36 protein-coding genes and 10 pseudogenes are annotated in these 43,550 nt (G+C 69.1%); 24 read left to right on the top strand and 22 right to left on the bottom strand.

Going from position 1 to position 43,550, the window contains the following annotated elements; genetic code table 11:
- Positions 1–265: 265 nt before the first annotated feature.
- The 5 genes and pseudogenes from IF88_RS41395 to IF88_RS0135475 all read right to left on the bottom strand — a co-directional run bounded on the left by IF88_RS41395 (position 266) and on the right by IF88_RS0135475 (position 6,486).
- A complete protein-coding gene (locus IF88_RS41395) occupies positions 266–1,441 on the bottom strand; it encodes an IS701 family transposase (RefSeq protein WP_051838126.1) in 1,176 nt (391 codons plus the stop codon).
- A gap of 50 nt (positions 1,442–1,491) precedes the next feature.
- The gene (locus IF88_RS0135490) at positions 1,492–2,409 is read right to left on the bottom strand and encodes a hypothetical protein (protein ID WP_158754776.1); all 918 of its coding nucleotides are present in this window, start codon (positions 2,407–2,409) and stop codon (positions 1,492–1,494) included.
- Positions 2,410–4,355: 1,946 nt separating this feature from the next.
- Positions 4,356–4,868 (bottom strand): annotated as a pseudogene (locus tag IF88_RS0135485) (SDR family NAD(P)-dependent oxidoreductase); the annotation flags it as partial.
- Between the two features lie 164 nt (positions 4,869–5,032).
- Positions 5,033–5,443 (bottom strand): cupin domain-containing protein, encoded by a 411-nt coding sequence (locus tag IF88_RS0135480; protein WP_030722310.1) that lies wholly within the window; start codon positions 5,441–5,443, stop codon positions 5,033–5,035.
- Positions 5,444–5,469: 26 nt separating this feature from the next.
- Positions 5,470–6,486, bottom strand: a complete 1,017-nt coding sequence (locus tag IF88_RS0135475; RefSeq protein ID WP_030722307.1) for a zinc-dependent alcohol dehydrogenase family protein — start codon at positions 6,484–6,486, stop codon at positions 5,470–5,472.
- A gap of 229 nt (positions 6,487–6,715) precedes the next feature.
- On the opposite strand from IF88_RS0135475, the gene IF88_RS0135470 reads away from it, so the two are divergent.
- From IF88_RS0135470 to fabV, 3 genes are all read left to right on the top strand, one after another.
- Complete coding sequence (locus IF88_RS0135470) at positions 6,716–7,603, top strand: helix-turn-helix transcriptional regulator (protein WP_030722306.1); 888 nt, start codon at positions 6,716–6,718, stop codon at positions 7,601–7,603.
- Positions 7,604–8,669: 1,066 nt separating this feature from the next.
- Positions 8,670–9,080 carry a RidA family protein gene (locus IF88_RS0135465; protein ID WP_030722303.1) on the top strand — a complete coding sequence of 137 codons (411 nt, stop codon included), beginning with the start codon at positions 8,670–8,672 and terminating at the stop codon, positions 9,078–9,080.
- A gap of 1,213 nt (positions 9,081–10,293) precedes the next feature.
- Complete coding sequence (gene fabV / locus IF88_RS0135460) at positions 10,294–11,508, top strand: enoyl-[acyl-carrier-protein] reductase FabV (protein ID WP_030722300.1); 1,215 nt, start codon at positions 10,294–10,296, stop codon at positions 11,506–11,508.
- Positions 11,509–11,552: 44 nt separating this feature from the next.
- Here fabV and IF88_RS0135455 read toward each other — a convergent pair.
- Positions 11,553–11,756 (bottom strand): annotated as a pseudogene (locus tag IF88_RS0135455) (Tn3 family transposase); the annotation flags it as partial.
- 272 nt (positions 11,757–12,028) lie between these two features.
- Here IF88_RS0135455 and IF88_RS41390 point away from each other — a divergent pair.
- From IF88_RS41390 to IF88_RS0135445, 3 genes and pseudogenes are all read left to right on the top strand, one after another.
- Positions 12,029–12,870, top strand: a pseudogene (locus IF88_RS41390) (MerR family transcriptional regulator).
- Positions 12,871–13,083: 213 nt separating this feature from the next.
- Positions 13,084–14,064, top strand: a complete 981-nt coding sequence (locus IF88_RS49455; protein ID WP_324617228.1) for a hypothetical protein — start codon at positions 13,084–13,086, stop codon at positions 14,062–14,064.
- 669 nt (positions 14,065–14,733) lie between these two features.
- Positions 14,734–15,063: a hypothetical protein gene (locus IF88_RS0135445; protein ID WP_030722295.1), complete on the top strand. Its 330-nt coding sequence runs from the start codon at positions 14,734–14,736 to the stop codon at positions 15,061–15,063.
- 151 nt (positions 15,064–15,214) lie between these two features.
- Here the strand turns inward: IF88_RS0135445 and IF88_RS44675 are convergent.
- From IF88_RS44675 to IF88_RS0135435, 4 genes and pseudogenes are all read right to left on the bottom strand, one after another.
- Positions 15,215–15,699 (bottom strand): annotated as a pseudogene (locus IF88_RS44675) (transposase); the annotation flags it as partial.
- A gap of 236 nt (positions 15,700–15,935) precedes the next feature.
- Positions 15,936–17,261: a PQQ-like beta-propeller repeat protein gene (locus tag IF88_RS0135440; RefSeq protein WP_158754774.1), complete on the bottom strand. Its 1,326-nt coding sequence runs from the start codon at positions 17,259–17,261 to the stop codon at positions 15,936–15,938.
- A gap of 197 nt (positions 17,262–17,458) precedes the next feature.
- A pseudogene (locus IF88_RS48660) lies at positions 17,459–17,581 on the bottom strand (IS5/IS1182 family transposase); the annotation flags it as partial.
- 100 nt (positions 17,582–17,681) lie between these two features.
- Positions 17,682–18,893 carry a PP2C family protein-serine/threonine phosphatase gene (locus IF88_RS0135435; RefSeq protein WP_107050703.1) on the bottom strand — a complete coding sequence of 404 codons (1,212 nt, stop codon included), beginning with the start codon at positions 18,891–18,893 and terminating at the stop codon, positions 17,682–17,684.
- A gap of 305 nt (positions 18,894–19,198) precedes the next feature.
- On the opposite strand from IF88_RS0135435, the gene IF88_RS47495 reads away from it, so the two are divergent.
- Positions 19,199–19,351, top strand: coding sequence for a hypothetical protein (locus tag IF88_RS47495; RefSeq protein WP_199808189.1), 153 nt, complete (start codon positions 19,199–19,201; stop codon positions 19,349–19,351).
- Between the two features lie 367 nt (positions 19,352–19,718).
- On the opposite strand, the gene IF88_RS0135425 is transcribed toward IF88_RS47495, so the two are convergent.
- Complete coding sequence (locus tag IF88_RS0135425) at positions 19,719–20,057, bottom strand: hypothetical protein (protein ID WP_030722287.1); 339 nt, start codon at positions 20,055–20,057, stop codon at positions 19,719–19,721.
- A 13-nt stretch (positions 20,058–20,070) separates the two neighbouring features.
- Positions 20,071–21,807 carry a cytochrome c oxidase subunit I gene (gene ctaD / locus IF88_RS0135420; protein WP_051838122.1) on the bottom strand — a complete coding sequence of 579 codons (1,737 nt, stop codon included), beginning with the start codon at positions 21,805–21,807 and terminating at the stop codon, positions 20,071–20,073.
- A 331-nt stretch (positions 21,808–22,138) separates the two neighbouring features.
- Here ctaD and IF88_RS0135415 point away from each other — a divergent pair, with 331 nt between their 5' ends.
- Both IF88_RS0135415 and IF88_RS0135410 read left to right on the top strand, forming a co-directional pair.
- Positions 22,139–22,585, top strand: coding sequence for a DUF4383 domain-containing protein (locus tag IF88_RS0135415; RefSeq protein WP_030722281.1), 447 nt, complete (start codon positions 22,139–22,141; stop codon positions 22,583–22,585).
- Positions 22,586–22,633: 48 nt separating this feature from the next.
- Positions 22,634–23,095, top strand: a complete 462-nt coding sequence (locus IF88_RS0135410; RefSeq protein WP_030722277.1) for an SPW repeat domain-containing protein — start codon at positions 22,634–22,636, stop codon at positions 23,093–23,095.
- Between the two features lie 28 nt (positions 23,096–23,123).
- Here the strand turns inward: IF88_RS0135410 and IF88_RS46945 are convergent, their stop codons facing one another.
- The 3 genes and pseudogenes from IF88_RS46945 to IF88_RS45990 form a co-directional block, all read right to left on the bottom strand.
- Entirely contained in the window at positions 23,124–23,306 is a 183-nt protein-coding gene (locus IF88_RS46945; RefSeq protein WP_078893339.1) for a hypothetical protein, read from the bottom strand.
- 480 nt (positions 23,307–23,786) lie between these two features.
- A complete protein-coding gene (locus tag IF88_RS0135400) occupies positions 23,787–24,269 on the bottom strand; it encodes a hypothetical protein (protein ID WP_030722272.1) in 483 nt (160 codons plus the stop codon).
- A gap of 48 nt (positions 24,270–24,317) precedes the next feature.
- Positions 24,318–24,455, bottom strand: a pseudogene (locus tag IF88_RS45990) (IS110 family transposase); the annotation flags it as partial.
- 290 nt (positions 24,456–24,745) lie between these two features.
- On the opposite strand from IF88_RS45990, the gene IF88_RS0135395 reads away from it, so the two are divergent.
- From IF88_RS0135395 to IF88_RS0135380, 4 genes are all read left to right on the top strand, one after another.
- Positions 24,746–25,783 carry an ATP-dependent DNA ligase gene (locus IF88_RS0135395; protein ID WP_234323813.1) on the top strand — a complete coding sequence of 346 codons (1,038 nt, stop codon included), beginning with the start codon at positions 24,746–24,748 and terminating at the stop codon, positions 25,781–25,783.
- A gap of 158 nt (positions 25,784–25,941) precedes the next feature.
- Positions 25,942–26,424, top strand: a complete 483-nt coding sequence (locus IF88_RS49225) for a DUF1206 domain-containing protein (protein WP_324617227.1) — start codon at positions 25,942–25,944, stop codon at positions 26,422–26,424.
- Between the two features lie 421 nt (positions 26,425–26,845).
- The gene (locus IF88_RS0135385; RefSeq protein WP_030722263.1) at positions 26,846–27,283 is read left to right on the top strand and encodes an NfeD family protein; all 438 of its coding nucleotides are present in this window, start codon (positions 26,846–26,848) and stop codon (positions 27,281–27,283) included.
- 3 nt (positions 27,284–27,286) lie between these two features.
- Positions 27,287–28,357 (top strand): SPFH domain-containing protein, encoded by a 1,071-nt coding sequence (locus IF88_RS0135380; RefSeq protein WP_051838120.1) that lies wholly within the window; start codon positions 27,287–27,289, stop codon positions 28,355–28,357.
- 224 nt (positions 28,358–28,581) lie between these two features.
- On the opposite strand, the gene IF88_RS0135375 is transcribed toward IF88_RS0135380, so the two are convergent.
- On the bottom strand, positions 28,582–29,325 hold the full coding sequence (locus IF88_RS0135375; RefSeq protein ID WP_051838130.1) for a nucleotidyltransferase domain-containing protein: 744 nt from the start codon (positions 29,323–29,325) through the stop codon (positions 28,582–28,584).
- Between the two features lie 118 nt (positions 29,326–29,443).
- Here IF88_RS0135375 and IF88_RS49730 point away from each other — a divergent pair.
- A pseudogene (locus IF88_RS49730) lies at positions 29,444–29,776 on the top strand (ATP-dependent DNA ligase); the annotation flags it as partial.
- Between the two features lie 85 nt (positions 29,777–29,861).
- On the top strand, positions 29,862–30,131 hold the full coding sequence (locus tag IF88_RS0135370; RefSeq protein WP_030722254.1) for a putative quinol monooxygenase: 270 nt from the start codon (positions 29,862–29,864) through the stop codon (positions 30,129–30,131).
- Positions 30,132–30,171: 40 nt separating this feature from the next.
- Here IF88_RS0135370 and IF88_RS46940 read toward each other — a convergent pair whose 3' ends face one another.
- Positions 30,172–30,441 carry a hypothetical protein gene (locus IF88_RS46940; RefSeq protein ID WP_158754772.1) on the bottom strand — a complete coding sequence of 90 codons (270 nt, stop codon included), beginning with the start codon at positions 30,439–30,441 and terminating at the stop codon, positions 30,172–30,174.
- A gap of 388 nt (positions 30,442–30,829) precedes the next feature.
- On the opposite strand from IF88_RS46940, the gene IF88_RS0135360 reads away from it, so the two are divergent.
- The 7 genes and pseudogenes from IF88_RS0135360 to IF88_RS0135330 all read left to right on the top strand — a co-directional run bounded on the left by IF88_RS0135360 (position 30,830) and on the right by IF88_RS0135330 (position 36,112).
- A complete protein-coding gene (locus IF88_RS0135360) occupies positions 30,830–32,206 on the top strand; it encodes a cytochrome P450 (protein ID WP_063754891.1) in 1,377 nt (458 codons plus the stop codon).
- Positions 32,203–33,354 carry a terpene synthase family protein gene (locus IF88_RS0135355; protein WP_030722246.1) on the top strand — a complete coding sequence of 384 codons (1,152 nt, stop codon included), beginning with the start codon at positions 32,203–32,205 and terminating at the stop codon, positions 33,352–33,354. The genes IF88_RS0135360 and IF88_RS0135355 overlap by 4 nt, the downstream gene beginning before the upstream one ends.
- A 60-nt stretch (positions 33,355–33,414) precedes the next feature.
- Positions 33,415–33,843, top strand: a complete 429-nt coding sequence (locus tag IF88_RS0135350) for a nuclear transport factor 2 family protein (protein ID WP_030722243.1) — start codon at positions 33,415–33,417, stop codon at positions 33,841–33,843.
- 138 nt (positions 33,844–33,981) lie between these two features.
- Positions 33,982–34,206 (top strand): annotated as a pseudogene (locus IF88_RS44650) (IS5/IS1182 family transposase); the annotation flags it as partial.
- Positions 34,207–34,543: 337 nt separating this feature from the next.
- Positions 34,544–34,711, top strand: coding sequence for a hypothetical protein (locus IF88_RS47490; RefSeq protein ID WP_199808190.1), 168 nt, complete (start codon positions 34,544–34,546; stop codon positions 34,709–34,711).
- An 84-nt stretch (positions 34,712–34,795) separates the two neighbouring features.
- Positions 34,796–35,601, top strand: a pseudogene (locus IF88_RS45980) (IS5 family transposase).
- A gap of 184 nt (positions 35,602–35,785) precedes the next feature.
- Positions 35,786–36,112 (top strand): hypothetical protein, encoded by a 327-nt coding sequence (locus IF88_RS0135330; RefSeq protein ID WP_030722234.1) that lies wholly within the window; start codon positions 35,786–35,788, stop codon positions 36,110–36,112.
- 75 nt (positions 36,113–36,187) lie between these two features.
- Here IF88_RS0135330 and IF88_RS44640 read toward each other — a convergent pair.
- Together IF88_RS44640 and IF88_RS49220 are read right to left on the bottom strand one after the other, a co-directional pair.
- Positions 36,188–36,996, bottom strand: a protein-coding gene (locus tag IF88_RS44640; protein WP_199808188.1) for an IS5 family transposase whose coding sequence is annotated in 2 segments (ribosomal slippage) — positions 36,188–36,657 and positions 36,657–36,996 — 810 coding nt in all. Because the reading frame shifts where the segments join, the coding sequence is not laid out codon by codon here.
- Positions 36,997–37,064: 68 nt separating this feature from the next.
- Entirely contained in the window at positions 37,065–37,187 is a 123-nt protein-coding gene (locus IF88_RS49220; RefSeq protein WP_267884553.1) for a hypothetical protein, read from the bottom strand.
- A 313-nt stretch (positions 37,188–37,500) separates the two neighbouring features.
- Between IF88_RS49220 and IF88_RS0135315 the strand changes: the two genes are divergently transcribed.
- Positions 37,501–37,893, top strand: coding sequence for a hypothetical protein (locus tag IF88_RS0135315; RefSeq protein WP_158754770.1), 393 nt, complete (start codon positions 37,501–37,503; stop codon positions 37,891–37,893).
- Between the two features lie 802 nt (positions 37,894–38,695).
- On the opposite strand, the gene IF88_RS0135310 is transcribed toward IF88_RS0135315, so the two are convergent.
- Positions 38,696–38,935 carry a hypothetical protein gene (locus IF88_RS0135310; protein WP_030722230.1) on the bottom strand — a complete coding sequence of 80 codons (240 nt, stop codon included), beginning with the start codon at positions 38,933–38,935 and terminating at the stop codon, positions 38,696–38,698.
- Positions 38,936–39,034: 99 nt separating this feature from the next.
- Between IF88_RS0135310 and IF88_RS0135305 the strand changes: the two genes are divergently transcribed.
- Positions 39,035–41,680 carry an NACHT domain-containing protein gene (locus tag IF88_RS0135305; RefSeq protein ID WP_158754768.1) on the top strand — a complete coding sequence of 882 codons (2,646 nt, stop codon included), beginning with the start codon at positions 39,035–39,037 and terminating at the stop codon, positions 41,678–41,680.
- A 161-nt stretch (positions 41,681–41,841) separates the two neighbouring features.
- Here the strand turns inward: IF88_RS0135305 and IF88_RS0135300 are convergent, their stop codons facing one another.
- Complete coding sequence (locus IF88_RS0135300) at positions 41,842–42,393, bottom strand: rhodanese-like domain-containing protein (RefSeq protein ID WP_030722226.1); 552 nt, start codon at positions 42,391–42,393, stop codon at positions 41,842–41,844.
- Positions 42,394–42,429: 36 nt separating this feature from the next.
- Positions 42,430–43,340, bottom strand: a pseudogene (locus IF88_RS41380) (formylglycine-generating enzyme family protein).
- Positions 43,341–43,550 lie beyond the last annotated feature (210 nt).

Below are 43,550 nucleotides of genomic sequence, written 5' to 3'. Positions count from 1 at the left end.
TCGCAATCCACACCGAACCCGGAAGGCCCTCACTCGTTCAAGATCCCTCAGCCGAGACCTGCATCACCCGTCCACAACCTCCCTGGACAGAACACCTAGTACTCCAGTGAGACTTCGTGTCCTGAGCTGGTTCTTCTCTTGTAGTGGCAGTGCCGGGCGGTTGCTTGGTGTTGTCGTCGCCAGTTGGACCAGCTCAGTCCGTGATCTCTGGGAGGGCTTTGGGGTCGGGGGCGGGGCCAGAGAGTGTCCAGGAGCCGGCGGATCTCTACCACGGTGAGGGTGATGAAGCTGCTGGTGGGGTCGTTTCTGCAGCCCCCTTTAGCGCTTCGCCGGCGGCGAGGCCGGCGAGGAAGGCGTGGGCGAGCATGGCCAGGGTGATGTGCCGGTACCAGCCGGGATATCGGCGGACTTCGTACTCGTCCAGGCCGCACTCGTTCTTCGCCGCCTGGAAACACTCCTCGATCGCCCAGCGCATGCCGGCCACCCGAGCCAGATCAGCAACGGTGCAGGCCACCGGAGCGTAGGCGAAGTAGTAGGCAATCTCGTCAGGACGGTTCAGGCTGCGACGCGCCAGGATCCAGCGGTGATGGGTGGGCTCGTCACCGTCGAAGAAGCTGATCGACGGCAGTCGCGCGCTGGCCCAGTCGTAGTCCCGTGGCCCTTTGGCCCCGTCACCGCAGGAGAGCCGCTGCCAGGCGTCCTCGGGGGCCTGGGCTGTGAGTTCGTCGATTCTCCAGAATCCTGCCAGGCTCTTGACCTGCTGCGACTTCGGCACTGCCACCACGTAGCCGACGCCGAGTTCCTCGAGGAGACGGCGGAACTTCCATTCCTGGCCGTAGGCCTCGTCCGCGGTCACCCATTGGGCGGGCAGGCCTGCGGCCAGGCAGCGGGTGACCATCGCCTTCGCGAGTTCACCCTTCGTCGCGAACTCCCGCTCGTCCGGGATCTTCGCCGCCCGGCAGCGCTCCCGGTCACCGGTCCAGGCCTTGGGCAGGTACAACTCCCGGTCCATCAGGGCCCGTCCGTGCTCGGTGGCGTAGGCGGCGAACACCCCGATCTGGCAATTGTCGATCTTTCCCGAGGTGCCTGTGTACTGCCGGCCCACCCCTGCCGAGGTGCGGCCCTTCTTGATGAACCCGGCGTCGTCGATGATCAGTACCCCGCCTGGGCCAAGGCGTTCACCGACGTAGTCACGCACGTCGTCGCGGACCTCATCGGCGTCCCAGCGGGCCCCGGCGAGCAGGTGCTGCACCCCCGCGGGATCCTTGTGACCTGCCCATTCGGCCAGCTGCCAGCTGTTCTTCCGCGCGACTGGCGCCAGCAGTCCCCGCAGATACCCGCGCATCCGCCACCGCAGATCAACCCGCGAAAACCGCCCCGCCACCCGAGCGAACACAGCCTCCAGCTCTACCCCCCACACCTCAGTATCTATCCCCGCCATGACCTGACAACGACACAAGCCAGCTCAGGACACGAAGTCTCACTGGAGTACTAAGGCTGAGGGCAGTTGTACTGCTCCGGCATCGGTACGGTGACGCAGTACGAGCCCTGGTTACCGGTCTCTTTGACGACGGCGTCGGGAACGGTGAAGACGACGGTTCTCGAGCGAGGCATCACGACCGTGCCAATCTGCCGGACGAGTGAGGCACGGCTTTCGGATTGGGTTGTGGAGTCGGTCTTGTAGAGCCCGACCGGGATCCGCGCTCCGGGCGCGAACCCGTAGATGAGGATCTGGTGACTGCCGTTGTCCACGACCAAGCGGTCGGGCTTGCCTGGGAGCTTGACCGAGTGACTGTGCTGGGCCGTCAGCGAGCCCTGGGTCGCCTGGATCGTGAGCGTCCCAGCAGCCGCGAGATCCTCGCGGGCCGCGCCGGGCGGCACGAACCACCACTTCTCGCTCTGCAGCACTCCATCGCCTTGGGGGTGCACGGCAAGTACCTGCCCGGTGAAGAGCGACTCTGACGGCTCGAAGTGCGCATACGTGAGCTCGGAGGCGGTGGGCTGGGCCGTGCTCGCGAACTGCCGACCGGCGGCCGTGACGATCACCTTGACCGGTTCGTCAGGTGAGAAGCCGCTCAGACACAGGGCCACCTCGTCGGGGGTGGTGACCCGGTCCAGTCCGCGAATGTTCCCGACCCAGACCGCGGGCGAGCCGCTGAGGCCGGCGATCCTGCCCAGGTCCGCGGTGCAGTCCGGGGCGGCCCCGTCGCCGGCCGCGAGGAGGGTGATTTGCTGGGCCAGGAGGACGTCCGTGGCAGAGTCGGTAGTCGTGCTGGAGGAGGGGGTTGCCGTCTGCGTGGTACGGCTTGGGGAGGCTGACGCCGCCCCGGTGGTCGGGCTCAGGGAGACGGACTCCGACGGAGGGCTGCTGCACCCTGCGACGGCACAGCCCAGCATGACGATGCTCAAGATCAGTACTCTTCGTGTCACTCGCACCACGGTCCTTTCGGGGGTCAGCCGCCCGGCGAAACTCGGGGGCACCGAGCCCCTGCGGCCTTGGCCTCTTGCTGAACGGAGTTCTCGATCTCCTCATACCGCTGCGACGTGATCGCGCCCTTGCCCTGGGCGTAGCCGAGCTGGTCGAGCGAGTCCTGCATGTCGCGGCAGCCTGAGGTCGTGTCGCCGCGCTGAAACTCCCAGGAGGCTGCGAGCGCCTGCCAGAGCCCTCGCCGGGCGAACCCGCGTTCCCCTCTGATCGCTCCCTTGATGTAGGAGATGGCAGCGGCCGAATCTCCGCGCTCGAAGGCATGCACCGCTGCGACGGAGGCGGCCAGCACCTGAAGGTCCTTGACTGCGCGGCCCCCCTTGGCGGAGCGGACCCGTTGCAGGGCCTGGTCGATGATCCCGTCATCGGGAACGATCTGCGCCGTCACCCTGCACTGCTCCACCTGGGCCAGGTTCACGGACGCCCGCAGCCGACCGACTTCGGAGAAGAGCCCTTCGACCGAGAGCCTCCGCAGCTCGGCCGACGAGGCACTCAGTGCCTTGGTATCCACCGTCCCCGGGCGGCAGCTCGGTGACGGGCCCAGCGCCAGCTGGTACTGCGCGCCGGCCAAGCTGAGTCGTGCGCGCAGCCCGATCCGGCCGTTCGGGTCGATAGCTTGGTAGTCGGCGCGAGCCGCCTCGAGGTACGGCGTCCGTTGAGCCGCGGGGAGGCCGATGGCAACCTGCTCGAGGGCGTGCCCGTGAAAGAGCCGGACCAGATCGGGCGTGACGAACTCGGCGCCGTCCTGCCGAACGGCGACCGCGCCCGATGGCAGTAGCCGGTCCAGCACCTGCTTCGCGTCGTTGACCTTGCCGTTCCGCCAGAGATCGAGAGCGTGGGTGAGATCGGCCAGTCCGCGCGTCCGGCGCACCAACTCGGTGATCACGTGTCTCCGGCCTGTGTCGGAGCTCCAGTCCTGATCGAGTCGGATCTGGCCGCTGAGGTACCACCCGGCGAGTTCGGGTGCATCCTCCACCTGTGCCGCCCGCACGTAGACAGCCGGCCGAAGTCCGGTCTGTCCGGCAGAGTCGGTGGTCACGAGGCCGCCGATGACGATCCCGGCATTCGTCCGTTCGACGAAGCCGTCCGTCCAGTCGTCCAGCTCCTGGTGGTCCTGCCCCGCCTTCCCGAGCACTTCCAGGGGAGGCGAGGTCACCCCGGCGTAGTCGTACGCCCTGCTTCCCTCGGGCAGCTGATCTTTCATCAGGTCCGTCGTGAAGACCTCCGACACATCGTCGAGCACCCGTTGGTCCTGGCCGGCGCCAACGCCCTCGAAACCGACCACGGCCACGTCCTGGCCCCCGGGCAAGCGGTGCAGCTCCGGCGGTGGCGGATGCGGCTGGAAGACGATCACCAGAGTGGTGCAGGCGACGAGGAAGCCTCCCAGGCCAGCGACCGACAACCAGCGCGCGCGGCGGGACATCCTGGGCCGGTCCGCAAATGCCTTCCTGACGGCAACGATCCCGCCGATGAGGACCGCCGAGAGCAGGAGAGCCGCGGCAACAGGGCCAGACTTGATGCCGAACAGTTGCAGCAGCGGACCGAGGCTCGCTGAGAGCAACGTGGTTGCCATTGCCAGCAGACCCAACCCCCACGGCAGTGAACCAGAACCGTTGTGTGGCTCCTCGGGGGCTTCCGGTGACTCGGCGGCAGGGACTTCGTCCGGGGCGTCCGGCTCAGGGCCGTCCAGCATGATCTCCCTTCCGAATATGGATCGCAATCGCACCTTTGCATACAATCCAGGCGTCGGGGGCATGCCGCTCCGTGACTCGGCCCGTTGGCCCAGCCGGTCCCCGCAACGGCTGAGAAGCGTGCGACGCCGCACCGTGTGCGCGCGTCGAGCCCCTGACGTGGGGCGTCGGTGAACGGTGCCGGCGAGGGCGTCGTGGAGCATCGCCGCGTAGGCGCTCTCTGCGGCGAACGCGATCGTGCCGGCAACGCTGAGGTTTGGACGTACGGCGCTGGAGCCGTTGACGAACAACAGCGTGCCCCGGCCCAGCTCCCGCATCCCGGGCAGGACGGCGTGCACGCAGGTCACCGAGCCCTTGACGGAGAAGGCCAGCGGATCGTCCAGGTCGGTGGCGGTGGTGTCGAGGACCGGCTTCATGAAGTCGCCAGGGGGCACCGGGCTGAACTGGAGGATCTTAACGGGCCCCAGCGTGTCGGCGGCTTCACGCAGGGCGGAGGTGAGGGAGGCGGGGTCGAGGACGTCGGCGGTGAACCCGCGGGCGTGGATGTCCTCCCGCGCCAGTTCGGCCGCCAGGTTGTCCTGGGGCTGGATGCTGCGCGAGAGGAGAGCGACGCGGTGGCCGGCGGCACCGAAGCGGCGGGCAGCCGCGAGGCCCAGGGCGGGGCCGGCACCGACGGGGGCGAAGGTGGTCACGGTGGTTCTCCTCAAGGACGACGTGGGCGGGGGCCGCTTCCCGGCCCGCCCTGAGGGAAGAAGAGGGCGGGGTGGTTCAGGGGGCTTGATGACGCGGCGCTCGGCCGTGGCCTTGCAGTCCTCGGCGCCCTGGTCCAGCGGCAAGATGAGGGGCTTGTCCGGCTTCAGCTGGTGGCCGGGGCGGCGGTGTACTCCTCGTCGGTGACGGGGTTCAGCCAGTGCACGACGTCGTGCTCGTCGTCGCCCTCGTTGATGGCCAGGTGGACCATGAGCCGGTTCGGCGCAGCGCCGTGCCAGTGCTCCTCGTCCGCTTCGAACAGAACGCGGTCACCAGGACGGATGACCTCGAGGGGGCCGCCACGGCGCTGGCACAGGCCGATGCCTTCGGTGACGAAGACGGTCTGACCCAGCGGGTGGCGGTGCCAGTGGGTACGCGCGCCGGGCATGAAGTGCACCAGGGACGCGGTGACCCGGGACGGGGCCGGGGCGGCGGCGACGGGGTCGATGTAGACATCGCCGGTGAACCAGTCGGCCGGCCCCTTGACCGTGTCGATCGAACTACGGGTGATCTGCATGATCGCTCCTTCGGAGGGCGGGCGGGTCAGGGATTGAGGAGGGTCTTGATGGCGCGGCGCTCGTCCATCGCCTTGTAGCCCTCGGCGACCTGGGAGAGGGGGAGGGTGAGGTCGAAGACCTTGCCCGGATCGATGCGGCCGGTCAGGACGCGGTCGATGAGGTCGGGCAGGTAGCGGCGTACGGGGGCGGGGCCGCCGCGCAGGCCGACGTGGGAGAAGAACAGCTCCTGGCCGTCGAGCACGACCTCGTGCGGGACGCCGACGAAGCCGACGCTGCCGCCTGGACGGGCGGAGTGCAGCGCCTGCTGCATGGCCTGGGCAGTGCCGACGCACTCCAGCACGGAGTCGGCGCCGATCCCGCCGGTCAGCTCCTTGATCCGGGCTACGCCCTCCTCGCCGCGTTCGGTGACGATGTCAGTGGCGCCGAATTCCAGGGCCAGCTTCTGCCGGGGTTCGTGCCGGGACATGGCGATGATCCGCTCCGCGCCCATCTCCTTGGCCGCGATCACGCCGCACAGGCCGACCGCGCCGTCGCCGACGACCACGGCGGTCGAGCCGGGCTTGACCTCGGCGGCATCCGCGGCCCACCAGCCGGTGCCCATCACGTCGGACACGGCCAGCAGCCCGGGCCAGAACTTCTCGTCCGGAACCTCGTCGGTGGCGACCAGGGTGCCCTGGGCGTTGGGGATGCGGACGTACTCGGCCTGGCAGGTGGACATGAACTCGCGGTGCAGGCAGTTCGACTGGAAGCCGTTCTTGCAGTTCGCGCAGGTGTTGTCGGGGGTCGCGAACGAGCCCACGACGAACTGGCCCGGCTTCACGGAGGTGACACCGCTCCCGACCTCCTCCACGAAGCCGACGTACTCGTGACCCATCGGGTGCGGGTCGCCGATCGGCTCCGCGCCGCGATAGGGCCACAGGTCCGAGCCGCACACACAGGAGACGGCCGTACGGATGACCACATCGGTAGGTCGCAGGATCTTGGCGTCGTCCACGCTCTCGAAGCGTACGTCGCCGGGGGCGTAGATCATTGCTCCGCGCATCAGGAGTTCCTTTGCGTACGAGGGGGCCGGACCGCCTGGGACGGCCCGCGTGCCGGCGTACCCGGGAGTAACACTGTGGGACCATGGCGCTCCTGCCCGGCCGAAGGAACAGCAGGGAAAGCGCCAGGTCATCCAGGTAACCCGCACTTCGCGCGCGCAGCGAGTCACTGACAAAGGGTGTACCGGCAGTACCTCCCTGCCACGGCGCGCCGGACGTACGGTCGAAGGCGTGGACAACCATGAAGAGGTCCGTGAGTTCCTCACCTCGCGGCGATCCAAGATCACCCCCGAGCAGGCCGGCCTGCCCGCTGGCAGCAGGCGCCGCGTTCCAGGGCTGCGCCGCAGCGAGGTCGCGGCGCTGGCCGACGTCAGCGTCGAGTACTACGCCAAGCTGGAGCGGGGCAACCTCGCCGGCGTCTCCCCGGCGGTTCTGGAATCCGTCGCCCGCGCCCTGCAGCTCGATGACGCCGAGCGCGCCCACCTGCTCCATCTGGCCCAGGCCGCCGACGGCTCCGACGCCCTCGTCCGGCCCCGGCGCCGCGCCACCCGACAGTGGAAACCGCACCGCAGCCTGCGGTGGACCCTGGACGCCGTTACCGCCGGCCCCGCCTTCGTCCGTAACGGCCGCATGGACCTTCTCGCCGCCAACCAGCTCGCCCGCGCCTTCTACGCCGACGTGTACGCCGATCCCCACAACCAGGCGAACCTCGCCCGCTTCCAGTTCCTCGACCCAGCCTCCCGCCGCTTCTACCCCGACTGGGACCTCGCCGCCGACATCACCGTCGCCATCCTGCGCACCGAAGCCGGCCGCAACCCCCACGACAAAGACCTCCACGACCTCGTCGGCGAGCTCTCCACCCGCAGCGACGAATTCCGCACCCGCTGGGGAGCCCACAACGTCCGCCACCACGGCACCGGCACCAAACGCTTCCACCACACGGCCGTCGGTGAGCTCACCCTCGCCTACGAGGGTCTGGACATGGCCGCCGAACCCGGCCTCACGCTCACCATCTACACCGCCGAACCCGCCTCCCCCTCCGAAGAGGGCCTACGCCTGCTCGCCTCATGGGCAGCCACCCAAGAAGCAGCCTCCCCCACACGCCACGCATCCAGCTGACGGCACAACTGACGGACAATCCCCTCCGCAGCTCAGCATGTCCCGTGGGTACGGGGGCTGAGGAACATCGGCGTCAGATCGTGCGCCAAGCCCTCGTCCTCCCTGGTCGGCGGCTGGCGGGCCGGCGGCGGTGGGACCGGTCTGAAAATCGTCCCAGAGATAACCCCCCAATATCTGCGGGAGCTTGATCCGTCACCTGCGGTGACGTTCTCCGGCCGCTGCGCGAAGCGGCTCTGTTATCTGTGGCAAGGGGGAAGCGGTGCCCGCGCTTGTGCAGCTGTCGGCCGGTAAGTGACCTGTCGCAGCGAAGTGAGTCGACCGAACGGCGCTGAGCTGCGTGGACTTGCTTGAGTGAGACGCCTGCGATTCGGCGTTCGTGCGGCGTCGAGGGCCCGTGGCATCATCAGGGTGGTGAGCGGACGCATTGTGCGAACCCAGGCCGAACGTCTCAGTGGATACCGCCGAGTCCTTGAGGCGAGGAGTCCGGACGTCACCGCTGAGCGTCTGCGCTCGCTCGCGGTCGATGAGATCCGACCGGTCCGGCTGTGGACGGCGCGCAGTCCCTTGGCACCGCCTGATGCGTTGGATCGGCTCGCACGGGATGAAGATTCGTTGGTTCAGTGGAATGCGCTGATCAACCCGAACCTGCCGGACACTGCGCTGCGCTGGCTCGCCGACTTGGAGGCGAGGAAGGCCGGCACGAGATGGTTCACTCTGCGCGAACGCATAGTTCATCACCCCAACGCCTCGGAGGCCCTGCGGGGGGAGCTCGTGGCAGCTGGGGCCTGCAGTTGCCCGCGGCCGTGCGGCCGGAACGTTTATGCGCGGCAGACTTCGACGGTGGTCGATCAGTCCTCGGTGGCAGCCGGGCGAGGTTCGACGTCGCAGGACACCTGTCCTTTGTCAGCGAATCCAGCCGATATGTGATCCAACTCAGTCGACTCGCGGTCGGTCTCATCCGGCGGTCACCGCGTGGCGGGCCGACGAGGAAAAGGGGAGGCGGGAACCAGCAGGGCATGGGCAGGATGTCCGGGCTCCACACTCGATGAGAAAGGCCCCGATGACCGTGGCTCGTGCCATTACTTTGATCCGCTCTGCCTCCCTCTCCGACGTCGCCGAGTACGCCTACGCAGCTACGGCGCCCGCCGAGTCGCGGCTGATCTTCCTCGCCGGGGCGTGTCCGCTGAACGATGACGGCTCTACGGCAGCAGTGGGGGACTATGCGGGCCAGGCAGCGAAAGCTGTCGAGAACATGCGGGCTGCGCTCACGGCCTCCGGTGCGTCCCTCGAGGACGTCATCAGCACCAGGGTCCTTGTCGCGTCGGCCCGGCGGGCGGACCTGGTGGCTGCCTGGGAGGTGGTACGGGACTCGTTCGGTGACCATGACGTCCCCAGCACCTTGATGGGCGTCACCGTGCTCGGCTACCAGGACCAGCTCGTCGAGATCGAGGCCGTTGCTGCGGTGCTCGATTCCTGAGACGCGTCTCTGCACCGTGGCGGCCGAATACGGCCGTGGACGGGAGGAGTCTTGGTGACGCCAAGCCGGTCTCTGTGACAGCGGCCGCCCTTCGGGTCACTACGCGCCCCCAGTCGACTGGGTTGAATGACGCAACGACTGACTTCAGTGACATAGGACAGTAAGGCGTTGACCGTCCGGGCGGCAGCGGACGTGTTCCTCGACTCGCTCGGCAACCCGAACACGGTCCGCAACTACGGGATCGGGGTCGGCAAGACCGCCGAACGGCTCGGCGAGGCCCGGCCTCTGGCATCAGTCGCGGACGACGAGATCGGCGAAGCCCTCGAACTGCTATGGGGCACCGCGGCGGTCAACACATGGAATTCTCGCCGGGCGGGAGTGCTGTCCTGGCTCGGCTGGTGCCGTGAGCGCGGCCACGAAGGACCGACAGTTCCGGCTTGCGAAACGGCTGTCGGTCCCAGACTCCGAGACCCCCGCCCGCTCGAAGATTGCCATCGACCGCCTTGGTCGCGCGGCGCGCGGTGCATCTGCGCGCGAAGACTACGTGCTGGAGACCGTGTACTGGGACGCCGGCACTGCCCGGCTGCTGCCTCGGCTCCTCAAAGGCCGCACCCGTGGACCGGTGTTCGTCACCCACCGCCGCCCGGGGCCGGGCCAGGTCGTCAGCCTCCGCGATGTCTGCCCGGACACGGGTCTGGCCCGCCCGTCATACGGGCAGGCCCGTGCCCTACTCGACGAGCACACCGCCCTGCGCGGACCTGGCACGGGCTGGGGACCTGTACGAGTACCGGCACTCCGCCCTCACCCCCCTCGGCGAGCAGGGCTCGTCGCTCCTGATGCTCATGGCGAAATCGCGGCACAAAAAGCCCGAGAACGTCCGCCACTTCCGCCGCTACTTCAAGCCGTCCCCGAGGCGATCGCCGAACTCACGAGCCTTATCGCCCTGGCGGCACCCGGCGCTGAGGGCGGGCCGGGCCGTTAGTCCGGCCCGGTGGCGGATCAGGAGGTACGGGGGAAGTACTGGACGGTGATGCTGAGCCTGGTCGCAGCGGTGTCTGGCTCTGCTGGAAGTAGTGGAACACTCCAAGATCGGCTGATGATCCTTGTCCCCGGTGGGGCCACTTTCCGTGTCCGGCCTGTCGCAGACTTGCAGGGCGCGGTGACCCCGGCTGGTTACCGCGGCTTTGCCCCAGTCGACCCAAGGACTGCAATCGTGAGCGAGCGCGTTCTCATCCCCCGCAACCGGGGCTTCCTCTTTCTCGACTCCCACCCGGCGGGCTGCGAGCGGCTGGTGGCCAACATGTGGCAGGCATGCCCCGACTCTGTCGACACCCCGCAGGGTGACGGCCCGCTGGCTCTGATCATCGGCTCCTCGGCCGGATATGGCTTGGCGGCCACGATCGCCGGCCTCAAGCGCGCCGGCATCCGCGGCATCATGGTCTCCTTTGAGAAGGCCCCCACCGAACGGCGTACCGCTACGGCAGGCTGGTACCGCACCGCCGCCACCGCCGACCTCGCCCGTGCAGCTGGGCGGGATCTGGTCTTCCTCAACGGCGACGCGTTCTCCGACACGATGAAGGACCAGGTCGCCGGCCTCATCGAGCAGCGTTTCGGCGGCAGGCTGGACTACCTGATCTACTCGGTGGCCGCGCCACGGCGCACCGACCCGGACACCGGCACCACGTACACCTCCGTCCTCAAGCCGATCGGCCAGGCGAACCGCACCAAGACCCTTGTCTTCGACGACCAGGGCGTTCCCGAGGTGCGCGAGGTCGAGACCGGGCCGGCCGAGGGCGATGATGTCGAGCAGACTGTGGCCGTCATGGGCGGTGCGGACTGGGAACGCTGGATCGACCACCTGGCCAGTCGGGGACTGCTCGGCGAGGGTTTTGCCACCGCCGCGCTGTCGTACATCGGATCGCCGCTGACCGCGGCGATCTACCGACAGGGCACCATCGGCGCAGCCAAGGCTCATCTGGAGGCCACCGCCCGCACCCTGAACGAGCGGCTCGACAAGACGGTGGGCGGGCGGGCCGTGACCTCCGTCAACGGCGCCGCCGTCACCCAGTCCTCCACCGCCATCCCTGGCATCGCCCTGTACACCGGCCTGCTGCGCGGCGTCCTTGGACAGAACCTGGTCCCGCCGGTACATCAGCTCGCCGCCCTGTGGGACCAGCTCACCGGTGCCACGCCGCTCGCCCTGGACGACGAAGGCCGAATCCGCCTGGACACCTGGGAACTCACTGACGACGTCCAGGCAGCGGTCGCCGAACGCTGGGAGGTCGCCACGACCGACACCATCGCCGGTCTCGCCGACCTCGACTGGTTCCATGCCGAAGTCCAACGCCTGTACGGATTCTCCGTCCCGGGCGTCGACTACACCGCCGCGGTGGCCACCGACATTCCCTGGCCCGCTCCCACGTCCTGATCCCGGCACGGATCCGCCTGCGGAACGACCCTGTTGGGAGGCTCTCACTCATCGTCGATGGCGTCCTTGTCACGTAGGGGCCGCATACCGCCGGAAAGGTCCGGAAGGTGGAAGGAGTACCGGCCGAGCATGTTGACGTGGTGCCGTACGAACGGGGAGAGGCGGGCGACGTCCTCGTCCCGGACCTCGTGGCCGTCGGCGCGGAGCTGGGCGACGGCAGCGTCCATGTACCGGGTGTTGAACAGGAGTCCGCAGCCGGGGGAGGTCGGGCGGCAGGACGGACACGCTCAGCCCCCGTCCTGAGCCTGACGCGCGGCCTTGGATGATGCGCACAAGGGCGGGGCCCCGACCCCGTAACAGCATGTCGGAGCGTGAGTTCTCTGCACCAAACCATCGCTCTGGCGTGCAGGACTCGCCTGGGGCCGTTGCTTCGCGTTTGTCTCTTGCTGCTGTGAGTGAGGCTCTTGACCCTCACGTGGCGTCAGGCTGCATAGTCGGTGGCGTGGAAGATCACTGGACCGTGGGACGTGGGGCCGAGCTGGCCGGCGTGAGCGTCCGCACACTGCATCACTATGACGAGATCGGGCTCGTGCGTCCGTCGGCGCGGACTGCGGGCGGGTATCGGGCCTATTCGGCGGGCGAGATGGAGCGGCTGCGGCTGCGGGAGGTACTGGCCTATCGGCGGCTGGGCTTCGGGCTGCGGGAGGTTGCGGAACTGGTCGGCGACTCATCCACCGACGCGGTCGCGCACCTGCGCCGACTACGCGGCCTGCTGCTGGAGCGGCGTGATCGCGCTGACGCCATGGTGGCGGCCATCGACAGGGAACTTCAGGCACGAGCGAAGGGCCTAAAGGTGACACCGGAGGAGCAGCTGGAAATGCTCGGTGCACGGCTATACGACGCGATCGGCGGCGCTTACCCCGCGACACGGCGTACCGAGCCGCGGATCGCCGCGCAGATCTGGGACGCGCTCGGGGACGCACAGACGGTGCTGAACGTCGGAGCCGGCACCGGCTCCTACGAGCCTCCCGCGACTACCTGCCCGAGTTCGCCGCCGTCCTGGCAGAGTTTCCCTCGCTCGCCGGGATGGCCGACGCCCTCAGCGCCCGCGCTGAGCCGGTGCCCATCCCATGGGACTGCACTGACGGCCTGTTCGAGGCGTACTGGCGCCGGCCCGGGGCGTATCTGGAGGATCACGTGCGCCGTGCCATGTCGGTGTGGACGAGGGTCGGGCCAGAAGCCGAGCAGCGGGCCGTACGAAGCCTCAGCGACGACCTCGACTCCGGCCGGTGGGCCGAGCGCAACAGCGACCTCGCCGACCTCGACGCGGCAGACCTCGGCCTGCGCCTGCTCATCGCTTGATCCAAGGCGCAGCGCCAGAGTTATGGCGGCACGTCACGGTAGGGCGCCTGCAAGACGGACCTCCTGCCACTGGATTCACTCGCCTGACAAGTCGAAGAAGGTGCAGTCAACGCGCCACCGGGCACAGGGGCGGTCCGGCTGGTCATGTGTTCGATTTTCTGTGCGAGGGGACGCACCGCAGGTCGGCGGTAGGTCTGGTGACACAGTGAGGCGATGGCGGGGCTGGTGATGCCGTGGGCCGCGCGACACAGCTCCCTCGTGTCCCCGGTTTCCCGTCCCGGGAGCGGGTCGGGCCGGGCGGTGCGGCGCCAGGGCAGGCAGGTTCGGCCGCGCCTCCACCTTGGCTTTGGGCTTGCCTGCGGGGCGCGGGGCCCGCTTCGCTGCGGTGGCCCGGCGGCAGCGGCGCATGCCGCCACCGTGCCGCACACCGGACGCCCGGCGCCCCCTGGACGGCCCCGCCGTACCCCTCGGATGGATGACATCCCGGGCACCGCGGGGCCGGGCCTGCCGGGCGGGAGTCGTCCAGCGCGGTGGACTCTGGAGGGGAGGCCGAGGGGAGGCCAGGTGATGTTGCACCCGCCGGTGGAGCCGATGTTGGCGCAGGCCGCCGAGGTGATGCCGCCCGTGCGTCCGCTCGCTTCGGGGGTGGCGTATGAGCAGAAGTTCGACGGGTGCCGGGCGCTGGTGTTCACCCCGGCCGGGCCGGGTGGGCGGGTGCTGCTCCAGTCCCGCCGCGGCGCCCTGGTCCAGGGCGCGTTCCCCGATCTCGTAGCGGCTGCCGAGGCGCAGTTGCCGCACGACCTGGTCCTCGATGGCGAACTCCTCGGGGGTGGACCAAGGTCAGACGACGGGACACCACCGAGGCGATCATCGGCGCCATCACCGGCACCCTCACCCGCCCGCAGCTCCTCGTCCTCGGCCGCCACGACCAGGACGGCCGGCTGCGCGCGGTCGGCCGCACCGTACCGCTGCCCACGCAGGCGGCCCACCTGGTCGCGGAGCACCTGGCCGCCGCCGACTCCGGACACCCCTGGGAGGGCGTCACGTTCGCCGCGACCTGGGGGAGCCGCGACGTCCTGGACGTGCGCCTGGTCCGCCCCGACCTGGTGGCCGAGATCAGCGCCGACCGCTCGATCGACAGGGGCGGCGTCTGGCGCCACCCGCTCCGCTTCAAGCGGCTGCGCCTGGACGTAGGCGTTGAGGGCCCGGCTGCGCCGGCCGCGGGCTGGCTTACAGGTGGCCAGGGGTATGCCCCGACTCTGCAGCTAGACCCGGCCACGAGCTACATCGTCCACCTCTACGCCAAGGGCCGCCAAGACTCCCGAGGCAGACGCGAAGCCGCGATGGCTCGCGAGGAATGGGGCCTACATGAAGGGTTTGAGGACTACGTGGCCGCATTCATCCCCACCGGACAGCAGGGTAGGCCCCCCGGCGCGCCCCGGTCCTGGCCTCGGGCCAGGGCCATCCCGGGTGCGGCTGCTTTCGCTCCCATCGGTCGGCGACTGATCCGGGGGCGTGACCGCGACCGCAGCCGTTACTCGGCGTGCTTGCTGTCCCAGTCGCCTGCGGGCGTGCACAGGCACTGGCGCGGGGCGTGTTCGTTGAACTCGTCGACGGCATTCTCGACAGCTAACACCCGGTGGGGCTTCCCCGGGGCGACGTTCAAGGCGACCGGACCGGCCGGATACAGCGGACCAGGAGGCGTGGCGGACGCTGTGGATGTGCCTCGTTCCCGGTCTTTCGGAGGTGCTGCCCCGGGATGGGTCCCGGAGCTATGAGCGAGAGGTAGTGCGGCGATTTGACCTGACCATGCCATCCATTTGATCATTTGCTGTTCTCTGCAAGCGAAGATGAAGGAGCAGCATGCGCGCCAGCGCCATACGCCGTCTCTCCGCCCTGGCCCTCACGGCCGGGCTGACTCTCCCCGCAGCACTCTGCGCCGCCACGCCAGCCTCGGCCGCCGCCATCACCTGCCAAAACGCGGCCGGCGAGCTGTATGTCACCAAGACGTCCGCACCCGTGCGCACGACCTATTACGAGACCGGCCGCGCCGTCGACACCGTCTACCGGGGCAACAGGCTGAACTACACAAGGCAGTGCACGAACTCCAAGGGCCACCTCTGGTTCTGGGTCGACAAGACCTACGGTGTGAAGGACGGCTGGATCTACTCGGGCAACGTCGCCCGCATCTGATCCCGCACATCTGCACCACGAAAAGGCGGCCCTCCCGGATCCGGAGAGGGCCGCCTGCCCACAGGGCGGAATCCTTTCCCTGTCAGGCTGGCCACCTCGCCCCCCCGGGGGCGCCCTTTCGACCGTAGCGGCAGGCCTCTTGCGGGAATGGCACGGCCGGTTGCCAATGGAGCTTGCGTCTGCGCCGGATGGCCCGACGCTCGGCCTGTCCGTTCTGTTCCTCCGGCCCGCCCCTTTTTGCCGTGCTGCCTCCTGCTCCTGCGCGGCTTCTTCCAGGGCCTCCATGAGGTGCTTGCTGACGTGCATCCCCGCCGCGTCATGGTGGGCGCGGACCGTCGTGGAATCCACACTGACCAGCGACAAGTCTGTTGTGCCCACCCGGGCCCCCTCCGCGATCAGGCCTTCCAGCAGGGCGGTGAATACACCGGCGTCCCGCCAGACGCGGAAGCGTCCGTAGACGGTGGCCCACGGGCCGAACTCGGCAGAGATCTCCCGCCACTGGGCACTGGACCGGAACCGCCAGATCACACCCTCGAAGTGCTCCCGCAACCGCTCCGGGTACGGGCCGTATCTGCCGATCGGCAGGTGTGGCTCGATGAACTTCCACTGGGCATTTGTGAGTTGCCTGCGTGTCACGACCACAGTCCTACCGGATTCCACTCCGCAAACAGGACAGAACCCTAGAATGATCACGACATCACACAGGCCCTAGCACGGCTGGCCCCAACTCCCGGACCCTGAGGAATTTGTGCTCCTTCTCCTTGGGGTCGTCGCCTTGGCTCTGGGCGCCACCGGCTACCTGTCCCGTCTCACGGAGGGTTGAGCGTCCGCACCGCTTGCTGGGCGTGCGTAGCGCGGGCAGCGCTGGGATGTCATAGGTGGAGGGCGCGTACGCCTTCGTCGTTGGCGAAGTACAGCATCCCGTCGGCGGCGAGTGGCGGGGGTCCTGAGGTCGTCTCTCCCGCGCTCACTCGCCACAGGGCCTTGCCGGTGCGGATGTCATGGCAGTACCAGTCCGACAGGTAGCAGATGAACAGATGGTTCCCGGGGGCCGTGTCCGCCGCATAGGAGGAGACGTGGTGGGTACTTCGCCAGCGTTCACGCCCTGTGGCCGCGTCATGAGCTCGAAGCGTGGTGTGATCCTCCTCGTGGCTGTCCACGCTCCAGCACAGATAGGCGCAGTCCCCGTCAGCGGCGATGACGGGGCTTTCGTAGAGCCTGGTCGAGAAGGCGGGCGCGGTCCAGCGGAGCTTGCCCGACACGGCGTCGAAGGCCTGCAGCCGCTGTTGGTCGCGCTTGCTCGGGCCGGGGCCGCTGATGTAGACAGCGTCGCCGTGCGCCACCGGCACCGAGGTGTGCACCGCCGGCGCGGTCCAGCGGACGACGCCGGTGCGCGGGTCGTACGCCACCAGCCTCGAGCCGATGCCGACGTTGCCGTTGCGCCCGAAGAGCAGCCCTGCGGCGAAGACGTCCAGGGTGCACCGGCCACCCGACTTCTCCAGCGGCGCCGACCAGCGGACGACGCCGGTGCGCTGGTCGAGCGCGGTCAGGCTCCCGTCAGGCCGGTTGACGTACGCGAGGCCGTCGCGCACCTCCAGGAGCGAAGCTTCGGTCTGCCACAGGAAGTCCCCCTTCCTCGTGTCGAGTGCGTACAGGACACTGGGCGGCGGGTGGGGATCCTCGTCATAGGTGAACGGATGAAAACTGACCAGGGCGACGGAGCCGCTGGTCCACACATCCCCCGCGCTGGGCGTACGCAGGCGGCTCCCCGGGGCCTGGCGCCACACCGGCTCACCGTCCGCGGTACGCAGCGCGTGCACGGCGCCGCCGTCCGTGGCGACGAACACGGCACCCGACGTCACGGCCGGTGCGCCGAATCGGGCACCGCCCAACGGTGCGCGCCAGCGCTCGCGCCCGGTGGCCGCGTCGACCGCGTACAGCCCGTCCTTCTTCGTCCTGACGTAGAGCACGCCGTCCTGATGCACCACCGGAACATGCTTGACGCCCTTGCCGCCGCCGTCCTCGTCCAGCAGGGCGAAGGTCCACAGCGGCTTGCGAGCCGGTGGCTTGGCCTCCTTCGGCGCACCGCCGAGGACGTCACACGCGGCGTTGGTGAGGCCGATCCCGATACCAGCACCGGCCACCCACTTCACGACCTGGCGGCGACCGACGTCCTGCTGTTCCCCCGGTGTACGCATCGGTGCAGGGTAAGCGACGCTCGCGGACAAGGTATACCACGGGGCGACGTCGACATCGTGCGCCGTTACCCAGGAGCCGATCATCCGGCGCAGCACGTCGGTCGGCGCGTCGCGCCCGTCCATCGGCCCTCCGTCTCCGGACCTTGTTGCGGCGGCCGCGGCCGGGGACTCGACGGCGCTAGGGCGTGTCCGCAAGGTCAGTTCGGGAGCCAGAGTCGTAGGCAGGCGAGGGTGACGAGGGCTTTGTAGTGGTGCGCTCGTTTGTCGTAGCGGGGGGCGAGGGCCTTGTTCTGTTTGAGCCGGTTGAAGCAGCGTTCGACGAAACAGAATTCCCGACTCAGAAGACTAGGGGACCGAGGCGGCGCCGCTCGCGAGCATCGCCGCCGCCCACTTCCGGTTACCGCCGCGTGGGCCGCCCGGTCATGTGCGGGCCAGCGGGCCGAGGAATTCCGCCAGGGGCGGCATTTCGTGGCCGTGCCACTCGCAGAACAGGACGGTGGCGTCGTCGCCGAGCTGTCCGTGGTGATGGTCCATCACGGCGCGGACCAGGCGGCGCAAGGTCTCGGGGACGGGGAAACCGTCGGCCTGATGGCGGATGATGAACTGCAGGAACCGGTCGAGGCCGAACTCTCGCCCTGAGCTGTCACGGGCTTCGATGATCCCGTCGGTGTAGAAGACGATCCGATCGCCGGGTTCGAGCTGCTCACGGTGGATCTCTGCGGGCAGGCCGAGATCCGTTCCCAGGGGATGGGTCGGCGGGCGGTCCAGTGCGGTGATCCAGCGTCCCGCCCTGATCAGGATGGGCGGGGCGTGACCACAGTTGATCCAGGACAGAAGGCCGCTGCGAAGGTCCAGGTCGGCCAGGACCGCCGTCGCGTAGCGGTCGAGGGTGAATTGTTCGAGCAGCATGGCTTCGATGGCGTCGCGGGCCTGAGTGAGGCTGGCGCCTTGGCGGCGCTGGTTTCGGCAGGTGGCCATCGCGAGGTTGGCGGTCAGGCCGGCTGCGGTGTCGTGCCCCATCGCGTCGAAGACCGCAAGGTGGACGACGTCGCCGGCAAGGGCGTAATCGTAGGCGTCCCCCGCGGTGGAGTAGGCGGGCTCCATGGCGGCGGCGACGGTCACCCGGGGCCCGGCGAAGGTGCGCGGCGGCATGAGCGTCCACTGCATCTCGGCGGAGACGGACATCGGCTGCGAACGGGTCAGGCGCGCGTAGGAATCACTGTGCGTGCGCTTGGAGACCACCATCAGGCCGACCAGTGACGCGAGAGCGGTCATGGCGGAGCGGGTCTCGTCGTCCGGTTCCTGCGGGAGGTCCGCGGACAGGACGCCGAGGCGCTCGGTGCCGTCCAGGAGCGGGAGCCAGTACCGTCTGCCGTCGTCTTCGCCACTGCCCGGGAGGATCTGCAGGCTTTGGAAGACGCGCCCCGCCACCGTGCCCTCGATGGGGAGCTCCTCGCCTTCGCGGGCGGCGTCGAGTCCCTCGCCGGTCATCTCCCGCAGCGTCTCCTCACGGAGATCGGCCAGGTAGATGCGGACCCGGTCGAGACCCGCGAGCGCGGCGCGGTGCCTAACCAGCGGGGGCAGTCGCTCAAACGTCGCAAGGTGGCTGGCAGCAAGAAGATCCGTAAGCATCTGAGCGGTGGAACGACTGGAAGCCATCACCGGACCCTGTCGCCGGAGCCTTCCCCGATCCCGCAGGCCGTTCGCGCACGGCCTGCGGGTACGAGCGGATGACACCAGCATGCCTCGGAAATCGTGGATCAGGAGGCGGGCTGCGCGGCCCCTTCGGGAGATCACCCCATCGGGTTGGTTTCGACGCGGCGTGACACTGTGGCGTGGGCCGCGCGCCGTCCGCCTGTCGGGTGAGCATTGCGGGCGGGCGTTTGCGCGGCGCAGACTGAGCAGATCCACGTCCGCAGAACACAGCAGGTGCCGTCATGGGCGAACATGTGCAGATCCGTCTCAAGGACGGGATGCGAGTCTCTGCGGCCGGTGAGCTGGTCGAGAGGTACCACTGCAAGTGCGGCAGCACCTGGACCAAGACCTACCGGGTCCAGGGTCAGGAGCCGGACACTCTGCCCGCTCCCTGATGCGCCGCCCGTCGGCGCCGGCCGGGGGCGCCGGCCGCCAGGGCCCCCGCTGGCCGCCAGGGCCCCGCCCCGCTGGCCGCCGGGCCCCCGGCGGCTGCTCACCCGCCGTGTCTGCCTACCGGACGGTCAGGCCCTTCCTCTGGCCACGGGTGCGGGCGGCGGCTGCCTGTAGCCGGTCTTCGGTCCGCTGCCGGATCATTCGCCGGAAGCCGGCCAGAGCGCTGTGCCGGCCGGCATACGGACCGCTGTCCCGGTGCCCGCATATCGGGCGCATCCCGCCCGGGAACATCCTGCCCGCGCACAAGGCGGCCTGGGGCCCCGGCGCGCCAGCGAACGTGCGGCGCCGTCCCGGACCGCAGAAGTCTTCTCAGCGTGGTCGGCAGAGGTCCATCGCGAGGAGTCCCACGGTGGTGACGGTGCTGAGGAAGGTGACGGCGAGCAGGCGGCAGCGCAAGGTCTCGTAGCGGCGAGAATATTCCTCCTTCAGTTCGTGGCTGCGTTTGGTGATCTGGTGCAGGACCTGGCGCGTGCGGGCCAGGTGGCGGGCGGTGTAGAGGCGGACGACTTCCTCGCGCTCCGCGTGACCGAGCCAGGGCAGCTCGTCTGCGAAGGCGTCGGCCTCGCGGGCCGCGCAGTGGCGGGCGGCGCGGCTCATCAGGTAGCCCTCCAGCTCGGCAAGGCCGGCCGCCGCCTCGTCCTTGTGCATGGTGTCCGCCTCTTCAGCGGTCGGAAGCGTTCGGCCCCGCTCCGGGCGCCTGGCGGTTGTCGGGATGGTCCAGGACGTCGCGCTTGCCTTGGTGGTCGCCGGCGTAGTCGAACGCTGCGATCTCGGGGTGCTGCAGGTCGAAGGCGGGCGAATCCGAGCGGATGCGGGGCATGGTCAGGAAGTTGTGGCGCGGGGGCGGACAGGAGGTGGCCCATTCCAGGGAGCGGCCGTAGCCCCAGGGGTCGTCGACGGTGATTCGGGGGGCGTACTTGGCGGTCTTCCAGACGTTGTAGAGGAAGGGAAGGGTGGAGCAGCCGAGCAAGAAGGCGCCGATGGTGGAGACCGTGTTGAGGGTGGTGAAGCCGTCGACGGCGAGGTAGTCGGCGTAGCGGCGTGGCATGCCCTCAGCGCCGAGCCAGTGCTGGACGAGGAAGGTCAGGTGGAAACCGATGAACAGGGTCCAGAAGTGGATCTTCCCCAGGCGTTCGTCGAGCATGGTGCCCGTCATCTTCGGCCACCAGAAGTAGAACCCGGCGAACATGGCGAAGACGACCGTCCCGAAGACGACGTAGTGGAAGTGGGCGACCACGAAGTAGGAGTCGGTGACGTGGAAGTCCATGGGCGGCGAGGCCAGGATGATGCCGGTGAGGCCGCCGAAGAGGAAGGTGACGAGGAAGCCGATCGACCACAGCATCGGCGTCTCGAACGAGATCGACCCCTTCCACATGGTGCCGATCCAGTTGAAGAACTTCACTCCGGTCGGCACGGCGATCAGGAACGTCAAGAAGGAGAAGAACGGCAGGAGCACGGCGCCGGTGGCGAACATGTGATGTGCCCACACCGTCAGGGACAGCCCTGAGATCGCGATCGTCGCACCGACCAGGCCGAGGTAGCCGAACAGTGGCTTGCGGGAAAAGACCGGGAAGATCTCCGTCACGATCCCGAAGAACGGCAGCGCGATGATGTAGACCTCGGGATGCCCGAAGAACCAGAACAGGTGCTGCCACAGCAGCGCGCCCCCGTTCTCCGGGTTGAACACCTGCGCGCCGAAGCGGCGGTCCGCCTCCAGCACCAGCAGGGCTGCTGCGAGGACGGGGAACGCGAACAGCACCAGCACCGAGGTGAGCAGGATGTTCCACGTGAAGATGGGCATCCGGAACATCGTCAGCCCCGGTGCCCGCATGCAGATGATGGTCGTCGCGAAGTTGACCGAGCCCAGGATGGTGCCGAACCCGGAGAGGGCCAACCCCATGATCCACATGTCGCCGCCGACGTAGGGGGTGCGCTCGCCCCCACTCAGCGGCGTGTACGCCGTCCAGCCGAAGTCGGCTGCGCCCTGGGTGGTGAAGAAGCTGGCCACCACGATCGTCCCTCCGAAGAGGAACAGCCAGAACGACAGCATGTTCAGCCGGGGGAACGCCACGTCGGGCGCCCCGATCTGCAGGGGCATGATCGCGTTGGCGAACCCGGCGAAGGTCGGCGTCGCGAAGAACAGCAGCATGATCGTGCCGTGCAGGGTGAAGATCTGGTTGTACTGCTCGTTCGAGACGATCTGCATCCCCGGCCGGGCCAGTTCGGCGCGCAGCAGCAGGGCCAGCACGCCGCCGATGAGGAAGAACCCGAACGACGCGATCAGATACAGGTGACCGATCTTTTTGTGGTCGGTGGTCGTCAGCCATGAGACGACCACCTGCCCGGGAGTCCTTCCGGGGGTGGGTACGGGGGCGATCGGTTCGGTCGTCGTCACCATCGGCGGACCCTTTGCAGCAGATAGGGGCGGGCAGCGCGCCGTGACCGCCGTCTTTCGGCAGCTCACGCGTTCCTACTTGTCTACCGGCCCGACCAGGCCGGGTGCCGCTGCCCCGCAAGCGCGTACAGGTGAACCACCTTGCGCGGTGTTACCCCCGCGATCTCTCGCCCGCCCCGGGAGGCAGCCTGGGGCGGGCGCAGCTCCTCGATCGTGGTTCGGTGAGTCTCGTGAGGGCCGGGGGGGGGGTGTGTGAGTGCGTGCGAGACAGGTGGGTAGCCGCTGCTTCAAGACGGAGTGCAGTACACCGCTGGTACTGGTTTGGAGGCAGCACATGACCACCTTCTCCCACTCGCGTACCCGGGCCCATGTCCAGGAGGCCGCCCTCGTAGTGGGGGCCGTATTCCTGCTGGTCGGCATTCTGGGATTCATCCCGGGCATCACCACCGACTACGACACCCTCGCTTTCGCCGAGCACCATTCGGAGGCCAAGCTCCTGGGCATCTTCCAGGTGTCGGTCCTCCACAACATCGTGCACCTTCTTTTCGGTGTGGCCGGCCTCGCGATGGCTCGCACCGCGACAGCAGCCCGCACCTACCTGATCGGAGGGGGCATCGTCTACCTGGTGCTGTGGCTGTACGGCCTGCTCATCGAACACGACAGCGCCGCGAACTTCGTACCGGTCAACAGCGCCGACAACTGGCTCCACTTCGTTCTGGGCCTGGGCATGATCGCTCTGGGCATCGTCCTGTCGCGGCGTACGAGTTCCGTCCGTGGATGACCGCCGGTGTCGCACCTCCCGGCGGCAGCGGGGCGGAGAGGAGGAACCATGACCGTTTCCACCGTGCCTACGAGGCCGGCGTCCGGGTCCCCGCCCCCGCCGGCCCTGCGCAAGGCCCAGCACGATCAGCTCATCGGGGGCCTGATGCTGCTCATCGGCCTTGTTCTGTGCGTCGTCCCCATGGCGCAGCAGGACGGGGCGAAGGACGCGCAGGTGAACGAAGCCATCGTCGGCACGATCGTCGTGCTCGCCGCAGGTTCCCGGATTTATCGGGGTGCAGGGGTCCGATCGGATCTGATCATCGGCGTTGCCGGAGCGTGGCTGGTGGCGTCGCCCTGGCTGCTGTCCTTGGGCGAGACCTCCGTGTACGGCGGCAACAAGGCGTACGACGTGGCGCTCGGCAGCGCCCTCGTGATCCTGGCCCTGATCGGGCTCGTCCTCCTTCGCGGTCGGCCCGACAAGAAGCCCCAGGCCCCCTCTTCCGTCAGGCGCGGCCAGGGACGCATCTGACCGGTTCAAGCTGCCGCGCCCCTGGGTGTCAGGTGTCTCCGCCTTGTGTGGGGCCTGCGGTAACGGTGGTTTCGTCGAGGTACCACTGGGCCGTGTTGGAAGCGGCACAGGTCTTGAGGCGCAGGGGTTCGCCGCTGGTGGTCGCGGTGAGGCAGCGACCGTTGTGGTCGACGATCGGGCGGGCTCCGCCGGCCAGGGGCGCAGGGTCCACTCCTTGGTGTCCCCGCCCTGGTTCCATGCCCACAGCTGGGCGAAGTCGGCGTCCCTCGACGTACACCGCGGCGAGGCCCTCCGCCAGGTGGCCGAGGCGCTGCGCGACCGGCTCCCCGCTGCGCGCCCCGGTGTCCACTCGACCGCGAGCACGGCGGTCAGCCGGATCTGCGCCGGGGACATCGGCTTGCCGAGGTACTGGTCGAGCTGGCGGTACAGCGCGGCCAGGGTGGCCGCCTCAGGCGCGGGCTGCAGCGCCACCTCGCCGCCGCCCAGGTACAGCGCGGGCAGGCCGAGCGCCTCCCGCAGCAGGTCGAGGCAGGTCCGGCGGATCGCGTTGGTCGGCTCCGAGGTGGGAGGGAAGCCGCCGCGGAGCCGCCGGTGCCGCAGCACCGAACGCTCAGGGGCTTCCCAATGGAGAAGTCAAGCCTCGGCGCCTGTGTGGGGCCCGGCGGACCGCGTCCGGCGAGACTGACGTGGATTAGCGGGTCGGGAAGGAGTCCAGGGCAAGATCCCACTGGTCTGCTGCGTGAAGCAGTGCAGCTGTGTTCACATGCACTTCCACGGCGTACTGGTAGATGTCCGGCCTGTCATCGCCCTGGCGCCACGGGGGCGTCGCTTCCAGGGACAGGTGAAGGCGAATCGTCGCCCCGGTTTCGTTTCGGTCGGCGAGGCTGAAGGCCAGGACTGGCTCGTTGAACCAGGTGTCCGGGGACAAATAGCCCTCGTCGTCCGGCCGGGTCACAGCGACCGTCCCTGCGGCCGCCGCGCGCATCCACGCGCTGATCTGGCGAGCTTCGTGGGTCAGCAAAGCCGGATCGGTGAAGGACCAGCCGCCGTCGGGAGTCGTCACCGTGCCACCGATGACCAGCCAGTTGTCGTCGTAGCGGTCGCCCTGGGCCGCAGCGAACTGATAGCTCAGCGGACGGAGCTCGACGCTGTTTGCATGATCACTCAAAAGCACTGCCGCAGGATGTCACGGACCTCCCAGCTTGCCCAGCGTGGCCGACGATCAGGGCGACGCTTTGACAGGCGGCGGCGTGAGTTCGTAGAGGCGGCGGTCACGGATGAGGGCCCACAAGACGTTCACCCGACGGCGTGCAAGGGCGATCACGGCCTGGGTATGGCGTTTGCCCTCGGCTCGCTTGCGGGGCGTCCAGCGGGGCCAGGAGGTGGCCGTGTTCGGGGCGGACAGGACCTCCTCCCACCCGACGTCGAAGCGCGACAAGCCGCCGGCGCTCCGATCGGGCGCACCCGCGACTACGGGGCGGGCGAAGGGTGTGGTGATCCGTCGAGGCGATCATGGCTGGTTACGGCCGCGCGCGGGCACCCGCACGGCCACCTTGCTTGCCCGTGCGGCCACGGCCCCTTGACTTGTCGCGTGCTCTGTTTGTGCGGGCAGGCTGGTTGTAGGGCAGGTCGACGGTGAGGGAGGCTCGGGTGGTGCTGCGGCCACCGGTTGATCCGATGCTGGCGCAGGCCGTGGAGGCGGTGCCGGGCCCCTTCGTGACGGGCTCGGGTCTGGCTTTCGAGCAGAAGTTCGACGGTTTCCGGGCGCTGCTGTTCACCCCGGCGGGGCTGGCAGGCGGCCGGGTGTTGTTGCAGACCCGGCGCGGCTCGCTGATCCAGCACCGGTTTCCTGACCTCACCGCTGCGGCCGGGCAGCTGCCCGCCGGCCTGGTGCTCGATGGGGAGCTCGTCGTGTGGGATGCGCAGGCGGGCCGGCTCTCCTTCGAGGGGTTGCAGCGCAGGGCTGCCACCAGCGCCCGCACCGCACCCGCGCTCGCCGCGCCGCTGCCGGCGTACTTCATCGCTTTCGACGTGTTGCAGTTGGACGGGATCGAGCTGTTGGACCGCCCGTACTGGCAGCGCCGCCGTACCTTGCAGGACCTCTTCGACAGCCACGGGCTGTCGGCCCCGTGGACGCTGTGCCCCGCGACGACCGACATCGTCACCGCACGAAAATGGCTGGAGGAACGGACCGATGTGTCCGGGGTCGAGGGGATCGTGGTCAAGGCCCTGGACCAGCACTACCTGCCCGGCTACAGAGGTTGGTACAAACTCCGTCGCCGCGACACCACCGAAGCGATCATCGCAGCGATCACCGGCACCCCGAAGCAGCCCCGCCTCCTCATCCTCGGCCGGCACGACACCACAGGCCGGCTGCGCACGATCGGCCGGACGGTCCCGCTGCACCCGGAGCCCGCCCACCTCGTCGGCGCCAACCTCACCCTGGCCGGCCCCGGAGAGCATCCCTGGGAAGGCCTGCAGTTCGCCTCAGCGTGGGGTTCCCGCGAGATCCTGGACGTGACCCTGGTCCGCCCCGAGCTGGTCGCCGAGATCAGCGCCGACACCGCCGTCGACCGCGGAGGCGTCTGGCGCCACCCCGTCCGCTTCAAGAGACTGCGCCTCGACGTAACCGTGGAGGACGTGCCGCCTTTCGGCGCACCCCAAGGCCCGAGCGCGGCCGTCGGCTGAGAGCTGTGGGTGAGCACCCGCACGGAGGGGGAGGGAGCACGTGCCCACGGGGTGGCGGCCGAGGCCGCTCACCGAACCGGCCGCCCTAGAGCCGCCAGGCCCGACACCGTCATGGCCCGTTCCCGCCTCGGTCCGGGGCGGGAACGACCACGGCCCCGATGCAGGGAGCGACATCGGGCCGCCACCGGCACCAGCGCTGTGCCTCGAGGCTGCGCTGGTCGGGTGCGCTGCCCGGTGCCATGGTGGGGCGAGCCGCTGTGACGACACGCCGCCGGGGGTACGGGGAGGTGCCGGGTAAGGAGATCGAGAAAGGCGCGGCCCAGGCCAGCACTCCGGGGCAGCGCGTGGTGGACAGCCGGGCCATTGAGGTCGCGGCCCGCGTCGGGCTCTGCGCCCGGGGAGTGATCTACGTTCTGGTCGGACTCCTCGCCGTGCGGATCGGCTTGGGCGGGGGCAGCGGCGGCAAGGAGGCCGACCGGTCCGGCGCCGTAAGACGCCATCCACGATGCAGCAACGGCTCGGCTGGGAACTCCCGGCCGAGCTGCTGCTTGGACTGCTCGCCGCACACGGACAAGCTGTCCGCACTCCGTCTCGGCTGGCCGTCCTTCTCCATCGCGGCCCAGCACCCTGCGGTCACATAGGCCAACTGTCGCTGCGCGGACCGGGGCCTACAACGGGAACCCGCAGGTCGGACACAGCCTCGCGCGTTCCGACCCAAGGTCGCCTCCACGGCCAGCAGTCCTCGCATCACGCGCCGCCCGGTCATGCCAGACCACAACCCGCCGGCCTGACCTCTGACCCCAGCGCCATGGCTCGTGGGCATCAGCCGCGAGTACGCGACACCCCGACGTGCGGGCCTACCAGTCAGTCCCAAGGCCGTCCTCTCCCCAAGCGAGGCGTTGGCGCGTCCTGCACCTCACACCTGCATTTCGGCCCAGACGGCCGACCTTCCGACGCTGCGGCATCCGTCGAACTGGACGGCCGGTTCTCAGCACAATTATCGGGTAAAACCTACAAAAGGTGCAGTTAGCGCTCTCCTTCACTCACGAGGAGGCGTAAGGCATGGAGCCCTGGCTGGTCTGGCTGATCGTCGCTCTGGTCCTGGGCGCGGTGGAGATCGTCACTCTCACCGCCGCGCTCGGGCTGCTGGGCGGCGCAGCGCTGGTCACAGCCGTATTCGCCGCTGTCGGTTTGCCCCTGCCCTGGCAGTTTCTGGTGTTCGCGGTCGTGTCGGCGGTCGGCGTGGTTTTCGTCCGCCCAGTGGCGCTTCGTCGCCTGTCTTCACCGCCGGACGGGGAGGGGCGCTTCGGTGTCGACGCCCTCGTCGGCGAGGCCGCCTACGTGACATCGGAGGTGTCGAAGCTGGGCGGCCGGGTCCGTATCGGTGGTGAGGAGTGGACGGCGCGTGCCTACGACGAGACATTGGTAATCCCTCCCGGCACGGCCGTCGATGTCATGGAAATCAAGGGCACCACCGCGCTCGTCTATCCCCGGGAGTGAGCCATGGAGATTTCCGCCTTCCTCATAGCCGGCCTCCTCGTCGCGGTGCTCGCCGTGTTCACCGTGGTGCGAGCGGTACGGATCGTCCCCCAGGCCCGCGCACGCAACGTCGAGCGGCTCGGCCGCTACCACCGCACTCTGAAGCCCGGACTCAACGTCGTCATCCCCTACGTCGACCGCGTCTATCCGGTGATCGACCTGCGTGAGCAGGTCGTCTCCTTCAAGCCGCAGCCTGTGATCACGGAGGACAACCTGGTCGTCGAGATCGACACCGTCCTGTACTTCCAGGTCACCGACCCGCGCGCGGCGGCCTACGAGATCGCCAACTTCCTCCAGGCGGTGGAACAGTTGACGGTCACCACGCTGCGCAACGTCGTCGGGTCCATGGACCTGGAGAAGACCCTCACCTCCCGGGATACCATCAACAACCAGCTCCGCGGGGTCCTTGACGAGGCCACCGGCAAGTGGGGGCTCAGGGTCAACCGCGTGGAGATCAAGGCCATCGACCCGCCGCAGTCCATCAAGGACGCGATGGAGAAGCAGATGCGGGCCGAGCGGGACAAGCGTGCCGCCATCCTTGGAGCCGAGGGGCAGCGCCAGTCCCAGATCCTTACCGCGGAAGGCGACAAGCAGTCCGCCGTCCTGCGCGCCGAGGGCAACCGGACCGCCGAAATCCTCAAGGCGGAGGGCCAGTCACGGGCCATCGACGAGGTCTTCCAAGCCGTCCACCGCAACGACCCCGACCCCAAACTGCTCGCCTACCAGTACCTCCAGGTGCTCCCCCAGCTCGCGCAGGGCCAGGGCAACACGTTCTGGGTGATACCTGGCGAGGTCACCTCCGCCCTCCAGAACGTCACCCGCGCCTTCACTGAATCCCTTCCCCAGTCCGCAGCCACCCGCGAGGCGTCGTCCGACGACCTGGCCGTCCAGGCTGCGAAAGACGCTGCGAAAGCCGCGGAAGCCGCTGCCGAAGCCCTCGCCGACGCCGCCGAGGCAGACAGCGGGGCCGCAGCACAGCCCCGGACCGCAGGGCACGGCGCTGGGGCAACTCCGGCGTCAGGATCACCGAGCTGAGTCCACATGCCTGGCCGGGGGAGGCTGCCGGGTGCCCATGCCCGGAGCGCCGGTAAGGAGGCCATCCCCGGGTGGTTCTCACCCCGCCCTTCGAGCCGATGCTCGCCCAGGCCGCCGAGTACGTCCCCGGCTCCGGCGTCCTGGCGAGCGGCTTCGCGGCGGAGCAGAAGTTATGGACAGGGTTGCCAGCTGTCCGGTGTCCGCTGCGGTGTTGGCGGGGTGCGTCAGCGCGTCGCGGCAACCGAGTCGATGGTGCCGTGCCAGGTCCTGCGGTAGCCCTCGCGGAGGGGGCCGCCGACGAGGTCGAGCACCGTCGACGCTGCGCTGATCAGTGCTGTGGGCTCGCCTGAGCCGCACAAGTGGTGGTGTCCTTCGAGAAGGGCGGCTCCGCGCTGTGGGTCGGCTTCCAACAGGCGGCGGGGAAACCACTTCCCGCCGCCGATCCACGCGTGATGGTGGTCGCAGAGCAATTCGGCGGCGGCGCTGACCACGTACCCGGCCACGGCCAGACGCTCGACGGGGTCGCTCGCGTCAGCGAGGTCGTCCAGCGCATCCGTCAGACCGTAGCGTTTCGTATCGACTGTCTCGGGTTCCAATGCAGGCGGACCTTCACGAAGGTCCGCTTCGGCCAGCGCGCGAGCGCGCCCGGCCTCGCCCTTGGAGTCGACCAGAACGAGACCGGAGGCATACATGTTCTGAAGCACCGCCCGCCGCGCGGCGACGTCTGCGGCGAAGAGCTCCACGAGACCGGTACGGGTGTGGACGAAGAGTTCTACGACACGTTCCTCGAACCGGATCGTCTCCCGGCAGGTCACGCCGCCGTCCTCGATGAGCACCGCGATGTCCAAGTCGCTGCTGGCAGTGGCTCTTCCGGTAGCCGTGGAGCCGGCGAGGACGACGGAGAGCGCTTCGGGGAAACGGCTGCGGACGAGACGTCGCGCCTGGTCGATGGGGTCCACATGCTGCATGAGGGGCAGAGTGCCAGGGTTCTTGATGAGAGGCGAGTCGATTCCGCACGGCATGGTCCGAGCGACCCGATGCCGCAGCGGCGGACTGTCCAGCAGCGCATAACAGAAGTTCGACGGCCACCGCACGATCCTCTTCACCCCCGCCGGCCCCGGCGGCCGGCTGCTCCTGCAGACCCGGCACGGCTCCCTGGTCCAGGACCGATTTCCCGACTTGGTCGCGGCCGCCGAGCAACTGCCGGACGGCTTGGTCCTCGACGGTGAACGCGTCGTCTGGGACACCGCAGCCGGACACCTGTCCTTCGAAGCACTCCAGCGCCGGACCGCCGCCCGCGGCCGCACCGCCACCGCGCTCGCCGTGAAGAGCCCGGCGTTCTTCATCGCCTTCGACGCCCTGCAGATCGACGGCATCGAGCTGCTGGCCCTGCCCTATGCCGAGCGCCGCCGACGCCTGGAGGTTCTCTTCGCGGCCCGCGCACTGACAGCCCCGTGGACCCTGTGCCCGATGACCACCGACCCGGACAAGGCCAGGGTTCGTCGTGGTTGCCCGCTGGCAGCCCAGCCCGGGCAACCGGTCAACCGTCGCCGCCGCCCTGGAACACCTGGCCGCCGACTCCCGCGCCGAGGCGGGCTGCCTCGGCTACGAGGCGTACGACGGGCTGGACGGCGAGACCATCCTGGTCGAACGCTACGCCGACCACGCCGCCCTGGACGCCCACCGGGCGAGCGACCCCTTCCGGCGGCTGGCCGTGGAACGGATCGTGCCGCTCCTTGCGCACCGCGAGGTCGTCGTCGCCACCGTGGAGTGACCTACGCCCAGGAGGCGGGGGCGTGCACGTGGGTCGACCCTTACAGGATTTCGATGTCGGCAAGATCCGACCCGTCGTTCTCGACTTCAACTTCGGCCAGGTCGTCGCCGTCTTCGACTTCGGCTTCGACATCAAGTCCCTCCCCGCGGCCGTGGTGGCCGCCGGTCACCCCGTCGTCGTCATCCATCAAGCCGGAGCTGGGCAGGTTCTCCGCGACTGCCTGGCTGGGCTGCACGGCAGCGGAGGCCATCGGGGCCGCGATTCCGAGCGCAGCGAACGCCAAGGCCGACGCAATGATCATCTTCTTCATGCCCTATGCAACGTCACAGAGGCCGATCGGACACGCCTTGCTGCCCGATTCGGAAGCAAGGCGGGAAACAGCAGGGGAACTCAGAGGGGGAAGCAAGGGGGTACCCACAGGGGAAACAGAGAGGGAACTACTCGCGGGGCAGCTCACCCTCTCCGGAACGTTCGCTGATGGGGCGGCGCGCACGGGGTTGCAGACCGGGTGCGCAGTGAGCACGCGCTGCGGGAGTGCTGCTGTGCGCCCCGCGACACCCGTGGGCGGGCCCCTCGTTACGAGAGGTGCGGTACGGCCGCGGTTCTGCGGCAAGAGGACGATGTTGTCTCTCGTGCGCAGGGTGCGGTGGGCGATTGTCGTCCGGTGTGCTGCCCGGCAGGCGTCCAAGGGAGCGAGCATGGTGGGGTCTTTGCAGGTTCAGTCGATGGCGGGTGGTGTGCCGTGGCTGGGTCACGCGCCGCACCTGGTACGTGACCCCCTGGCCTTCCTCGCCTCCCAGCGCGGGGGCCCACCGGTGGTGAGTATGCAGCTCGCGGGCCGTCTGGTGTATCTGGTCAACGAGGCCGAGGCGGCCCGTCAGGTGCTGGTGTCGTCGGTGTTCGACAAGGGCGGCCCGTTCATGGACACGGCGCGCGTCCTGGTCGGCAACGGGGTGATCACGTGCAGCAACGCCGATCACCGGCGTCAGCAGCCGGTGATGCGGCCCGCGTTCCATCGCGACCAGGTGACCCGCTACGCGCCGGTGATGGGTGAGTGCATCGCGCAGGCGGCCGACGGGTGGCGGGAGGGGGAGCGGATCGATGTGGAAGGGGCGATGTACGCGCTGGCGGCTCAGGTGGTGTCGCGCACGCTGATCGCGGCCCCGGCCGGCCGTGAGGCAGCGGACATCATGGCCGTAGCCCTACCAGTGCTGCTGGAGGGCATGTTCCGGCAGATGCTCGTGCCGTGGCCGCTGCTGCATCGTCTTCCGCTGCCGGCCAACCGCCGTTTCCGGCAGGCCCAGGCCCGTCTGGAGGAGGCCGTCGGGCAGGTGATCGCGCAGTATCGTTCCGGCGGGGCGCCGGGAGACGACCTGCTGTCGATGGTGATGGCCGCGGTCGACGACGAGGGCCGTCCGCTGGACGACGTCGAGGTACGTGATCAGGTCCTGTCGGTGCTGGCCGCGGGCGTGGAGACCACCGCCTCCCTGCTCGCTTGGACCCTCCACGCCCTGTCCGAGTACCCGGATGTGGAGCGCCGGCTGTGGGATGAGCTGGATCGGGAGCTCGCCGGCCAGGCTCCGACCTACGCCGATGTCCCGCGCCTGCCCTACACCCGGCAGGTCCTTACCGAGGTGCTGCGGCTGTGGCCGCCCACCTGGATGCTCAGCCGCATCACCCTGGAACAGACGATCGTCGCCGGATATGCCGTTCCCGCGGGCGCGGACGTGATCGTCTCCCCCTACGCCTTGCACCGTGACCCGGCCGTCTTTCCCGAGCCGGACCGCCTCGACCCGGACCGGTGGCTGCCTGAACGCATCACCCCGGCTCAGCGCCAGGCGTTCACCGCCTTCGGTGGCGGGCGCCGCAAGTGCCTGGGCGAGCACTACGGCATGACGGAGGCCGTCCTTGCCCTCGCCACGATCAGCAGCCGCTGGCAACTGCGCAGGGCCACGGCCACCCCACTGCGGCCCCTGCCCCGTTTCCTCCTCACCCCCAAGGCCGGCCGTCTCATCCCCACTGCCCGCATGTCCCCGCCCGCCGTACGTCGGCCCGGGGCGGGACGGGAGCGATGAGCAGCCCCGGCCACGCCGAAGACGGCATCCCCGTTCCGGCGCCCGCCCCCGGTGGCGGCACGGTGCTGTCAGCCGAGGGGTACCCCTTCTTCCGGATGCCGGTTTTCCCCCGGTTCCCACCCGCCCGGCGCCGGCCCGGCCTGGAGGTTCTGGAGCAGCGCTGCAGGGCCCGTCTCGCCGTCCTCCTCCACGATGCCTTCAGGGACCCGCAGGAACTGGAGGCGTTCCTGGAGCACCGCACCAGCCTGTGGAACCTGCTCACCTACGCCCACGCTCGCGAGGACCGCATCGAACTGGTCTGTGCCTGGATCGACGTCCTGTTCAGCATCGACGATGTCTTTGCCCAAGCGCCGCCGTCCCGGATCCGGCAGTTGGGCATCTACCACCTGTCTGATGTCATCGACGGCAGAGTGCCCGCCGTGGACACGGCCTTCACCCGGGCTTTCCGGCAGCTGCGGGACCAGACCCTCCCCCTTACGCCTGAACGGGTCTGGCGACGCTACGCGCGCACGCTGCACGAGTTCTTGCACGCCTGCCACGCCGAACGGGACTTCGTCCGGGACCACACGGCACTGGACCTGCCCACCTACGAGAAGTACCGGGGCAGCTCGATCGGGGAGTGTTGCTTCCCCCTCCTCGAATTCGGCCTCGGCATCGACCTCAGCGACCGCCTGCAGGAGCTACCCGAACTCCGGCACCTGAGCACGCTGGTAGCACGCCACTGGATCGGCGTCAACGACGTCTTCTCCTACCGCAAGGAGCTCTACAGCGGCGACACCATGAACGAAATCCAGCTCGCGCTCGCCGAGAACGGCGGCGACCTCCAGGCAGCTGTCGACCGCGTCGCCGCGACCGTCCACCGCGTTGAAAGCGAATTCGACCACCTCGCCACCATGCTGCGCGCCGGCGAGGCGGGCCGCGACAGCGGCCTCCGCGTCTACCTGGACGCGCTGGAGGCCATGATCGCCGGGAACCTGGAATGGTCCTACCTCACCCCCCGCTACAACGGCCGCAGCCACCGCTGGAACGGGTTGACCGAGGCCACCGTCATCCTCACTCCCGACCGCACCCTTTACTTGCCCCTTGGGGCGCTTCCAGGCCGGACACGGGGCGTGGTGCTTGCCTCGGCTAGGAGCGTGGGCCAGTAACTGTCATAGGTGCTTGCTACCGTCGTCGCGTTACGAAGGTCCTTAACTCGGGGGGTTGTTGTGGGCGACGACGGCATGCGCGCGTTCGGTATCGGCCTGTTCGACCAGTGGACGGCCGTGTGGAACGGTGACCTCGATCTCGTCAACGAGATCATGGCGCCCGAATTCGTGCTGCGTTATGCACAGGCGGGCACAGACGCCTTCGACGAGATCCGCACCCCGCAGCAGCTTGCCGAGATTGTCACTGCCTGGCACAAGTCCCGCACCGGGCTTCTCTTCGCAGCGGAGGGGACCGCCGTCGTCGATCTCACGCCTGCCGACGGCGCACCGACCGGACTTGTCGCGCGCCCCTACCTCGCGAGCTTCGCTGCCGAGGACGGTGGGAAGGTCGCCAGGAGCGGAATCGACATCCTCAGGGTCTCCGATGGGTTGATTGTCGAGGTCTGGTCGGTCTCATCCGGCGCCGCTGGCCGGACTTTCTACCGCTAAGAGCGTGACTCCGTAGTCGGCAACCCGAGTGTGGCTTGTGATCATCCGTGCGAGATCATCCCGGTATGCGCGGTGGACATGGGTTGTTTTGCGGTCGAGCCGCTCGAGAAGAGGCAGCCGCAGGGCCGTCCGGCGGCGGTGGACAAACGGTTTAGGGCGTTCGACCCGCACCAGGTCCTGTTGTTGCCGCCATCGCTGGACGATTGGCTGCCCGAGGGGCACCTGTCCCGGTTCGTCGCCGACCTGGTAGACGAGGTGTTGGACCCCGGACCGGTCCTGGCGGACTACACCGAGAAACGCGACTACCCGCCCTACCATCCGCGGCTGATGCTGCGTCTGCTGATCTACGGCTACACCACCGGGGGTGCGCTCACCTTCGCCCGGGCACTGGGCAACCAGCGTGAGCGCGCCGCCGCGCTGGGGCTGCGCCCGAACCAGCTGAAGACCATCAAAATCCGCCTCGACACCGTCCGGGACCTTGCCCTCCACGTCACAGGCCGGGGCCACCGGGCGTGGGCATCTGTGACCACCGAAGACCTGGAGGCGTTCCTCGCCTGGAACCCGGCCCGCAGGGCGTCCTGGCCGGCAGGACTGCGCCAGTTCTTCGCCCACGCCCACCACACCGGAGCAAGTCCTCCAGAACCCGGCCGCCCCCCTCGAAGCCCCGCAGGCCCGCGGCTACCGAGGCACCGTCCTCACCATGGACCAGCAACGCACCCTCTACCACCGCTGGAACAGCTCCGGCGAGACGCACCCGCACGAAGCGTTCATCGGCCTGGCAGCCCTCCTCCACGCGGCAATAACGACCCAACTGCGCCTCCTCACCCTCGACCACCTCACCCCCGCCCGCCACGCAGTCCGCTTCTGATGGTCTGCGGGGGAGTGTCAGTGGAAAGTCGTCATCGGAGTGTCAGCGGTTGAGAAGTCATCTCATTTGGGTGGTTTGGGTAGACTGTCGGTCGTGGCGGGGATTGTTGAGCGGCTGGTGCCGGATGAGTTGTGGGTGTTGTTCCAGCGGGTGGTGCCGGAGGCGCCTTCGCGGCCTCAGGGCGGTGGCCGGCGTCGGCATGGCGACCGGGAGGTACTGGCCGCGATCGTCTTCGTTGCCACCTCGGGTTGCACCTGGCAGCAACTGCCCACAGCGTCGTTCGGGCCGTCGGGGGCGACCGCCCACCGGCGGTTCACCGAGTGGAGCGAGGCGCGGGTGTGGGCCAAGCTGTACCGCCTGGTCCTCGACGAACTCGGCGCCCGGGGTGAGCTGGACTGGTCCCGCTGCGCGATCGACTCGGTGAACATGCGGGCCCTGAAAAGGGGGACCTGACAGGTCCGAATCCTGCCGACAGGGGCAAGTTCGGGTCGAAGATCCATTTGATCACGGAGTGGACCGGTCTGCCCCTGTTCGTCGGAATCTCGTGGGCAAACCTCCACGACAGCCAGGCCCTTGAGCCCCTCATGCGGGGCATACCGCCCGTCCGCTCGCGCCGCGGACGCCGACGACGCAAACCCGGCAAGCTTCACGCGGACAAGGGCTACGACTACGCCCACCTGCGACGATGGTCACGCGGACGCGGCATCAAGCACCGCATAGCCCGCAGGGGCATCGAGTCCTCGCAGCGACTGGGCCGCCACCACTGGACCATCGAAACCATGACCTGGCTCGCCGGTTGCCCCGACGCTACGAACGCAAAGCCGAACACTTCCTCGCCTTCGACCAGCATCACCTACACCCTCACCTGCTACCGCAGACTCGCCAAATGAGATGACGTCTTACTGATGGTTTCAAAATGAGATCCGGAGGCAGCGAAGGCATACGCGGTGCGGCCGGTTGAGGCGAGGACCTGTCCGGCCTGCCCCATGCGGCTCCGTCTCACAGCCTGACCCACGGCGGCCGGCAGCCACACAGACTCGCCCATCCGGCCTGGGCACCGTGCATAGTGTGCTCATGGATCGATTCGTGGGTCAGGCCCGCCTCGAATGGTGGGCCAATCACGCGATGTGCCTTGAGAAGTACGACATCGACATCACCGTCACTGTCGACGCGGTCGGCACGTGGCGGGCAACCGGTCGGCATGCCAGTGCCCCCGACACGACCCAGCGCGAGGGCTGGGACTTCCTCATGGAGATGGACCCCCACTTCTCCATCGTGTTTCCCGGCCAGGACAACGGCGAGATCTTGGTGAGAGTCTTTGAGGCAGAGGATGGAACTCTCACGCTCACGGAGGCGCCGGACGGGGACGGTTCAGTGAACATCCCTTTCGACTTCCACTGAGTTCAGCCCCCCAAGGGCAGGAACCGACTTTGCAGCCCTGCCACCGCCTCCGGCATGTCGCCCCTCACCGATCTTTCAGAATGAAGTTCGGAGACGGCGAAGGCATATGAGGCTGCAGGCCAGTTCGAGCAGGCCTTGGTGCAGATCCGCGCGTCGTTCGTAGCGGGTGCGGAGTCGTTTGAACTGGTGCAGCCAGGCGAAGGTGCGCTCGACCACCCAGCGCACCTTGCCCAGTCCGGAACCATGGGCCACGCCGCGTCGGGCGATCACGGGTTTGATGCCGCGCTTCCACAGCAGGCGGCGGTATTTGTCGAAGTCGTAGCCACGGTCGGCGTACAGCCGTCGGGGCTTGCGACGGGGGCGTCCCCGCAGACCCCGAATCGATGGGACGGCGTCCAGCAGTGGCAGGAGCTGGGTGACGTCGTGCCGGTTCCCGCCGGGGAGCGTGACGGCGGTCGGGGTTCCGTGGCGGTCTACGATCAGGTGATGCTTCGAGCCGGGGCGGGCACGGTCGAGGGGTGAGGGGCCGACATGAGCCCCCCTTTGAGAGCCCGGACGTGCGACCCGTCCACGGCGCAGTCGTCCAGGTCCAGCAGACCGGCGCGGCGCAGCTCGGCCAGCAGGGCAGCGTGCAGGCGTGGCCACACGCCGGCCTCGGTCCAGTCCCGCAGCCGACGCCAGGCCGTCACCCCGGAACAGCCCACCGTCTCCGCAGGGACATCACGCCACGCGATACCGGTCCGCAGCACGTACATGACACCGCCGAGTGCCGCTCGGTCGGGAACACGCCGCCGCCCGGGGTGGCGATGGCGCCGCTCGGGAGCAGTTGGCAGCAGCGGGGCCACCCGCTCCCACAGGTCGTCAGGAACAAGATCAGCACTCACCCTGGACACCCTGCCGACCAAGATCATCTAGCGCAAGGCCCGAGCTCAACTCATTCTGAAACGATCAGTTAGGCCTCCAGGATGCCCAGGCCGGAGTCGGCCCGGCGGATCACGCATGCCTCGACCCCCTGGCCGAGGGCTTCGACAGACTGCTCGCGGGTGGCGGGGCGCCCCGCCCCGGGTTGATCCACGCCTCAGGCCCCGGCGGCCGGGGGGTGCTCATCCACGGGCACGACTGCGCATACGCGGCCGGCGGCGGGACCGACATGGACACTTCCTGTAGGCCTTGGACGCGCTCATGCGGCCTGGCGTGCGGGCATGCCACCGCTGCGACGCCGCCGCCATCCTCGAAGCAGCCCTCCGGCTGGGCCGCGGCCACGCCTAGACGCCCGCATCTCGTCAAGCCCCGAGATGTTGTGGCATGACGTGGCTTACGTGGCGGGGCTTACTTGAGGCACGGGTTCACGCAGGCAGGTGGCCTGCCCCCACTAAGGAGAAGCTCTTATGATTCGCACCTCTCGGAAGCAGTGTCTGGTGATGCTCGGCGTCTCGACCGCCCTGGCCGCTGGTGGCGCTCTGCTGCCCACGAGTGCGTTTGCCGCCCCTGCGAACTCGCACACAGGTGCCGTGACCTCGACGCACGGCGACCACGGCAAGAACGACCACCGCAAGAACGACCACGGCAAGAAGGGTGACGGCAAGAAAAAGGGCAACAAGAGGAAGGGAAACCGGGCCCGGGACATCGAGAACATGCCCGGCTGCAAGTTCGTCAGCGGCAGTGTCTACTGCAAGGTCAAGCCCGAGACGAAGCCGGCGCCGAAGCCGGAGACGAAGCCGGACTACAAGGACCCTGAGACGGGGGCAGACACCCGTGGCAAGGTACCCTCCGGCCTCTAGTGCTGTGACCGGGAAGGCTCGCCGGGTTGCTCGTTGTGCTGGTTGGAAATGAGTTTTCCAACCAGCAGGGGGAGGCGGGATGGCGCAACCTGTTCGGGTTCGCAGGCTGACCGGGCAGGAGGGCCAGAAACTCCAGCACATTGTCCGGCGCTGCGCCTGCCGCCCCTGTTCCCCCAAGGCGCAGCCCCTGTCCAGGCATGGTGACGCCGTGCGCGCGCGGCACAGCTCCGTCATGTCCGCAGGGTCGGGCGTGGGGGAGAGGGGCAGCGCCGCCCCCGTGTCCGGTCGTGCGGGCCGGGGGTCGACGGGGTGCTTGTGGTCTTCCGGGACCGCGGCGGGCGAGGCCCCGGCGGGCCGGGTAGGGGCGGGGTGGACGGTGACGCATCCGTAGGCCGCGAGCAGCGCGGCAAGGAGCAGGGGCAGGGCCAGCGACGCATGCCGTCACCGTGCCGCACGAGCCCCGCGGGGCGCCTTTGACGGGCCGCTGCGCCCCTCGGATGGATGACGCGCGCCGTTCACGGGGCCGCCTCCGGCTGGTCTGGCGGACCCTGGCAGAGGGACCAGTAGGCCGTGAGTGAGGCCCCGGGACGCTCAGACCGCCGGTGGAGCCGATGCTGGCGCAGGCCGCGGAGTCGGTGCCGGGCCCGGCTGCGCTGCGGGCGGGGGTGGCGTATGAGCGCCGGGCCGCCACCGTGTTCATGGACGCCGGAGCCGTCGTCGAACAGGGCCGCCCGCGGCCGTACTGGACCACCCGCGGCACGCCCGTACGCGCGCCTTCCTCTCCAAGGTCCTCTGACGCGCGTCAGAACCTGTCCCGGCCGCTGCGGCCGAGTCGCCAGGACAGGTGGGCCCCGAGCAGTTCGGCACGCTCTTCGGGCGTGGTGTCACGCAGGACCATACGCAGCGTCAGAAGATCGCGCAGGCCGCGCAGGAACTCGGCCCGCGGGTGCTGCCGGCCTCGGACGAGGCGGCCCAGCAGTGCGAGGACCACGGGTGCGCCGACAGCGGCGGCCAGCACGTGGTCGTGATCAATGATGGTCATTGCGGTTCTCCTCGGGCTCGTGGCCGATCGGATCCGGGAAAGGTCCGGCCGGGCCTGTCAGGCCATGGCAGCCTTTGCCATCGGTGTTCATCCGCGGGCGTGAACAAGGATGAACGGGAGATCCGTGGGGGAGCGATGGCCGAAGGGGAAGCACTGGCTCCGCAGCAGGCACTGGCGCGTCTCGGCACCCTGCTCAGGGACGCCCGGCAGGCCCGCAAGTGGGCGGTCAGGGAACTGGCGGCGCGGGCGGAGATCGCCGTGGGGACGATCAGCCAGGCCGAGCGGGGCAAGACCACGCCGAACTTCGTCACGCTCGACGCGCTCCTCACCGCTCTGGGCGTCGAGGGAGAGGAACGCGCGGAGCTGGAGGGCCTGCGGGACCGGGCCGAACCCCGTACCCGCCCTGTCCGGGCCCGAGCGGAGTCGCAGAACCGCCTGCTCAACGACTACGTCGCCGCGGCCAGGGAAGTCGCCCGACACCACCCCCACCCCTTCTTCCTGCCCGGCGCCGCGCCGTCTCTGAGCGATGTCCACTGGGGTCAGCAAGCGGTCCCGGTGGATCCGAACAGTCCCGACGACGGGAACCCGGCGGCGTCGCTGTTCGGTGCCGGGCCGAGACCACTGCCGGCCGCCGGGGCCCTGGCCGAGAAGCGGGTGTGCGTGGTCACCGCCGGGCCGGGGGGTGGAAAATCCAGTCTGCTGCGCGTCTGGCTGGAGCAAGGGCTTAACCGCTGGGCTGATTCCCAAGCGGAGGAGATGCCCGTCCTGGTGCCGGCGGAGTCCCTGGTCAAGCACACGTTCAGCAAGGCTCTCGCCACGGCCGTGAACGAGCACCTCAGGCCGCACGGCCTCCTGGACGATTTCCCCGCCGAGTTCTTCACCCACCCGCCGCGGGCCGGGGCGCGCTGGCTCGTACTGGTCGACGGCTTGGACGAGGTCACCAGCACGACGGCACGCCACGACGTCGTCGGCGCCCTGGCGGCCCTGACGAAGAGTCACAACGCCCACCTGTTCCGCTTCGTCATCGCCGCCCGCCCGCTGCCCACCCGCGAGTTCCGCGCTCTCGGCCCGGACGTGGCCTGGTACCGCCTGCTGCCCTTCAGTCCCGAGGACGTCGAGCAGGTGGCCTGCCGCTGGTTCAACGCCCTCGGGCTGCCCGAGCCGGCGCGGGCGGCCGAGCGCTTCACGCAGGATCCGGCGTTCCGGCGGATCGCCGACCTCGCCCGCACGCCCTTGATGGCCGCGATGCTCTGCCAACTCCACGTCGACTCACCCGGCAGGGAGTTGCCCACCAGCCGCGGCATGATCTTCCAGCAGTTCACGGAGCGGCTGCACGAGCGCCAGTGCGCCGCCGCATCACCGGACAGCCGTCAGCGCTACGCCGGCCTGGAGAGGCACGGACCCGCCGTCCTCGGCCGAGCCGAGCACACCCTGGAGAAGCTTCCCGAGCTCATCGGCCTGCTGGCCGCCGAACGTCGTCGGGACGAGACGGTGTCGGCGGTCGACCTCGTGGAGTCGCAGCCCGCCGCGCAACGGCCCGCCACGGTGCCCTCGGGCGAGTGGCGGACGTTCCTGGAGGCGAGCCTGCTGCGCAGTGGGCTGTTGACCGTCAGGGCGGGGAGGATCGTCTTCCTCCACCAGACGCTGCTCGAATACTGCGCCGCCCGCCACGCGAACCCCGAGGCCCGTGCGACTGAACTCGCCCGCCTGCTCGTGAAGGGCTGGTCCCGGCACTGGGTGTTGCCTCAGCTGGATGTCAGCGGGCGAACGCCGGGGCGCCGGTACTGGAACCCACCCGGCCGGGAGGAGGAGTCCTACTTCGGCTTCCTTCTCGACGACGGCGAGCACGATGCCACCGCGGTGATCAAAGAGCTGGAGCACCTCGCGAACCGGGGTGGACTCGACGGATGCAGATTCCTGGCCGATCAGCACAACTTGGGTACGGAGCTGCCGTCTTCCGTCACCCGCGCCGTCACCGACACCCTGCTGAGGCTCTGCCGCATCGGCCGTTTCGAGCTCTGGCGGGCCAAGGTGGCGGGAGGCCGGTGGATCGCTGACGATCCGGCTCCCGAAATCGAGCGCATGTTTGCCCGAATCCTGTCCAGCTTCGTGATCGATGACCGGGTTCGGGCTGCCAGTACGCTGCTGCTTCTGAGGGACAGGCGCGGCCTGGACGTTCTGACCGAACTGGCCCGTTCGCCCTACCTCTCCGGCGTGTGCGGGCCGCCGGTCGCCGCACGGCTGGCCAAGCTCGGCGACAGGAACGGCGGCGAGATACTGGCCGCTCAGGCCCAGGACACCGGCCTCACGGCCGGGAAACGCCTCAAGTCCGCCGGATTCCTCGCGGAGTTGGGCGACGACCGCGGGGTGGAACTGCTCACTCGGCTCGCCCACGACGACGACGTGGCCCACCGCCATCGAGCCGAGGCGGCCCTCTGGCTCGCCGACCTCCACGACCACCTCGCCGAGAAGCCGGCCCCACCGAACGGCGAGCCCCCGCCCGCGGCCCCCCTCGACCCCGTCGGCCATGACATGCTGATCGCCTTCGCGCACGACCGTACCTGGCGCGGTTCCTCCCGGCTCAGGGCTGTCGAGCTCCTGGCCGGCGTGGACGACGGGCGTGCCCGCGAGGTGTACGCGCAGCTGTCGAACGACACCACCCTGCGCTGGTGGCACCGTCTGAGAGCGCGCCGCGCCGTGTCCGGACGTACGAACGACCACGGCTGGTTTGGACTATTCGGCTAGGTCGTCTCTTTCGGATCTTGTCAGCTGAGCCCGCGGCGTCCGGTGCCGTGCATCGCAAGGCGGAGGGGGCGCCCTTGTACTGGACGTACTTGGGCGTCCCGACAACGCGGCGAGGCGCGGTGCCGGGCGTCGCGGGCCCGGCAAGATCCGAAAGAGACGGCCTAGGTGTCCAGGGAGGCCTTGCCCTGGCGGTTGAAGGGGAGGCGGCCGAGTGCGAGCGCCATGCCGCAGGTGTTGGTGAGGGCGGAGAAGACCAGGCCGGCCGCAATTCCCGCGGACAGCAGCTGGAAGGCCGGGTGGACGAGGAAGCCGAGGGCCAGGCCGAGAAGGACGACGGAGCCCGCGGTGAAGCGGACTTGGCGCTCCATGGCCCAGACGTTCCGCGCGCGGCCCTCCGGGTAGTGGAGACGGTGGCCCTCGGCGGCCCAGGCGGTGGTGCCGCCGGTGAGGCTCGATGCGTCGATGCCGTGGGAGGCCAGGGTGGCGACGGCGTTCTCCGCCCGGGCGCCGGAGGCGCACACCACCAGCAGGGGCTTGTGTTCGGCGGCCTCGCGGAGATCCGGCAGCGCCCGCCCGATGCGTTCGAGGGGGATGTTGAGGGCGTCGGGCAGGTGGCCGGACGCGAACTCGCCCGGGGTGCGGACGTCGACGACGGTCAGCTCGTGGTGGCGGGGGAACGCCTCGGTCACACTCAGGGCTGCGGAAACACTCATGGCGGATCGTGGTCCTTGGCAGAGGGGACGGTGGTGTCAGTTCGGCGGCCGCGGGCTGTCCGCGGCGACGCGGAATCCGATGTTGCCGGAGGAGCTGCGGGGAGAGTTGGAGCTGCGGGCCGCGACGCGGTAGCGGTTGCAGTACGAGTCGTGGCAGAGGTAGGAGCCGCCGCGCATCACGCGGCTGGTGCCGGGTGCGAACCAGTCGGCGCACCATTCCCATACGTTGCCGACGACGTTGTAGAGGCCGAAGCCGTTGGGGTGGAAGGACTTGGCCGGGGCCGTGCCCTCGTAGCCGTCCTCCGCGGTGTTGAGGGTCGGGAAGTCGCCCTGCCAGATGTTGCACATGGGCCGGCCGCCGGGGGTGAGGTCGTCGCCCCAGGGGTAGCGCCGCTGCCGGAGGCCGCCGCGGGCCGCGTACTCCCATTCGGCCTCGGTGGGCAGCCGGGTGCCCGACCAGGCGCAGTACGCCTGGGCGTCGTTCCAGGAGACGTGGATGACGGGGTGGTTCCGGCGCGTGGTGACGGACGAGCCGGCCCCTCGGTGTGGCGCCAGCTCGCACCGGGGACGGCCCGCCACCAGGGCACGGCCGCCACGGCGGGGGACACGGCGGCGACCTGGTCGGACAGGAGGCCGCCGAAGACGAAGGAGACGCCGAAGTGTTCGGCCCCGGTGACATGGCCGGTGGCTTCGACGAAGGCGGGGAACTGAGCATTGGTCACCGTTGTCGGCGCGATGTGGAACGGGTCGACGTCAACCTCGCGCACCGGCCCTTCGCCGTCGGCCGGGAAGGAGTCCGGGTCGTCGGTGCCCATGAGGAAGCGTCCGCCCGGCAGGTCGATCAGCAGCCCGCCGTCCCGCTCCGCGATGGTGACCGGTGACCGCGGTGCCGGGGAGAGCGCGAGGGGGGTGGCGTCACCGAGGCCGGGAGTGCAGCAGGAACTCATGGCGGCTCCGTCGGTACGGGTGGTGGGGAGCGGCGTTCCGCACCCCGGGGCACCCAGGAGGGTGACGGGCTCTGCGGGAGCCATGCCCGTCACCTCCTGGGTCTGCCGGGCTACGGGTTACTTGGCGCCGAGGCCGGCGTCGGAGACCTCGGGCTTGCCGGCGGCCTTGAGGACCTTGTTCAGGAGCGTCAGGTCGTAGATGCCGGCGAG

Source organism: Streptomyces sp. NRRL F-2580, assembly GCF_000720115.1.
In the GTDB taxonomy this organism is placed as follows: Bacteria; Actinomycetota; Actinomycetes; order Streptomycetales; family Streptomycetaceae; genus Streptomyces.
This window is presented reverse-complemented; position numbering and strand designations above follow the sequence as displayed.

Coding starts and splice junctions, on each gene's coding strand:
- IF88_RS0135445 (WP_030722295.1), top strand. CDS start 14,734: ATGCGCGCCAGCGCCATACGCCGTCTCTCCGCCCTGGCCCTCACGGCC.
- IF88_RS0135300 (WP_030722226.1), bottom strand. CDS start 42,393: ATGAGTGTTTCCGCAGCCCTGAGTGTGACCGAGGCGTTCCCCCGCCAC.
- IF88_RS0135435 (WP_107050703.1), bottom strand. CDS start 18,893: ATGCTTACGGATCTTCTTGCTGCCAGCCACCTTGCGACGTTTGAGCGA.
- IF88_RS47495 (WP_199808189.1), top strand. CDS start 19,199: ATGGGCGAACATGTGCAGATCCGTCTCAAGGACGGGATGCGAGTCTCT.
- IF88_RS0135425 (WP_030722287.1), bottom strand. CDS start 20,057: ATGCACAAGGACGAGGCGGCGGCCGGCCTTGCCGAGCTGGAGGGCTAC.
- IF88_RS46940 (WP_158754772.1), bottom strand. CDS start 30,441: ATGAAGAAGATGATCATTGCGTCGGCCTTGGCGTTCGCTGCGCTCGGA.
- IF88_RS0135310 (WP_030722230.1), bottom strand. CDS start 38,935: ATGACCATCATTGATCACGACCACGTGCTGGCCGCCGCTGTCGGCGCA.
- IF88_RS0135315 (WP_158754770.1), top strand. CDS start 37,501: ATGATTCGCACCTCTCGGAAGCAGTGTCTGGTGATGCTCGGCGTCTCG.
- IF88_RS0135380 (WP_051838120.1), top strand. CDS start 27,287: ATGGAGATTTCCGCCTTCCTCATAGCCGGCCTCCTCGTCGCGGTGCTC.
- IF88_RS0135330 (WP_030722234.1), top strand. CDS start 35,786: ATGGATCGATTCGTGGGTCAGGCCCGCCTCGAATGGTGGGCCAATCAC.
- IF88_RS41395 (WP_051838126.1), bottom strand. CDS start 1,441: ATGGCGGGGATAGATACTGAGGTGTGGGGGGTAGAGCTGGAGGCTGTG.
- IF88_RS0135360 (WP_063754891.1), top strand. CDS start 30,830: ATGGTGGGGTCTTTGCAGGTTCAGTCGATGGCGGGTGGTGTGCCGTGG.
- IF88_RS47490 (WP_199808190.1), top strand. CDS start 34,544: ATGGACCAGCAACGCACCCTCTACCACCGCTGGAACAGCTCCGGCGAG.
- IF88_RS0135415 (WP_030722281.1), top strand. CDS start 22,139: ATGACCACCTTCTCCCACTCGCGTACCCGGGCCCATGTCCAGGAGGCC.
- IF88_RS0135375 (WP_051838130.1), bottom strand. CDS start 29,325: ATGCAGCATGTGGACCCCATCGACCAGGCGCGACGTCTCGTCCGCAGC.
- IF88_RS0135440 (WP_158754774.1), bottom strand. CDS start 17,261: ATGCGTACACCGGGGGAACAGCAGGACGTCGGTCGCCGCCAGGTCGTG.
- IF88_RS0135475 (WP_030722307.1), bottom strand. CDS start 6,486: ATGCGCGGAGCAATGATCTACGCCCCCGGCGACGTACGCTTCGAGAGC.
- IF88_RS49455 (WP_324617228.1), top strand. CDS start 13,084: ATGGCGGGGCTGGTGATGCCGTGGGCCGCGCGACACAGCTCCCTCGTG.
- ctaD (WP_051838122.1), bottom strand. CDS start 21,807: ATGGTGACGACGACCGAACCGATCGCCCCCGTACCCACCCCCGGAAGG.
- IF88_RS0135410 (WP_030722277.1), top strand. CDS start 22,634: ATGACCGTTTCCACCGTGCCTACGAGGCCGGCGTCCGGGTCCCCGCCC.
- IF88_RS0135355 (WP_030722246.1), top strand. CDS start 32,203: ATGAGCAGCCCCGGCCACGCCGAAGACGGCATCCCCGTTCCGGCGCCC.
- IF88_RS0135385 (WP_030722263.1), top strand. CDS start 26,846: ATGGAGCCCTGGCTGGTCTGGCTGATCGTCGCTCTGGTCCTGGGCGCG.
- IF88_RS0135480 (WP_030722310.1), bottom strand. CDS start 5,443: ATGCAGATCACCCGTAGTTCGATCGACACGGTCAAGGGGCCGGCCGAC.
- IF88_RS49225 (WP_324617227.1), top strand. CDS start 25,942: ATGCAGGGAGCGACATCGGGCCGCCACCGGCACCAGCGCTGTGCCTCG.